This window comes from Arthrobacter ipis (assembly GCF_014694315.1).
GTDB classification, from domain to species: Bacteria; Actinomycetota; Actinomycetes; order Actinomycetales; family Micrococcaceae; genus Arthrobacter; species Arthrobacter ipis.
This window is the reverse complement of record NZ_JAAOXD010000007.1, coordinates 480,082-536,432: the sequence shown is the minus strand read 5'-3', so window position 1 is coordinate 536,432 and position 56,351 is coordinate 480,082. Positions and strand designations below refer to the sequence as shown.

50 protein-coding genes and 1 pseudogene (1 of these 51 running past the window's edge) are annotated in these 56,351 nt (G+C 66.5%); 28 read left to right on the top strand and 23 right to left on the bottom strand.

The annotated features are described in order from the left end of the window. From G9E11_RS17400 to G9E11_RS17390, 3 genes are all read right to left on the bottom strand, one after another. Positions 1 to 637, bottom strand: partial view of a universal stress protein gene (locus G9E11_RS17400; RefSeq protein WP_190608000.1) — the 5' portion only. It extends 230 nt beyond the left edge of the window; the window shows 637 of its 867 coding nt (coding positions 1-637); its start codon is at positions 635 to 637; the stop codon falls past the left edge of the window. Positions 638 to 940: 303 nt separating this feature from the next. Continuing rightward, positions 941 to 2,296, bottom strand: a complete 1,356-nt coding sequence (gabT, locus tag G9E11_RS17395) for a 4-aminobutyrate--2-oxoglutarate transaminase (protein WP_190607998.1) — start codon at positions 2,294 to 2,296, stop codon at positions 941 to 943. 88 nt (positions 2,297 to 2,384) lie between these two features. After that, positions 2,385 to 3,815, bottom strand: a complete 1,431-nt coding sequence (locus G9E11_RS17390) for an aminobutyraldehyde dehydrogenase (RefSeq protein ID WP_190607996.1) — start codon at positions 3,813 to 3,815, stop codon at positions 2,385 to 2,387. Positions 3,816 to 3,957: 142 nt separating this feature from the next. On the opposite strand from G9E11_RS17390, the gene G9E11_RS17385 reads away from it, so the two are divergent. Continuing rightward, positions 3,958 to 5,394 carry a PucR family transcriptional regulator gene (locus G9E11_RS17385; protein ID WP_190607994.1) on the top strand — a complete coding sequence of 479 codons (1,437 nt, stop codon included), beginning with the start codon at positions 3,958 to 3,960 and terminating at the stop codon, positions 5,392 to 5,394. A gap of 25 nt (positions 5,395 to 5,419) precedes the next feature. Here G9E11_RS17385 and G9E11_RS17380 read toward each other — a convergent pair whose 3' ends face one another. The 4 genes from G9E11_RS17380 to G9E11_RS17365 are packed head-to-tail and all read right to left on the bottom strand — an operon-like array spanning position 5,420 to position 10,824. After that, positions 5,420 to 6,094 carry an alpha/beta fold hydrolase gene (locus G9E11_RS17380; protein ID WP_190607992.1) on the bottom strand — a complete coding sequence of 225 codons (675 nt, stop codon included), beginning with the start codon at positions 6,092 to 6,094 and terminating at the stop codon, positions 5,420 to 5,422. Positions 6,095 to 6,128: 34 nt separating this feature from the next. Continuing rightward, positions 6,129 to 6,407 (bottom strand): YciI family protein, encoded by a 279-nt coding sequence (locus G9E11_RS17375; protein WP_190607990.1) that lies wholly within the window; start codon positions 6,405 to 6,407, stop codon positions 6,129 to 6,131. Between the two features lie 10 nt (positions 6,408 to 6,417). Continuing rightward, complete coding sequence (locus G9E11_RS17370) at positions 6,418 to 9,132, bottom strand: PEP/pyruvate-binding domain-containing protein (protein ID WP_190607988.1); 2,715 nt, start codon at positions 9,130 to 9,132, stop codon at positions 6,418 to 6,420. A gap of 9 nt (positions 9,133 to 9,141) precedes the next feature. Continuing rightward, on the bottom strand, positions 9,142 to 10,824 hold the full coding sequence (locus G9E11_RS17365; RefSeq protein WP_190607985.1) for a CYTH and CHAD domain-containing protein: 1,683 nt from the start codon (positions 10,822 to 10,824) through the stop codon (positions 9,142 to 9,144). A 140-nt stretch (positions 10,825 to 10,964) separates the two neighbouring features. Here G9E11_RS17365 and G9E11_RS17360 point away from each other — a divergent pair, with 140 nt between their 5' ends. The 3 genes from G9E11_RS17360 (at position 10,965) to G9E11_RS17350 (ending at position 14,142) form a co-directional block, all read left to right on the top strand. Next, the gene (locus G9E11_RS17360) at positions 10,965 to 12,248 is read left to right on the top strand and encodes an MFS transporter (protein ID WP_190607983.1); all 1,284 of its coding nucleotides are present in this window, start codon (positions 10,965 to 10,967) and stop codon (positions 12,246 to 12,248) included. Between the two features lie 6 nt (positions 12,249 to 12,254). Further along, a complete protein-coding gene (locus tag G9E11_RS17355) occupies positions 12,255 to 12,935 on the top strand; it encodes a FadR/GntR family transcriptional regulator (RefSeq protein WP_190607981.1) in 681 nt (226 codons plus the stop codon). An 82-nt stretch (positions 12,936 to 13,017) separates the two neighbouring features. After that, the gene (locus G9E11_RS17350) at positions 13,018 to 14,142 is read left to right on the top strand and encodes an AI-2E family transporter (RefSeq protein WP_246469005.1); all 1,125 of its coding nucleotides are present in this window, start codon (positions 13,018 to 13,020) and stop codon (positions 14,140 to 14,142) included. A gap of 32 nt (positions 14,143 to 14,174) precedes the next feature. Here G9E11_RS17350 and G9E11_RS17345 read toward each other — a convergent pair. Together G9E11_RS17345 and G9E11_RS17340 are read right to left on the bottom strand one after the other, a co-directional pair. Then, positions 14,175 to 16,379, bottom strand: a pseudogene (locus G9E11_RS17345) (TM0106 family RecB-like putative nuclease); the annotation flags it as partial. 147 nt (positions 16,380 to 16,526) lie between these two features. Beyond that, on the bottom strand, positions 16,527 to 16,829 hold the full coding sequence (locus G9E11_RS17340; RefSeq protein ID WP_111902884.1) for a DUF1540 domain-containing protein: 303 nt from the start codon (positions 16,827 to 16,829) through the stop codon (positions 16,527 to 16,529). A gap of 310 nt (positions 16,830 to 17,139) precedes the next feature. On the opposite strand from G9E11_RS17340, the gene fdhA reads away from it, so the two are divergent. Beyond that, the gene (gene fdhA / locus G9E11_RS17335; protein WP_190607978.1) at positions 17,140 to 18,351 is read left to right on the top strand and encodes a formaldehyde dehydrogenase, glutathione-independent; all 1,212 of its coding nucleotides are present in this window, start codon (positions 17,140 to 17,142) and stop codon (positions 18,349 to 18,351) included. A gap of 131 nt (positions 18,352 to 18,482) precedes the next feature. After that, positions 18,483 to 18,779, top strand: coding sequence for a hypothetical protein (locus G9E11_RS17330; RefSeq protein WP_190607975.1), 297 nt, complete (start codon positions 18,483 to 18,485; stop codon positions 18,777 to 18,779). A gap of 43 nt (positions 18,780 to 18,822) precedes the next feature. Here G9E11_RS17330 and G9E11_RS17325 read toward each other — a convergent pair whose 3' ends face one another. After that, positions 18,823 to 19,560, bottom strand: coding sequence for an HNH endonuclease family protein (locus tag G9E11_RS17325; RefSeq protein ID WP_190607973.1), 738 nt, complete (start codon positions 19,558 to 19,560; stop codon positions 18,823 to 18,825). A 362-nt stretch (positions 19,561 to 19,922) separates the two neighbouring features. On the opposite strand from G9E11_RS17325, the gene G9E11_RS17320 reads away from it, so the two are divergent. Continuing rightward, positions 19,923 to 20,468: a YceI family protein gene (locus tag G9E11_RS17320; protein ID WP_190607970.1), complete on the top strand. Its 546-nt coding sequence runs from the start codon at positions 19,923 to 19,925 to the stop codon at positions 20,466 to 20,468. A 198-nt stretch (positions 20,469 to 20,666) separates the two neighbouring features. Here the strand turns inward: G9E11_RS17320 and G9E11_RS17315 are convergent, their stop codons facing one another. Then, a complete protein-coding gene (locus G9E11_RS17315) occupies positions 20,667 to 21,398 on the bottom strand; it encodes a GntR family transcriptional regulator (RefSeq protein WP_190607968.1) in 732 nt (243 codons plus the stop codon). A 154-nt stretch (positions 21,399 to 21,552) separates the two neighbouring features. On the opposite strand from G9E11_RS17315, the gene G9E11_RS17310 reads away from it, so the two are divergent. The 8 genes from G9E11_RS17310 to G9E11_RS17275 all read left to right on the top strand — a co-directional run bounded on the left by G9E11_RS17310 (position 21,553) and on the right by G9E11_RS17275 (position 29,874). Beyond that, positions 21,553 to 22,971: an MFS transporter gene (locus G9E11_RS17310; RefSeq protein ID WP_190607966.1), complete on the top strand. Its 1,419-nt coding sequence runs from the start codon at positions 21,553 to 21,555 to the stop codon at positions 22,969 to 22,971. Next, positions 22,968 to 23,993 (top strand): L-idonate 5-dehydrogenase, encoded by a 1,026-nt coding sequence (locus G9E11_RS17305; RefSeq protein ID WP_190607964.1) that lies wholly within the window; start codon positions 22,968 to 22,970, stop codon positions 23,991 to 23,993. The genes G9E11_RS17310 and G9E11_RS17305 overlap by 4 nt, the downstream gene beginning before the upstream one ends. 93 nt (positions 23,994 to 24,086) lie before the next feature. Continuing rightward, positions 24,087 to 25,298 (top strand): D-mannonate dehydratase ManD, encoded by a 1,212-nt coding sequence (manD, locus tag G9E11_RS17300; protein ID WP_190607962.1) that lies wholly within the window; start codon positions 24,087 to 24,089, stop codon positions 25,296 to 25,298. Between the two features lie 38 nt (positions 25,299 to 25,336). Then, positions 25,337 to 26,293, top strand: coding sequence for a PfkB family carbohydrate kinase (locus G9E11_RS17295; protein ID WP_190608425.1), 957 nt, complete (start codon positions 25,337 to 25,339; stop codon positions 26,291 to 26,293). Positions 26,294 to 26,304: 11 nt separating this feature from the next. After that, on the top strand, positions 26,305 to 27,780 hold the full coding sequence (locus G9E11_RS17290) for a mannitol dehydrogenase family protein (RefSeq protein WP_246469004.1): 1,476 nt from the start codon (positions 26,305 to 26,307) through the stop codon (positions 27,778 to 27,780). Further along, complete coding sequence (eda, locus tag G9E11_RS17285) at positions 27,773 to 28,450, top strand: bifunctional 4-hydroxy-2-oxoglutarate aldolase/2-dehydro-3-deoxy-phosphogluconate aldolase (protein ID WP_190607959.1); 678 nt, start codon at positions 27,773 to 27,775, stop codon at positions 28,448 to 28,450. The genes G9E11_RS17290 and eda overlap by 8 nt, the downstream gene beginning before the upstream one ends. A 207-nt stretch (positions 28,451 to 28,657) precedes the next feature. Further along, positions 28,658 to 28,855, top strand: a complete 198-nt coding sequence (locus G9E11_RS17280; RefSeq protein ID WP_111902874.1) for a hypothetical protein — start codon at positions 28,658 to 28,660, stop codon at positions 28,853 to 28,855. Between the two features lie 92 nt (positions 28,856 to 28,947). After that, positions 28,948 to 29,874, top strand: a complete 927-nt coding sequence (locus tag G9E11_RS17275; protein WP_349769242.1) for a serine hydrolase domain-containing protein — start codon at positions 28,948 to 28,950, stop codon at positions 29,872 to 29,874. Between the two features lie 84 nt (positions 29,875 to 29,958). Here G9E11_RS17275 and G9E11_RS17270 read toward each other — a convergent pair whose 3' ends face one another. From G9E11_RS17270 to G9E11_RS17255, 4 genes are all read right to left on the bottom strand, one after another. Next, positions 29,959 to 31,155 (bottom strand): TerC family protein, encoded by a 1,197-nt coding sequence (locus G9E11_RS17270; RefSeq protein ID WP_190607956.1) that lies wholly within the window; start codon positions 31,153 to 31,155, stop codon positions 29,959 to 29,961. Positions 31,156 to 31,241: 86 nt separating this feature from the next. Next, complete coding sequence (locus G9E11_RS17265; RefSeq protein ID WP_190607954.1) at positions 31,242 to 31,997, bottom strand: ArsR/SmtB family transcription factor; 756 nt, start codon at positions 31,995 to 31,997, stop codon at positions 31,242 to 31,244. 147 nt (positions 31,998 to 32,144) lie between these two features. Beyond that, positions 32,145 to 33,911, bottom strand: a complete 1,767-nt coding sequence (locus G9E11_RS17260) for a RecQ family ATP-dependent DNA helicase (RefSeq protein WP_190607952.1) — start codon at positions 33,909 to 33,911, stop codon at positions 32,145 to 32,147. A 155-nt stretch (positions 33,912 to 34,066) separates the two neighbouring features. Next, complete coding sequence (locus tag G9E11_RS17255) at positions 34,067 to 34,372, bottom strand: YegP family protein (RefSeq protein ID WP_190607950.1); 306 nt, start codon at positions 34,370 to 34,372, stop codon at positions 34,067 to 34,069. Between the two features lie 184 nt (positions 34,373 to 34,556). Between G9E11_RS17255 and G9E11_RS17250 the strand changes: the two genes are divergently transcribed. From G9E11_RS17250 to G9E11_RS17235, 4 genes are all read left to right on the top strand, one after another. Then, entirely contained in the window at positions 34,557 to 34,973 is a 417-nt protein-coding gene (locus G9E11_RS17250; protein WP_190607947.1) for an ester cyclase, read from the top strand. Positions 34,974 to 35,381: 408 nt separating this feature from the next. Continuing rightward, positions 35,382 to 36,464, top strand: coding sequence for a TM2 domain-containing protein (locus G9E11_RS17245; RefSeq protein ID WP_190607945.1), 1,083 nt, complete (start codon positions 35,382 to 35,384; stop codon positions 36,462 to 36,464). Positions 36,465 to 37,161: 697 nt separating this feature from the next. Continuing rightward, positions 37,162 to 37,464 carry a hypothetical protein gene (locus tag G9E11_RS17240; protein WP_190607943.1) on the top strand — a complete coding sequence of 101 codons (303 nt, stop codon included), beginning with the start codon at positions 37,162 to 37,164 and terminating at the stop codon, positions 37,462 to 37,464. 52 nt (positions 37,465 to 37,516) lie between these two features. Next, the gene (locus G9E11_RS17235) at positions 37,517 to 37,879 is read left to right on the top strand and encodes a hypothetical protein (protein ID WP_194718285.1); all 363 of its coding nucleotides are present in this window, start codon (positions 37,517 to 37,519) and stop codon (positions 37,877 to 37,879) included. A gap of 115 nt (positions 37,880 to 37,994) precedes the next feature. Here G9E11_RS17235 and G9E11_RS17230 read toward each other — a convergent pair whose 3' ends face one another. Beyond that, positions 37,995 to 38,417 (bottom strand): DUF3592 domain-containing protein, encoded by a 423-nt coding sequence (locus G9E11_RS17230; RefSeq protein WP_311764410.1) that lies wholly within the window; start codon positions 38,415 to 38,417, stop codon positions 37,995 to 37,997. 209 nt (positions 38,418 to 38,626) lie between these two features. Between G9E11_RS17230 and G9E11_RS17225 the strand changes: the two genes are divergently transcribed. Both G9E11_RS17225 and G9E11_RS17220 read left to right on the top strand, forming a co-directional pair. Continuing rightward, positions 38,627 to 39,232, top strand: a complete 606-nt coding sequence (locus G9E11_RS17225; protein ID WP_190607937.1) for a DUF1326 domain-containing protein — start codon at positions 38,627 to 38,629, stop codon at positions 39,230 to 39,232. Positions 39,233 to 39,251: 19 nt separating this feature from the next. Further along, on the top strand, positions 39,252 to 40,001 hold the full coding sequence (locus tag G9E11_RS17220; RefSeq protein ID WP_311764401.1) for a DUF2182 domain-containing protein: 750 nt from the start codon (positions 39,252 to 39,254) through the stop codon (positions 39,999 to 40,001). Positions 40,002 to 40,027: 26 nt separating this feature from the next. On the opposite strand, the gene G9E11_RS17215 is transcribed toward G9E11_RS17220, so the two are convergent. Together G9E11_RS17215 and G9E11_RS17210 are read right to left on the bottom strand one after the other, a co-directional pair. After that, positions 40,028 to 41,119: a glycerophosphodiester phosphodiesterase family protein gene (locus tag G9E11_RS17215; protein WP_190607932.1), complete on the bottom strand. Its 1,092-nt coding sequence runs from the start codon at positions 41,117 to 41,119 to the stop codon at positions 40,028 to 40,030. Between the two features lie 153 nt (positions 41,120 to 41,272). After that, entirely contained in the window at positions 41,273 to 41,539 is a 267-nt protein-coding gene (locus G9E11_RS17210; protein WP_190607930.1) for a hypothetical protein, read from the bottom strand. A gap of 334 nt (positions 41,540 to 41,873) precedes the next feature. Here G9E11_RS17210 and ehuB point away from each other — a divergent pair, with 334 nt between their 5' ends. Genes ehuB through ehuA form a run of 4 tightly spaced genes read left to right on the top strand, consistent with a single transcriptional unit; the run spans position 41,874 to position 44,946 of the window. Next, the gene (ehuB, locus tag G9E11_RS17205) at positions 41,874 to 42,767 is read left to right on the top strand and encodes an ectoine/hydroxyectoine ABC transporter substrate-binding protein EhuB (protein ID WP_190607928.1); all 894 of its coding nucleotides are present in this window, start codon (positions 41,874 to 41,876) and stop codon (positions 42,765 to 42,767) included. Between the two features lie 28 nt (positions 42,768 to 42,795). Continuing rightward, complete coding sequence (gene ehuC, locus G9E11_RS17200; protein ID WP_190607925.1) at positions 42,796 to 43,494, top strand: ectoine/hydroxyectoine ABC transporter permease subunit EhuC; 699 nt, start codon at positions 42,796 to 42,798, stop codon at positions 43,492 to 43,494. After that, positions 43,491 to 44,147 carry an ectoine/hydroxyectoine ABC transporter permease subunit EhuD gene (ehuD, locus tag G9E11_RS17195; RefSeq protein WP_190607923.1) on the top strand — a complete coding sequence of 219 codons (657 nt, stop codon included), beginning with the start codon at positions 43,491 to 43,493 and terminating at the stop codon, positions 44,145 to 44,147. Before ehuC ends, ehuD begins: the two co-directional genes overlap by 4 nt. Next, entirely contained in the window at positions 44,131 to 44,946 is an 816-nt protein-coding gene (ehuA, locus tag G9E11_RS17190; protein WP_194718284.1) for an ectoine/hydroxyectoine ABC transporter ATP-binding protein EhuA, read from the top strand. Before ehuD ends, ehuA begins: the two co-directional genes overlap by 17 nt. 75 nt (positions 44,947 to 45,021) lie before the next feature. On the opposite strand, the gene G9E11_RS17185 is transcribed toward ehuA, so the two are convergent. Further along, a complete protein-coding gene (locus G9E11_RS17185; RefSeq protein WP_190607921.1) occupies positions 45,022 to 45,477 on the bottom strand; it encodes a RidA family protein in 456 nt (151 codons plus the stop codon). Positions 45,478 to 45,521: 44 nt separating this feature from the next. Here G9E11_RS17185 and G9E11_RS17180 point away from each other — a divergent pair, with 44 nt between their 5' ends. Next, positions 45,522 to 46,289, top strand: coding sequence for a maleate cis-trans isomerase family protein (locus tag G9E11_RS17180; RefSeq protein ID WP_190607919.1), 768 nt, complete (start codon positions 45,522 to 45,524; stop codon positions 46,287 to 46,289). A 98-nt stretch (positions 46,290 to 46,387) separates the two neighbouring features. Here the strand turns inward: G9E11_RS17180 and G9E11_RS17175 are convergent, their stop codons facing one another. Further along, positions 46,388 to 47,134 carry a maleate cis-trans isomerase family protein gene (locus G9E11_RS17175; protein WP_190607917.1) on the bottom strand — a complete coding sequence of 249 codons (747 nt, stop codon included), beginning with the start codon at positions 47,132 to 47,134 and terminating at the stop codon, positions 46,388 to 46,390. Positions 47,135 to 47,428: 294 nt separating this feature from the next. On the opposite strand from G9E11_RS17175, the gene G9E11_RS17170 reads away from it, so the two are divergent. Beyond that, on the top strand, positions 47,429 to 48,082 hold the full coding sequence (locus tag G9E11_RS17170; protein ID WP_190607915.1) for a GntR family transcriptional regulator: 654 nt from the start codon (positions 47,429 to 47,431) through the stop codon (positions 48,080 to 48,082). A 183-nt stretch (positions 48,083 to 48,265) separates the two neighbouring features. Then, the gene (locus G9E11_RS17165; protein WP_203219259.1) at positions 48,266 to 49,660 is read left to right on the top strand and encodes an MFS transporter; all 1,395 of its coding nucleotides are present in this window, start codon (positions 48,266 to 48,268) and stop codon (positions 49,658 to 49,660) included. 404 nt (positions 49,661 to 50,064) lie between these two features. Here G9E11_RS17165 and G9E11_RS17160 read toward each other — a convergent pair whose 3' ends face one another. The 3 genes from G9E11_RS17160 to G9E11_RS17150 form a co-directional block, all read right to left on the bottom strand. Further along, a complete protein-coding gene (locus G9E11_RS17160; protein ID WP_190607913.1) occupies positions 50,065 to 51,480 on the bottom strand; it encodes an amidase in 1,416 nt (471 codons plus the stop codon). A gap of 191 nt (positions 51,481 to 51,671) precedes the next feature. Continuing rightward, on the bottom strand, positions 51,672 to 53,165 hold the full coding sequence (locus tag G9E11_RS17155) for an NAD-dependent succinate-semialdehyde dehydrogenase (RefSeq protein ID WP_190607911.1): 1,494 nt from the start codon (positions 53,163 to 53,165) through the stop codon (positions 51,672 to 51,674). Further along, positions 53,162 to 56,248: an FAD-binding and (Fe-S)-binding domain-containing protein gene (locus G9E11_RS17150; protein ID WP_190607909.1), complete on the bottom strand. Its 3,087-nt coding sequence runs from the start codon at positions 56,246 to 56,248 to the stop codon at positions 53,162 to 53,164. Before G9E11_RS17150 ends, G9E11_RS17155 begins: the two co-directional genes overlap by 4 nt. Positions 56,249 to 56,351 lie beyond the last annotated feature (103 nt).

Here is a 56,351-nt window from a genome sequence, read left to right as displayed (position 1 = left end):
CCTTCCCCGATGCGGCCGTCAGGACGGTGTTCGCGTGGATGTGCGCGGCGTTGATGGCCTCCCCGGCGTCACCGGCGGCGTCGAGCTCCACCAGCGACACCAGGCGCAGCGGCACACCCCGCCGCTTAGCTGCCCTGATCGCCGTCTCGATTGCCGCCTCGGCCCCGGCCCGCTGCCCGACGGCCAAGGTGAGCCGGGTGACAGGTGCCGTCCGCTGGTAGCCGCGCGGCGCGAGTGCCACCGGGATCGGTGAGGCGTGCAGCAGCGCGTTCGCCACGGACCCTACCGTGTAGCGCTTGAACAGGCCGGCGCTGGCGGCGCCCACGGCGATGAGGCCCGCCCCAAACTCCACCGCCGCATCGATAAGCCCTCCGGCGAAGGAATCGGCTTCGCGCACATGGAATTTCGCGGGCAACCCTTGCGGAACGAGGGCCAGGCCCTCCCGTTCCGCCGTCAGCACCTGCTGCTCCGCGGCGCTGACGCGGCTGCCCTCCGGGTTCAGGGCCACGTACGGCGTGCCCGGCTTCACCACATACACCAGATCCAGTTCGGCGCCTTGGGCCAGGGCCAGTGACGTGGCCAGGGCGACGGCGTCCGCGCCGCGCTCTGTGGGTGTGTAGCCGACTACGTATCGCATGCGAAACCCCTCTTTGGGTAGTGCAGACCGGCGCCCGGATCGCGGCGGCGCTCACCGGCCTGCGGCGTGAAGTGCAGTGGTGAGGATGACTCTACCGCGGCGCTCGCGTGAGTGGGCGGGAACGCTACAGGGAGGCGGGAACGCAGCAGGGAGTACGACGGCGGCGAGAACGACGGCGGGCCGGGCACCTTTTGGTACCCGGCCCGCCGTCGTCGTACGTCCCCCGCGCGAACTGGCAGCTAATGCCCTGTTCCTGGCGTTTTGAGGGCATTACCTGCCAGTTCGCGCTAAAGAAGGAGAGAACTATGCGTTGGCCTTGATGGCCGCGGCGAGTACCTCCAGGCCGTCCAACAGCAACTCGTCGCTGATCACCAGCGGCGGCAGCAGGCGGATGACGTTGCCGTAGGTTCCGCAGGTCAGGATGATGACGCCTTCCTTGAGGCAGGCGGCGGCAACGGCCTTGGTCAGCTCCGGGTTCGGTTCCTTCGAACCAGCCTGGACCAGCTCGATGGCCAGCATCGCGCCGCGGCCACGGATGTCGCCGATCACAGAAACTTCTTCAGCGAGCTCGCGCAGCTTGCCGAAGGACAGGTCCTCGATGTGCTTGGCGCGGGCGTTGAGGTCGTACTCCTGCATGGAGCCGATGGAGGCCAGCGCGGCGGCGCAGGCCACCGGGTTGCCGCCGTAGGTGCCGCCGAGGCCGCCCGGGTGGACGGCGTCGAGCAGGTCGGCCCGGCCGGTGATGGCGGACAGCGGCATGCCGCCGGCGATGCCCTTGGCCATGGTGATGATGTCCGGAACGATGCCTTCGTGGTCCACGGCGAACCATTCGCCGGTGCGGCAGAAGCCGGACTGGACCTCATCCGCGATGAACACGATGCCCTTTTCCTTGGCCCAGGCGGACAGCGCCGGCAGGAAGCCTTCGGCCGGGACGATGAAGCCGCCCTCGCCCTGGATCGGTTCGATGATGATGGCGGCCACCTGGTCGCCGCCGATCTGCTTCTCGATCGCGGTGATGGCGCGCTTGGCGGCCTCGGCACCGGTGATCTCCGGGTTTTCCTCACGGAACGGGTAGCTCATGGGCATGCGGTAGACCTCGGGCGCGAACGGGCCGAAGTTGGTCTTGTACGGCATGGCCTTGGCCGTCAGCGCCATGGTCAGGTTGGTGCGGCCGTGGTAGGCGTGGTCGAACGCGACGACGGCGTCCCGGCCGGTGGCCAGGCGGGCCACCTTGATGGCGTTTTCCACGGCTTCGGCGCCCGAGTTGAAGAGGACGGTGCGCTTCTCGTGGCTGCCCGGGGTGAGCTTGTTCAGCTGCTCGGCAACCGCGACGTAGCCCTCGTACGGGGTGACCATGAAGCAGGTGTGGGTGAAGTGCTCCACGGCCTCCTTGACGGCACCGACGACGGCGGGATCGGACGCGCCGACGCTGGTCACCGCGATGCCCGAGCCGAGGTCGATGAACGAGTTGCCGTCGACGTCATGGATGATGCCGCCGTCGGCGTCTGCGACGTAAACGGGAACGCTGGAAGCAACGCCCGCGGCGACCACTGCCCTGCGGCGTTCGGTCAGGGCCACGGACTTGGGGCCCGGGAAGTCGGCCTGGACGCGGCGCTTCTGCTCGAGGCGGTAGACGATTTCGTTGGCGGTGGTAGTCATGGAGTTAGCCTTCTTTACTGCGGAGAGTGGGACCACGCCGGCAGGGTTCCCTGGCCGAAGCGGAGCGAGGTTAGGGCGCCGGTGAGGATTAAGCATCAAGGGCGGACATGACGTGCTTGATGCGCGTGTAGTCCTCGACGCCGTACATGGAGAGGTCCTTGCCGTAGCCGGACTGTTTGAAGCCGCCGTGGGGCATTTCGGCGGTGAGGAGAATGTGCGTGTTGATCCAGACCGCACCGAAGTCCAGGTCCCGACTCAGGCGCATTGCCGTGCCGTGGTCGCTGGTCCAGACGCTGGAGGCCAGGGCGTATTCCACGTCGTTGGCCAGCTCCACGGCTTCGGCCTCTGTGCTGAACTTCTGGACGGTGATGACCGGGCCGAACGTTTCCTTCTGCACGATGTCGTCCGTCTGCTTGGCACCGGTAACGATGGTGGGCTCAAAGAAGAACCCCTTCTCCCCCGCGCGGTGGCCGCCGGTTTCGATCCGGCAGTGCACCGGCAGCGAGTCCACCACAGAGCTGACCGCCTTGAAGTGGTTGACGTTGTTCAGCGGACCGAAGTAGTTGTCCTCGTCGTTCTGGGAGCCGGTGTGCAGGGTCTTGGTGTGCTCCACCATGGCCGCCACGACGTCGTCGTGCACCGAATCCTCCACCAGCACTCGTGTAATGGCCGTGCAGTCCTGGCCGGCGTTGAAGAACGCGAACTCGGCGATGGCCGCGGCGCTCTTCTTGATGTCGGCGTCCTTGAAGACGATGGCCGGGGCCTTGCCGCCGAGCTCCAGGTGGGCGCGCTTGAGGCCCTTCGCGGCGCCCGAGGCGACGGCGATGCCGGCACGCACGGATCCGGTGATGGACACCAGGCCCGGCACCTTGTGCTCCACCATCAGCGCGCCGGTTTCCCCGGTGCCGAGGATGACGTTCAGGACGCCGGCCGGCAGGATGTCCGCGGCCAGGCGGGCCAGGACCAGGGTGGACTCGGGCGTCGTGTCGGACGGCTTCAGGACCACGGTGTTGCCGGCTGCGAGCGCGGGGCCGATCTTCCAGATGGCCATCAGGAACGGGTAGTTCCACGGTGCCACCTGGGCCACGACGCCGATCGGCTCGCGGCGGACGAAGGAAGTGTGGCCTTCGAAGTACTCGCCGGCGGACTTGCCTTCGAGGATGCGGGCGGCGCCGGCGAAGAAGCGCAGCTGGTCGGCGCCGGCCGCCACTTCCTCGGATGCGATCAGGGAACGGACCTGCCCGGTGTTGCGGTGCTGGGCAGCGACGAGTTCGTCGCTGTTGGCCTCGATGGCGTCGGCGAGCTTGAGCAGCATGAGCTGCCGCTGCCCGGGGGTCACGTGCTTCCAGGTCTTGAAGGCGTCTTTGGCGGCGGCCATGGCGGCGTCGACGTCGGCCTCCACGGATACGGGCGATTTGGCCACGACGTCACCGGTCATGGGGTTCACGATGTCGATCAGGCCCGTGCCCGCAGGCGTGACGAACTCTCCGTTGATGAAGTTCTGCAAGGTTTGAACCACGGTGTACAACCTCTTTCGTCCTGAATAGTGTGATGCGGCTGACTCGAGCCTATTCCAGCCTGAGACCTCGGGGAATAGCCACCTGCACACCCTCGGCCCGGCGCTTTAGTGCGATCGGCCAGCCTCCCGCTACCCTTGATCCATGGCAATTTCCCTCGCGGCGCTGCTGGCCGTGCAGTCTCTGGGACTCAAGAAATCCAGCCTCGCGGAGACCACATCGCACCAGGACATCCGCTGGGTTGCGGTCACCGAACTGGAGGACCCGCAGCGATTCCTCAACGGCGGCGAACTGGTGCTGACCACCGGGCTGCGGATGAAAAGTGCGCCCGAACAGCGCCGCTTTGTCCGCCAGGTCCAGCGCGCCGGCGCCGTGGGGATCGGGTTCGGCGTGGGGCTCTCGCACGACGCCGTTCCCCCGGCTTTGATCGCTGAAGCCAACCGCTGGGGGCTGCCGGTGGTCGAAGTGCCATACGGCACTCCCTTTATTGCCATCAGCAAGCTCGTGGCCGACGCACAGTCCGCGGACCACTACTCCAAGCTGGAGCGGCTGATCGCCGGGCACCAGATCCTGGCCCGCGCGCTGCTGACCGGCGGCGGCCTGGCCGAGCTCCTGCGGCACCTGGGCGGCATGCTCCGCACCGAGATCGCACTGACCCAGTTCACCGCCCAGCTGTACAACAGCGGGGGCGAGCCGCCGTCCGCGGACTCCTGGACCACCTACCCCATCCCCACCGGGCGCCGCGATGCCTGCACGCTTTGGGTGAAGCAGCCGTTCGAGGATTCCGGCATCATCGGCTACGCGCAGAACCTCATAAGTGTGGAGCTCAACAACATGGTCAAGCAGCGCCAGGCCGAGCGGGCGCTCTGCGGGCAGGTGCTCGAGGACGTGATCCACGGGACCCTGGACCCCAGCGAGGCACAGCGCCGTCTCGCCGGGACGGGCATCAACAGCACGCGCAAGAATGTGGTGATTCTGGCCGGCTCCGAGGCGCACCACAAGCAGCTGGTCAGCTCCTCACTGCCGCAGGCGTTGGAGAACGCGGTGACCGCCGTCGTCGGAAAGGACCTGGTGACTGTGGTGCCCGACGACGGACGCGGCGCCACGGCCATGGCCAGGAGCCTCAGCGACCACCTTGCCGAGGCCGGGATCCACGCCACCATCGGCATCGGCGGCGCGTACACCAAGCCGAACGGCCTGCGCTGGAGCTACTTCGAGGCGCGTGATGCAGCCAGCCACGGGCTGCCGGTGAATGAACCCGAGCGGCTCAGCCTGACCTCCCTGCTCCTGGCGAGCGAGGACGTGCCCCTGGCGGACATGGCCAACGAGTCACTGGACCCGCTCCGGAGCTTCGATGCCGCCCATGGCGCCGAGCTGATGGCCACGCTGGAGAGCTACCTGAACAGCAACGGCTCCGTTGCCGCCGTCGCCGAGGCCCTCACCCTCCACCGCAACACGGTCCGTTACCGGCTGGCGCAGATCACCGAACTCACCGGCTACGACCCCTCCGTCACCGCGGACCGGGTGCAGCTGTGGCTGGCACTGGCGGTAGCCCGGCTCGGGGCGCGGCACGCCGGCTGAGCCGGGCTACCCCGAAGACACGGGGTCAGCGGGCGTAGCCGTCCAGCCGGCTGGCGAGCTCACCCGGGTCGCTCAGGGCAACCAGGTGTCCGCCCGGGATTTCGTCAATCCCCAGGCCCAGCCGGGTCCGGACCACCCGCCGCTGAAAGTCCACAGGGAAGAACCTGTCATCGCGGCCGACCAGGACCCTGGTGGGCACGTCGGGCCAGCGGTCGATCTCGCAGGGCTGCCCGAACGGCGTGCCGGATGGGGCTCGCTGCGCGCCTGCGCCGGCGGCGATGACCTCCGGGGGAACGTCGTGCAGGAAGTGCACGCGTTCATCAAAACCACCCCTGCGCCCGTTCAGCCTGTCATTGAGTTCCAGGGCCTGTGGCTGACCGGTGGACTCCCACCACTCACCGGGGGTCTCCCCCGGCAGAGGAACCATCGGATTCAGCAGGACAATGAGCTTTACCAACATCCGGGCCGCGACAACCGGGACCGTGAAGGCGCCCAGGGACTGGCCCACGAGGACCACATCGCGGTGATCTCCGGCAGCCGCGACCACAATGTCGGCGTAGTCCTGCAGTCCCAGGCCGGGATCGTCCTCGCGGATATCCACGGCAATGGCCTTGTGCCCCAGCCGTTCCAGCTCCGGGACCAGCCGGTGCCAGTACCAGCCCATTCCCCCGGCGCCCGGGACAAGAACGAAAGTGCTCACGTGCCCTCCTGCCTATGCCGCCTGGCTCACGCGCCTACTCGAACCGCACGACGTTCCAGTCGAGGATCCGCGGCTCCGCGAGCCCCTCGGTGATGAACGGGTCTCCGGCGATGAAGCGTTCGGCGTCCTCGCGCGACGTGAAGATGCCCATCGATGAGCCGGCCGGATCAGGGGCCTGGAACGGGCCGAGAGCAACCAGCCCGCCGCCGCCGGCGCGGAACTCCTCGTAGTAGGCCTTGTGGCGGGGAAAAGTCTCAAGAACGCGCGAGCGGTCGACGCCCTCGCGCAGGCTGTACATCACGACGAATTTCATGGACGCGATCCTACCGGCCGCCATCCGAAGCGCAGGAGAGGTCAAGCACAACCGTTCCTGCCGCCCCGTCCACGGTGACGGTGTCCCCGGTTCGGATCCGCGTGGTCGCTTCAAAGACACCGACGACGGCGGGAATCCCATATTCGCGGGCCACCACCGCTCCGTGGGAGATGGGTCCGCCCATTTCCATGACCAGTGCCCCGGCGGTCATGAACAGCGGCGTCCACCCCGGGTCCGTGGACGGGGCGACGAGGATTTCGCCCGGCTCCAGGTGCGCCCCAGCCGGGTCGAGGATGACCCTGGCTTTGCCGGTGACGGTGCCGGCCGAGGCCGGCGCCCCGGCCAGGGTTCCCGGCTGCAGCCGACCGCCGGCGGACGACGCCGCCTGGGTCGCGGCCATGGCTGCCTCCACGTCGGTGCCATCGGACAGCAGCAGGCGGGGGATGCGCCGGCGCCGCATTTCGCGTTGGTAGCTCTGGCGGCGTTCGGCGACGGGTCCGCGAAGGTCCGCGCCGCGCAGACCCACGCGGGCTTCAGTGAGGTCCAGGAAGAAGACGTCGTCCGGTACCTGGATCCGGCCAGCGTCCGCGAGTTCCTCGCCCACCAGCTGGAGCTGGCGGCGGAGGACGGCGAACGCCACAATGAGCCGGAACTTGGGGTACTCGCGCATGCCGGCGGTTGCCCGTGCGCGCCGCAGGCTGTGGGCAACGAGCTTGCCGAACAGCCTGCCCCTGGACCGGGCGGCCCGGGCGGCCAGCTCGGCCGCCTTGGCTTCGGCGTTTTCTGCAGCCCGCCGGAAGACCCGGTCCGGTGCGAGTTCCGGATCCGCCAGCTTCAGGTAGTTGGCCAGGGCGTTGATGATGTGGGCCGGGTCCTCACCCCAGCGGGGAACGCCGAGGTCAATTTCTGCCACGGCGCGGTGTCCGTACCTGGCGAGGAAGGCACGCAGCGCGGCCTGGCAGGCGGCAGGCAACGTTCCGTCCGCGTAGCGGCCTGCAAGTACCCGGGGCTCTTCCGCGGTCAGTGCGCGAACCGACTCCGGGTCGTCCCGGATTGAGGAGGCGGTCCGCCAGAGCTCCAGATCCATCTCTGTGGTCACATTGTGCGGCAAGCCGCGCAGTACGGCCTGCAGCTCGCCGCCCGGCGCAAGCCGGCCCAGCAGCAGCCGGCCCAGACCCAGCCAGACATACCCGGCGGCCGCCGGCGGCAGTACCCGCATCACGGCGGGCGTGATCTCCTTGGTGAGGAGGCGTTCCACGAAATCCAGGCGCCGGGCGCCGGAGACCGGCTCCGGCAACACCAGCATCCGGTCCAGCTCATGGTCCGCTGCGCTTACCCGCTCCAGCGCGGCGACGGGATTGACCAGCGCGCGCAGGACCTGCCGAAGCAGGCCAAAGGGCGGCGCGGCCCGGAGCCCCGACTTCAGCGACCCCAGCTTCGGTGCCCTGGTGAGGGCGAAGCGGGGGTCGGCCCCCAGATAGGCCAGTACATCCACAGACCTGGCATCGGCCACTTTCATGGCCCTCAGCAGGCCGCGCCTCCCGCCCTTGCTCCGCAGCAGGGACGTGACATCCACAAACATGCGCATCCCTATCTGGGCGGAACGGTAAGCAGCCGGTCCGTTGCCTGCCGGCCGGGAGCTGTCGCTCATCAGGGCGAAGGATGCCAGGCCCATGGGGGTCAGCGGCCGGGTCAGCCCCTGCAGCAGGCTGGCGCACAGGTAGGCGCGGGCGCCGCCGTCGTGGTTGTCAGGCTCGGGCAGGGGAAACAGTGTGGTGATCGGACGGGATTGCACCACCCGGATCCCGCCGTCCGGCGCGATGGCCCACTCCAGATCCTGCGGCTCACCGTAAAGTTCTTCTGCAAGCGTCCCGATCCTGGCCAGGGAGCGGACCTGCTCATCCGTCAGGCACGCCCGCCGGCCGTCCTGCCGGCCACCGTCCTGCCGGTCACGGTCCTGCCGGCGCAACAGCCGTGTCCCGCCGCCGGGGGCCGGCCGGATTTCGGTGCGTTTGTCACCCAGGCTCCGCTGGAGAATCTCTCCGGTGGCCGCGTCAACCGTGAACTGGTCCGGGTTCACAGCCCCGCTGACCAGCGCCTCGCCGAGTCCGGGCGCTGCGTCGATGACGATTTCCCGCCTCCGGCCGGTCAGCGGGTTTGCCGTGAACATCACGCCGGCCACGTCGGCGTCGACCATTTCCTGAACAACGACGGCGATGCTGATCGAGTGCTGACCGATTCCGTGGTCTGCCCGGTAGGCCACTGCCCGGTCGGTCCATAGGGAGGCCCAGCAGCGGCGGATTGCATCCAGCAGCAGGTCGGGACCGACGACATTGAGGTATGTGTCAAGCTGGCCGGCGAAGCTGGCTTCGGGGAGATCCTCGGCGGTGGCAGAGGAGCGCACGGCCACCGGGGTGTCCTCGCCCAGGCCGGCGTAGGCCGTAAGGATCGCTTCGGTAATGTCCTCGGGCAGGGGAGCCGACGCCAGCCTGCCCCGGATCTGCTCCGCCGGCTCGGAAGGTTGCACTCCTGCCGCGGCCGCCACCCGCCCATAGGCCGCGGTGGTAACGCAGAAGCCGGGCGGGACCGGCATTCCGGCGCTCAGAAGGACACCGAGGTTGGCAGCCTTGCCGCCCACCTCAGGCACCATGTCCGCATCCACGCGGGCCAAACTGATGACAGTCCCCGCCGGGCGTGGCGCGCGCTGCTCTGCCTGTTCAGCCACCGGCCGCCGCTATCCCACTCCGCGCCGGACCAGCTTCCGGGACTTCCGGTGCGCCTTGCGGTACTTGGCTTCGGCCTTGGCGGCGCTCTTCTGCTCCCGCTTCAGGAGTGAGCCGTAGGCCGCCACCACGGGTTCCGGCAGGTCCGGGCCGCCGGCGAGCTTTCCCAGGAAGATCCGCGCCATGACACTGTCGTGGTGGTCGCCAAGGATCTTCTGCTGTTTGTGCGCGGCCTTAGCGAGCTTCGCCGCGCGCTTGCCGAAGACGGGATCAACGGTCTCGGCGGCATGCCGCAACCGCTTGGCGTCCTTCCGCACCTGATGCAGCGCGGTTTCGTGCCCGGTAGCGTCTTTGAGCTCCATCCCGGGCTTTTCGCCGGCGTCGTCTTTGACCCGCAGAGCCGCCTTGTGGGCGCGGCGCAGCCGTCTTGCCGATCTGCCCACCAGCCTGCGGGCGGCCTTGCGTGCTGGTGCCGCAGCGGCCGGGCGGGCGGGCGGGTGGTCACGGAAGTCTTCGAGGTCGTCGAGGAGGCGGAAGTAACGGTCGGTCAGGAGCACCTCGTGTGTCTTGCGGTAACCGGCCTCCAGCCTGATGACCAGTTCCCGCTCAATGCGCCGCTTCACGTCGTCGGCCGCTTCCCCCGGCGGGAGCTTCCCGGCACGGGCCCGCAGCCGGTCCAGCATGACTTCAGCGTCACGCGGCGTGCCAAGGATCCGGCCCAGCCACTTGAGCTCGTCGCGCAGCCTGCCCACCGCTCCCCCGCCGTAGAGCTTCCGGTAGACCGCGAGGGAAGACCGCACACGGCGCGTGGCCGAGCGCATCGCATGCACCGCGTCCGGCTCCTCCAGCCGCACCCGGGGGTCGTTGGCCAGGATTTCGTTGATCTGCCCGTCCAGGTACGCGGTGACGACGGCGGACGCCGGCCACTTCTTGCCCGGTTTCCTGCCGCCGGGCTGCTTTACGCCGCCTTCAGCCGACACCGTGCCGTCAGCTTGAGCAGTACCAGCAATTTCATGCACTTGAGCTTTCGGCGCCGCCTCGCCAAGTGCGCGCCTTAGCTTGGACTCGTGCGCTGACGGCCGGGCACCTGCCGCGGACAAGACCGCTGCGGCTGCCTTGAACACCTCCGGCTGGCCGTGGACCAGCTCGAGTTCCCATTCGCGCCACTGCTGCTCCCGGCCGGCGGACTCACCTGCCGGCTTCTGGTCCGCGCCCTGAAGAAGCTTGGCGTCCACGGTGTCGTCGGCGAAGTCGGCCAGGTGCACGCCGTCGTCCCCGTACAGGGCAAGTGTGGTGCGCCGTGTGCTAAGGCGGGCTACGGGCACGGGATCCGATCCGCGGAGGTAGGCGTGCAGGTGGGCAAGCAGTTTCCCCGGAACAACGTCGGCCTGGCCCAGCGGGGCGTGGATCTCCCGGCGGGCTTCCGGTTCCGCTTCCGGTGCCGGTCCGGTGCCAGGGGTCGGCCCTGGCGGCAGCTTTACATGCCAGCCGGCGTCGGCACCGCCGCTCCTGCGCCGCAGCGTGATGCGGCGGGAGGCGAGAAGCAGATCCTCCGTGTCGAAGTAGACGGCTTCCAGTTCAGCGTCGTGCGGCTCGCCCACGCGGCCCACACCGGGGATGGCGGCGAGGTCGGGCAGCTCGGTGCCGGCGTCGACGTCGTACTTCTTCTCCGTTTCAAGGCCTTCGGCGGTCATGGCCGGACGGCGTCCTTTCCCCTTGCCGGTCCCTGCGCGTTACGCGCCTGCTGGCCTGAGTCTATGCCGGGCCGGAACGGCCCGCGAGAGTTTCCCCACAAAACTCGAGACATCAAACGTCAAACGTCTAACGTTAAGGGATGGCGACCACTTCTTCAGCAGCCCCGACCACGGCCAAGTACTCAACCAAGCCGCGCACAGCTGTCGTCGCCGCCGTTGTTGCCCTGGTCCTCATCGGCCTGAACCTGAGGGCCGGAATCACTGGCGCCTCGGCGCTGCTGCACGATCTGCAGCAGGTGCTGGGCTACGGGCCGCTGGTCGCCTCGCTCATCCCCTCCATTCCCACGCTGTGCTTCGCAGTGGCCGGTGCCGCGACGTCGTGGCTGACCGGGAAACTCGGCGTCGAGAAAGCCATCCTGCTCTCGCTCGGCATGCTGGCAGGGGGGCTGCTGCTCCGGGGCATTCCCACCACCGGAATGCTGGTGGCAGGCACAGTGGTTGGGATGTCCGGACTTGCTGTCTGCAACGTGTCCATGCCGTCCTTCATCCGGGAGCACTTCGCCGCCCGCACCTCACTCATGACGGCCGTCTACACGGTGACCATGACCAGCGGCGCCACCGTCATGGCTGTAATCGTGGTCCCGCTCTCGCAGGCGCTGGGGTCGCCGTCGGCCGGGCTGGGCACCATCGGGGTCCTCGCCCTGTCGGCATTCCTCGGCTTCCTGCCCGTCACGCTGCACGCCCACCGCAACACTGCCCGGAAAACAGCCGGCCACATCTCCCCGTGGCCGCTGCTGCGCACCAAGACCGGGCAGCTGCTCACCGGTATCTTCACCTTGCAGGCGCTGCTGGCCTATGCGCTGCTCAGCTGGTTCCCGTACATGCTCACCACCATGGGCCTCAGCGCGGCGGACAGCGCCCTCATGTTCGGCGTCATGCAACTGGTCTCCGTACCTGCCGGAATGATGCTGATCGCCATCGGGTCCCGGCCGCGGATGCTGCGCCCCGCCGTCTACCTGGCCACCCTCACCATGACGGCCGGTATCGCCGCGCTCCTCTTCCTCCCCGTGTCGCTGGCCGTCATCCCGGCGGTGCTGCTGGGCTTCGGGCTGGGCATCTTCCCCCTGGTGATGGTGATCATCAGCCGCAGCGGCCGGAGCACCGCCGAGACCACGGCACTGTCCACGCTGGCCCAGTCCAGCGGCTATCTCCTGGCCACCGTCGGGCCGTTCGGCATGGGCCTGCTGCACAGCGCGACGGGCAGCTGGACGCTGCCGCTGGCGCTGCTCCTGGTCGTTGCCGTGGTGCAGATCGTCGTGGCCCACCTGCTCAGCAGCCGCCGCGCCGGCGGAGTAAGCGCCTCCGGCAGCGGCGCTGCGGGTGCGGGCCCTGCCGGGGCCAACCCTGCCGGAATGAAGGAATAGGACGCCATGACCCTGAGCACGTCGCACCGCCCGCCGCTGGCGGAGGAAGTCACCGCCAAACTCCGCGAAATGATCCAGACGGGTGAGTGGCCGCTGCAGCAGCGCATCCCGTCCGAAACCGAGCTCATGACCGGACTGGGCGTGTCGCGCGGGACGCTCCGGGAGGCGGTCAAGGCGCTGGCCCACAGCGGGATGCTCGAGGTCCGCCGCGGCGACGGGACGTACGTCCGTGCCACCAGCGAAATCTCGGGGGCCGCGCGCCGGCTGTACCAGGAACACACGGACGAGCACGTCCTCGAGGTCCGCGTGGGGCTGGACACGCAGGCGGCACGCCTCGCCGCCCGGCATGCAACGGCCGACGACGTCGCCGCCATGCGCGTGCTGCTCACTGAGGGTGAGGAGGCCTGGCGGGCCGAGGAGTTCGCGCGCTGGGCCCGCGCGGACTGGGGCTTCCACGAGCGGGTGGCACAGGCCTCCGGCAATCCCCTCCTGCATGAGCTCTATGTCAGCTTCGGCGACGTGTTCCACGCCGACCTGCTGAAGCAGCACCGGCGCCCCGGTTTCAACGGGCTGCCGCGGGCGGGCCACGGTGAGCTCGTGGATGCCATCGAAGCGCACGACTGTGAGGCGGCCGTGGCCAGCGTGCACCGGAACCTCAACTCCTGCGCGGAGTGGCTGCGGGAGTAACGGCCCTTCGCCTCAACAGCAAACATCAGTAGGCTTACTAATCAATCCAGTCGACTGATTGGCCTGATGAGTAGGAGTTCCGATGGCCCGAACAGCGCCACTGTCCGAGCAAGATCCACCCCAAGAGCTCGCGTCCGGTCCGCTCCTGCGGCATAAGGCACCCGGGCAGCCGGACGACAAACCGCCCGGCGGACTGTGGTCCGACAACCTCGGCAGGGTGGGGATCCGGTGCGCCCAGGTCCTGCTGGTCCTTGCCGTGGCAGCCGTCTCCGTGTACGCACTCCTGCAGGTCAGGCTGCTGGTCATTCCCGTGCTGATCGCACTGATCCTCGCCGCGGCCATCGGGCCGTTCGTCAACCTGCTCCGGCGCCGGGGACTGCCGGGCGGCGCCGCCACGGCCGTGGCATTCGCGGCCCTGCTGCTCCTGCTGGCCGGCGTCGGCACCGTGATCTACTTCTCCGTCCGCAGCCAGTGGGGTGAGCTGGTCCAGCAGGCTTCCGAGGGGCTCAACGAACTCGAAAGCTTCCTCCTCTCCGGCCCGGTCCCCGTTGACCGCGAGCAGCTGAACCAGGCCCGGGATGGCGCCGTCCAGTTCGCCACGAGCAGCCAGGTGCGGTCAGGTGCCATCACCGGCCTGTCGGTGGTGACGGAGTTCCTGGCCGGCGCGAGCCTCATGGTGGTGATCCTTTTCTTCTTCCTCAAAGACGGCGCGAAGATCTGGAACTTCCTCCTGCGCCCCTTCTCCGGGTACCGGGAAGCCAAGCTGCGCCGTGTGGGCAAGCGGACCCTCGAGGTTTTGGGCGGCTACGTCCGCGGCACGGCCATTGTGGCGCTGGTGGATACCGTGGCCATCGGCGCGGCGCTGCTCATCATGCAGGTGCCGCTGGCCATTCCCCTGGCCATCATCGTCTTCATCGGCGCCTTTGTTCCGCTCGTGGGAGCCACCGTGGCCGGCATCCTGGCAGCCCTGGTGGCCCTCGTCGCCAGCGGCCCGGTGGTGGCGCTGGTCGTCGTGGCAGTGGTCATCGCGGTCAACCAGCTAGAAGGCGACCTGCTGCAGCCGGTCGTCATGAGCAAGTCCCTGCAGCTCCACGCCCTGGTCATCCTCATGGCCCTGACGGCGGGCACCATCCTGGCGGGCATCATCGGCGCCGTCCTGTCCGTGCCGCCCGCGCCTGCCGTGCCCGCCCCCGCACTTGCCGGCTGACGCGCTGCCGCGCGCCGCGGGGTCCGCCCGCCGTCGACCTCCCCGAGGCCGTCAGGAAGGGGGTCCTCGAACATCCGGAACCATTTGGAACCGGGCTTGAACTCCGAGCCCTCGCTCATGATTCCGGTGAGCCGCAGGGTGCGGGACTCCGTCCGGGCGCGAGCGGTGGGCGGCGCCCAGTCCGACACGACCTCAGCCGCTTCGACGATGAACACGTTGCGCTGGTCCCGCCACCTGTCGACCTCGGATTCGAGGCGGTCAAAGTGTTCCCACCAGAACTGCTTGCGCTCCCGTCGGTGATAGCCGGTGGCCGCCGCGACCATGGCCACGGCCTGCTCGTCCGCCGTCAGCTCGCGGTGCTCCGGAATGGCGTCGAGGAAGGCGCGCAGGCTTGCTTCCTCCTGCGAAGGTTCAGCGTCCGGGACTGCATCCGACGGTGTTGCGGAGGGGGCAGCCGTCCCCGCGCCGGCGGTCGTGGTCCCCAGGCCGGCTGTCTCCAGGCCGGCCGCGCCCGTACCGGCCTCCATCAGAGCGTCGCCCTCGCCAGGCGCTACCCTGCCACGCAGTTGCAGCAGCCAGTCCCGGAGACGCAGCGTGGAAAGGCAGTCGTACTGGTTGTAGTCGGAAATGGACGCCAGAATGGCCGCCGCCGCGGCCTGCGTCTCAGGTCCGGCGTCGCGCGCTTCGCAGTAGGCGGCGTATGCCACCACCGAAGCGCCGGCGTCCTTGACGTCCCCGGAGCGCAGGTTGTCTCCCATGTATAGGGGCTCGAGCTTCTTGATGGAGTACGAGGCCTCGGAGATGCGGAGTGAGTGCCGGACGGTCGCATAGAGGTCCACGAGGAGCCCGTCGCGCAACCAGGAATCCACCACGTCCTCGCCGGCGACGTGGCTCAGCGAGAGGTGGCGCAGGGCCGTTTTTTCGTAGGGCGCGTAGTGGTAGACGTGCATGTCCGGAAACCGGGCCCGGCGTTCCTCCACGTAGGCGAGGAAGTCCAGGAACGCCTGCCGTTCCTCCGCGCGCGAGTGGGCCCAGAACGGCCGGAACACCGGTTCATGGCCCGGCGGATCATCAGTGGGCCGCGGAGCCTCGATCACGCCGAAGAGGTACTCCAGGCCCCATTGGCCCGCGGGATCCTGCCAGAGGGGGTCGCCCTCGAAGTCGAAGAAGATGTCGCCGTCGCTCGGGGCAGGAATCCCGGCCAGCGCGTTGTCCGGCAGCACCTTGTACGTAACGGTGTGCGGCTGGCCCTCCTTCACGAAGGTGCGTGAACCGTCCTCAACCTCACGGCCTGTCTGCATCCTTGCCTGGTCGCGCAGCCGCCGCCGCGACCCTGTGGCCAGGTGCAGAGGCAGTTCGGCGAGGGCGTCGATGGTGGTGATGCCGTCCGCAACCAGCTTCTTCCGCTGGACGGAGGTCATGCCGGCCACCATCAGCAGGTCCCGGTGCTGGGCCACCTGCTCGGCGCAGTAGTCGCACCTGCCGCAGTAGCTGACCCCTGGCTGCTGCCACGCCACGGGGGCCTCCGCGTTACGGTGCGCGGCGGTGAGCTCGCGGAACCGCGCCCGGCGCTCCCTGTACACGGGCAGCAGATCCGCCAGTGAGTGAAAGCTGCGCTCCATGTTGCCCAGTACCAGGGTGACGCGCCGGGCGGGCTCGAGTCCGAGCTTGATCAGCTGGTCGCCATACGCAGCAAGCTGCAGCAGGGCCCCCACCTTGGCGTGCCGTGCCAGCTTGGTGTCCCAGACCGCGTACCGCGGGGCACCGCCGTCGCCGCCAGACAGGCCGGAACTTGGCACGTCAGAACCAGGCGGGTCAGTTTCCTCCCGCACCAGGAAGTCAGCGTAGCCGAGGAATTCGCCGTCGAAGAAGGTGGCCTGGAAGACGACGTCGGCGCCGGTGCGGAGGGCGGCGGCGGTTTCCCGGGCTTTGTCTGCCAGGTCCGCCCGGTCCGTGGTTCCGCGGTCCACGCAGTGGACGCCGGTGCCGCGCGCCGGATCCCAGGGGCCGTGCTCGTCGATGAGGGAGGCGAGCACCTTGTGCTCGTGGAGCTCGCCGAGTTTGCCTGCACGGGCCTGCATCTCGTCGGCGGGGAAATCGGCCTTAGGGGAGCGGCCCAGCTTCTCGTCCAGGATCCGCAGCGTGCGGTACTCGCACTCACTGGCGGCCACGAGGTCGCTGGCCGAGAACACCAGATCAGCTGGCGCTCCCGGCGTGGTCGGGTGGAGCAGGAACATGGGGCCTCCCCATTGGCAGCCTCGCTCCGGGACGGTTCCCGGTGCGCTGATTCGAATCTAGCAAGAGGCTATGACAATCAAGCCGTACCGGGAGCTTTGCTGAGCGAGGAGCAGCGCCAATGGGGGGACCCCACATGCCTGCGCAGATTAGTGGGCGGCCTGCCGTCCATTGTGGGAGTAGGTGAGGCAGTCGGCGTTGTCCGGGCCCGGGCCGACGTGGACTTCCGGTGCCTTGCACATGAGGTGGTCGTTGTGGACGCATTCCGCCCGCTGGCATGCTCCGACGCCGGCCAGGACCTTCGGCAGGCCGCCGTGTATGCCGGTGTCGATGAACGTGGCACAGGAGGCATGGTCTGTGGTGCCGCCAACCGTGATGGCCTCGGCGTTGCATTCAGAATGGTCGTTGAAGGAGCAGTTGGTGACGCTGCAATCGGCTACATGCGTGCTCATAGGATTCCTCCAAGGGTCCGGCCGCCCCGGGCTGGGCGACTCGCTCTTCCCAAAGTAGGCCCGACGGGGTGGATCAAAAAAGACCCAATAGTGTTGCGTAATTGACGTTATTGCGGGGAGCTGCGCCGCGGGCCCCCAAACCCATGGACCCTTTGCGGGCACCGTTCTAGACTGGCAGGACCCTCCACCTGTAAGGCCCGACGGCGTCGTCCGGTCTTCCGGGGGAATGCCCTGGAGGGCGCATCACATCACTCAGGAATTCACCGCCGACCCTTCACGGGGAAGGGTCCGTGACGCCAGGAGGAAAGAGATGGAAGGGAACAAAGCCGTTGCCTACAAGGGACCCGGCAAGGTGGAAGTCATCGATATCGACTACCCCACTTTTGAACTCAAGGACGGGCCGGGTGTAAATCCGGCCAATGTCGGGCGCCAGGTTCCACACGGCGCGATTATCAAGACGGTGGCCACGAACATCTGCGGTTCGGACCAGCACATGGTCCGAGGGCGGACCACGGCGCCGTCGGACCTGGTGCTGGGCCACGAAATCACCGGCGAGGTGGTGGAGGTGGGGCCCGGCGTCGAGTTCATCAAGGTCGGGGACATCTGCTCGGTGCCGTTCAACATTTCGTGCGGCCGCTGCCGGAACTGCAAGGAGCGGAAGACCGGCATCTGCCTCAACGTAAACCCGGACCGCCCGGGCAGCGCCTACGGCTATGTGGACATGGGCGGCTGGGTGGGCGGCCAGGCCAACTATGTGCTCGTGCCGTACGCGGACTGGAACCTGCTCAAGTTCCCGGACAAGGACAAGGCCATGGAGAAGATCCTGGACCTGGCCATGCTCTCGGACATCTTCCCCACTGGCTACCACGGTGCCGTATCGGCGGGGGTCGGCGTCGGCTCCACCGTCTACGTCGCGGGGGCGGGTCCTGTTGGACTGGCAGCGGCGACGAGCGCGCACCTGCTGGGTGCCGCCGTCGTAATTGTGGGCGACATGAACAGTGACCGGCTGGCGCAGGCCCGCAGCTTCGGCTGCGAAACGGTGGACCTCACCAAGGGCGGGCCCGCGGAGCAGATCGAACAGATCCTCGGTGTTCCTGAGGTGGACTGCGGCGTGGACGCCGTGGGCTTCGAGGCGAAGGGCCACGGCCAGGGCGCCCAGGAGGCGCCGGCCACGGTGTTGAATTCGCTGATGGACGTCGCGGCGGCCGGCGGTGCGCTAGGCATTCCGGGCCTGTACGTGACGGGGGACCCGGGCGGCATCGACGAGTCTGCCAAGAAGGGCGCGCTGAGCCTGAGCCTCGGCACGGGCTGGGCGAAGTCGCTGAGCTTCACCACGGGCCAGTGTCCGGTGATGAAGTACAACCGGCAGTTGATGATGGCCATCCTCAACGACCGCGTGAGCATCGCCAAGAACGTCAACGCCAAGCCGATCCTGCTGGAGGACGCACCTAGGGGGTACGCCGAATTCGACGCCGGCGCCGCCACCAAGTACGTGCTGAACCCGAACGGATACCTCAGCTGACGTAGGAACAGCGACGGGGGACCGCGTGCGCCCCGGCCTTAGAGGTTGGGCCGCCACGCGGTCCCCATTGCCGTCGTGGGGGAGTAGGGCCAGACTCGTGGAAGGACGGGCCCAGCCACAGGAGGAGATCCATGAACAGCCAGCAGGACGAAACACCGCTCGAAGTGCCGGACGTCGATGCGTTTGAGCAGCGCCAATCGGCGGGCGGGGAGTCCGGGGACGAGGAACAGCGGCCGTTGCCGGAGGACGTTCCCGAGGCGGATGCCCTGGAGCAGCGGACCCCGCTGAGGTCCAACGGCCCGGGCGCCGCCCCCGATCTGTCTGCCGAGGAAGCGGCCGAGGCCGACGCCATTGAGCAGGCCGCGGGCACGCCCGGCAGCGACGAGGAGGACTACCCGTTCGCGGGCGAGGTGCCGGAGGAGGGCTAAGCGGCGGCCTGTCTGCCCGGGCTCCCGACGGTCTTGGGGCGGGTTACCTGCCGCCGGCCACCGTGCCGCCGCACTGGGCCAGGACGGAGGCCATTGCCGTGCGCTCGCCCTGGGTCACCCACAGCTTGTACTTCGCCTTGACCGAAATCTGCCGCGCGACGTACGGGCAGCGGTAGGCCTTGCTGCTCGGCAGCCAGGTTGCGGCGTCGCCGTCGGACTTTTGCTGGTTTGCGGGGCCGGACGCGGCCAGCAGGTTGAGGGGATCGTTGGCGAACGCGGTCCGCTCTGCCTTGCTGAGGCGCTGGGCGCCCTTCTGCCACGCGTCGCTGAGGGCAACGACGTGGTCGATCTGGACTGCGCTGCTGGTTTTGCTGCCGCGCGTGAAGGCGATGGTGGTGGCCGTGTACGGATCAGCCAGGGAACCGGTCAGCACGATGCAGTTCTTCGTTCCAGGCTTGAAGGTTGTGGCTTTGAGGTCCCGGGCGAGGATGTCGTTGCGGGTGTCACAGCCGTTGTGGTCCGTGTCCGACCATGCCGGCCCGAACTCTTCCCGGTCGTAGCCCGTTTTCGGTGCGCGTCCCTTGACCGGCAGCGTGGCGAGGAGGTCGGCTGCTTTGACAGCGTAGCCGGGCGCGTTGCCGGCTGACCCGCCGGGAACAGCGTCCGACGACGGCTGCCGGGTTGCGCTGATGACTCCGCCGCAGGCGGTGCTGGCCAGGATGGCGGCGGCAAGGGCGCCGGCTGCAAACCAGTTCCTTCTGCGGGTCGGTGCTTGGTGCAAGGCGGTGTACTCCCGGGGCGCTGGTTGTCGATTCAACGATCGATCGTACTGGCTGGCCGGGCGGAGCTGGCGGTGCCACGCGGATGACGTCCTGAAACGCAGAGAGCCCCGCACTGCCTGACGGCTTTGCGGGGCTTCTCCTAGCGGCAGGACCACCTCGGATGGGGGATACGGGGTGGGCCTGCTCCTAGGCTAGAGAAGTTTCCTGAAAATTAGCTAGGAATGTGCCAGATTTCTTCTGGGCGCCCTTGTGGCCCCGTATGGCCCGCGGGGGAAGCTACTCGTCCTTGACTTCACCGCCGGGCTAAACCAGTGTTGAAATCGCACTGACCAGCAGGGTTTTCCTTCAAAGGAGATGCGCCATGACTCTTCCCGCAGGCCTGACCCCCGGCATTTGGACACTTGATATGTCCCACAGTGAGATCGGCTTCAGCGTGCGGCACGCCGGGATCAGCAAGGTCCGCGGGCGGTTCCGGGAAGCAACCGGCGAGGCCCATGTGCGGGACACCCTGGCCGACTCGTCGCTGCATGCCACCGTCAGCACCGCCAGCTTCGATTCCGGCGATGCCAACCGCGACGCCCACGTGCAGGGGGCGGACTTCTTCGACGTCGCGGAATTTCCGGAGATGACCTTCAAGGGCACTCACATCGACGGCGACGGCGAGGATTACACCCTGACCGGCGACCTCACCATCAAGGGCATCACTAAGCCTGTCGAGCTCGAGGTTGAGTTCACAGGCGTCGCCGTCGACCCGTTCGGTGCCACCCGCGCGGGTTTCTCTGCAGAGGCCGACATAAGCCGCAAGGAGTTCGGCCTGACCTGGAACGCGGCTCTTGAAGCCGGCGGGCTCCTGGTCAGCGACAAGGTGAAGATCAACCTTGAGGCCGCGCTGGTGAAGCAGGGGTAGCCTCACGTCGGGTCTTCGCCTCTGTCACTCCGGCCCGTCTGGGCTGACATCCTCCGCGTACTCGGTCGCGTAGACGCCCGCTGAGCGGACGTGACGCTCCCTTAGACGTACGCTTCCGGATATCAGCCCCGACGGGGCCTCTGATCGAGCAAGTCCAGATCCAGGTTGAACCATCGCAGCCGCGGCGAGGCGTAAAGACTAGGAAAGACGGGCGATGCTGCGCCTTACGGGGCGGGATGCTGTGCCGTCCGAGAAGAGCTCGGGTGATGAGGCCTGGATGCGCTTGACGTCCTCGAAGACGCCGCGCAGGTGCACGCGCAGCGAGCTGTCTGCTTCGGCGCGGTTGTTGGCCTCGAGTGCGTCCACCACGGCGGTGTGCTGTTCGATCAGCGTGGACACGGGCCGGGTGTCGATCAGGCTAAGCCGGCGGGCACGGTCCAGGTGGGCCTTGGCCGAGTTGACCGCAGTCCAGGCCGACTCGTGGCCCGCCAGGCGAAGGAGCTCGCGGTGGAAGTCCTCGTCGAGCCGGAAGAACTCCTCTATGTCGCCGGCGGCCTCTGCGGTTCGCTGTGCGGCCAGGATCTCCCGCAGTCCGGCGAGCCCGGTGGCGTCCACAACCGCTTCCTTCAGGGAAGCGCATTCAATGGCTTCGCGGACGAACTGCGCCTCGGCTACACGGCCCAGGTCCACGAGCGAGACGAACGAACCGATCTGCGGGAAGACCTGCACCAGCCCCTCTTCGCGGAGCAGGATGAGGCTTTCGCGCACGGGCGTCCGGCTGACACCCAGCTCCTGGGCGAGCTCGTTTTCGGACAGCGGCTCGCCGGGAGGAAGCTGCAGGGAGATGATGCGACGCCGGAGCGTATCCAGTGTCTGGTCCCGCACGGAAAGCCGCGGAGACTGCCCTTTTTCGGGTTTGCCGGTTGCCATGCATCCAGTGTAGCCATCGTTGACAAACTAGAATGGTAGTGCTTGTATGGTAGTCAGCAAGCGGCCAAAGGACAGCTTTCCTGTCCACCGAACCGGCCACAATTCACAGGCATATCTCTCCACCCCTTCTTCATCGCCTGCAAAGGAGCAACAGATGACCGAGAGCATCGCACCGCCCACCGCCAAGACCGAAACAAGGACCACTCGCGACCTTGCGAAGGTTGCGGTCTCCGGCTGGCTCGGAACGGCCATGGAATTCATGGACTTCCAGCTCTACTCGCTGGCTGCAGCCATCGTCTTCAACAAGATCTTCTTCCCCGACGTAAGCCCGGTCGTCGGCCTTATCGCCGCGATGGCAACCTACGGCGTCGGCTATGTGGCCCGCCTGGTCGGTGCCGTGTACTTCGGCCGCATGGGTGACCGGATCGGCCGCAAGAAGGTCCTCTTCATCACCATCGCGCTGATGGGTGCGTCCACCACGCTCATCGGTGTCCTGCCCACCTACGGCATGGTGGGCATCTGGGCGCCCATCCTCCTCGTGGCCCTGCGCCTGATCCAGGGCTTCGGTGCTGGCGCGGAAATCGCCGGCGCCACCGTGATGCTCGCGGAGTACGCCCCGGCCCGCCGCCGCGGTCTCATTTCCTCCCTCGTCTGCCTCGGCACCAACTCCGGCACCCTCGCTGCGTCCGCGCTTTGGGCCATCCTGGTGGCGGTGCTCTCCGAGGACCAGCTGCTGACCTGGGGCTGGCGCCTGCCGTTCCTGGCCAGCTTCCTGCTGATGATCTTCGCCGTCTGGATCCGCCGCTCCCTCAAGGAGAGCCCGGTTTTCGAACAGCGTGAGGACGTCGTCGACGGCGTCGCACTCGCCAAGCGTGACCTCGCCGCCGAGGCGGGAACCGCAGCAAGCGAAGCAGACCAGCCCAAGCACAAGACGCAGTCCACCAGCACCATCGAAGCCGCGCTGCACCAGCGCAAGGGCAAGTCCTTCCTGATCGCCCTCGGCCTCCGCTTCGGGCAGGCCGGCAACTCCGGGCTCATCCAGACCTTCCTCATCGGCTACCTCGCCACGGTCCTGCTCATGAACAAGACCGTCGGCACCACGGCAATCATGATCGGCTCGATCATCGGCTTCGCCACCATCCCCCTGATCGGCCTCCTGGGCGACCGCTTCGGCCGGCGGCCCCTGTACATCATCCTGAGCTCCCTCACCGCCCTGTTCGCGATCCCCATGATGCTGATGGTCACCAGCGGCAACCCGACACTCGTCACCATCGCCATCGTCGCCGGCCTGAACCTCGGCGTGCTCAGCCTGTTCTCGATGGAAAGCGTCACCATGGCCGAATTCTTCGGAGCCCGCACCCGCTTCACGCAGCTGGCCCTGGCCAAGGAAATCGGCGGCATCCTCGCCACCGCCATCGGCCCCCTGCTCGCCGCCACGCTCACCGCCGTCACCGGGCACTGGTGGCCGCTGGCCGCCATGCTCATCGGCTACTCGCTGATCACCCTGGTGTCCGCCGTTGTGGGACCCGAGGTCCGCGGCCGCGACATGGTCCGCCTGGAAGACGCAGCGTGAAAGCAGTAGTCGTCCACGGCGCCAACGACCTCCGCATCGACGAACGCCCCGAGCCCGTCGCCGGGCCGGGGGAGGTTGTCCTCGACGTTGAATGGGGCGGGATCTGCGGATCCGATCTTTCCTACTGGCGCCACGGTGCTTCGGGAACCGCGCAGCTGAAGTCCCCGCTCGTCCTGGGCCACGAGGTGGCCGGCCGGATCGCCCAGCTGGGCGACGGCGTCGAAAACCTCGACGTCGGCCAGCCGGTCACCGTCCACCCCGCGGAACTCGTGGGGGACGGGATCATGCCGGAACGGCTCACAGGCCGGACCAACCTGTACCCGCAGATCCGGTACTTCGGATCCGCAGCCTTTGATCCGCACACCGACGGCGGCTTCAGCGAACGCAAGCTGGTCCGAGCGTCGCAGATCCGTCCGCTTCCCGACGGCGTGGACACCCTCCGCGGGGCACTTGCTGAACCGCTCGCCGTCGCCCTTCACGCGGTGGGCCGTGCGGGTTCGCTCGCTGGCCGCGACGTGCTGGTCAACGGTGCCGGGCCGATCGGATCCCTGGTGATCGCGGCCGCCAAGTACGCCGGCGCACGGACCGTCATCGCCACGGACATCAATGACGCCTCGCTCCGGATCGCAAAGGCCATGGGCGCGGACGAGGTCCGCAACCTCTCGGACGGCGGATCGTTGCCGGAAGACGTTGAGCTCGTGTTCGAGGCCACCGGGATCCCCGCCGTCCTGGGCGGCATACTCCGGGCCACCGCCCGCGGCGGCACCATCGTCCAGGTGGGCAACCTGCCCGGCGCCCCGGCCCCGGCCGCCCTTGGGGATCTCGTGACACGGGAAATCACCTGGATCGGTTCCTACCGGTTCGCGGACGAGATCACCGACGCGCTCAAGGCCATGTCCGACGGCCTGGACGTCTCACCCGTCATCACCCACAAGTTCGGCATCGACCAGGCCGCGGAAGCCATGCGGGTCTCCGCGGACCCGGCCGCCGGCAGCAGCAAGGTCATGCTCCGCCTCTCCTGACCCAACTAAGTAGCAGCAGATGGCGTTCTGAGGGCTCATAACGCCATCTGCTGCCACCTACTTGCAACACCCGACACACAAAAGGACCCACCAGTGAAGATCACCGACGCACGAGTAGTGGTTTCGTCGCCAGGACGGAATTACGTCACGCTCGTTATCGAAACCGAGGACGGGATTACCGGCATCGGCGACGCCACCCTCAACGGACGTGAACTGGCCGTGGCGTCCTACCTGTCCGAGCACCTCTGCCCGCTGCTCATCGGCCGCGACGCCCGCCGCATCGAGGACGCCTGGCAGTACTTCTATAAGGGTGCCTACTGGCGCCGCGGGCCGGTGACCATGACCGCGATCGCAGCTATCGACGTCGCACTCTGGGACATCAAGGGCAAGGCCGCCGGCATGCCGGTGTACGAGCTGCTCGGCGGCGCCGCCCGCGAGGGCGTCATGGTCTACGGCCACGCCAGCGGCTCCTCGCTGGAGGACCTCAGCGCCGACTTCCAGCACCACCTGGACCTCGGTTACAAGGCCATCCGGGCGCAGGCCGCCGTGCCGGGACTCGAGAAGACCTACGGGATCGCGCCGGTGGACGGCAAGACCTACGAGCCCGCCAGCGGCAACATCCCCCAGGAGGACCTGTGGGAGACCACCGCGTACCTGGACTTCGCGCCGAAGATGATGGCGCACGTGCGGGAGCAGTTCGGCTACGGCGTGCACGTCCTGCACGACGTCCACCACCGCCTGACGCCGATCGAGGCCGGCCGGCTCGGCGCCTCGCTGGAGCCGTTCCGCCCGTTCTGGATCGAGGATCCGACGCCGGCGGAGGACCAGTCGGCGTTCCGCCTGATCCGCCAGCACACCACCACGCCGATCGCCGTGGGCGAGGTGTTCAACTCGATCTGGGACTGCCAGCAGCTGATCACCGAACGCCTGATCGACTACATCCGCACGTCGGTCTCGCACGCCGGCGGCATTACGCACCTGCGACGGATCTTCTCGCTGGCAGACCTGTACGGCGTCCGTTCCGGCTCGCACGGTGCGGGCGACCTTTCGCCGGTGTCCTTCGCCGCGGCGCTGCACGTGGACATGAGCATCCCCAACTTCGGCGTCCAGGAGTACATGGGCCACCGCGATCCCGCGAACGAGGTGTTCAAGACCTCCTACACCTTCACCGACGGCTACATGCACCCGGGCGACGCTCCCGGCATCGGCGTGGAGTTCGATGAGGAAGCGGCCGCCAAGTTCCCGTTCGACGCGAAGTACCTGCCCATCAACCGCCGCCTCGACGGGTCGGTGCATGACTGGTGAGTAACCCGACTGAAGCACAGCCGTTCGACGTCGTCGCCATGGGGGAGATCCTCCTCGAGGTGGCCACCGACGTCCCGTTCGGGCACGGCGTTCCGGCCCAGCTCGGCATTTCCGGCGACGCGCTGAACGTCGCGGCGGCTGCCGCTGCGGCCGGTGCCCGCACCGCGCTGCTGGCAGTACTGCCCGACGACGACCTCGGCCAGGCGGTCGCCGCCAGGATCGCTGAGCTCGGCATTTCCACCGACCTGCTGAAGTTCCGTCCGGGCCAACAGGGCGTATACCTTGTGCACTGCGACCCCGACGGGCAGCGCGAGTTCTCCTACGCGCGCAGCGGCAGCGTCGGCTCCACGCTGGGGCCGGACGACGTCGACCCGGAAGTGTTTGCCGCAGCCGGTGCCGTGATTGCGGGCGGCATCGCCTGCGCCATCTCGGCCACGTCCCGCGCCGCCGTTTACAAGGCCGCCGAGGTGTCGCGCCGCTTTGTCTTTGACCCGAACTACCGGCCGCGGCTCACCTCCGTGGAGGATGCGACGGCGGCCGTGGTTGAGCTGGCGCCGAAGGCCTTCCTGGTCACGCCGTCCTTCCCGGGGGAGACGTCGGCGCTGCTGGGCACGTCCTCGCCTGCCGAGGCGGCCGGGAAGCTGCGCGCGCTGGGCACTGCCAATGTGGCAGTGACGTGCGGGGCCGAGGGAATCCAGCTGGAGAGCGGCACTGATTCGGCCTGGATCGAAGCCATCCCGGCACCGGCTGTGGTTGACCAGACCGGGGCAGGCGACGCCTTTGTGGGCACGCTGACCGCGCGGCTGGCGCTCGGCGACAGCCTTCCCGAGGCCGCCCGCTACGGCGCAGCCGCGGCATCGCTCGTGGTGGGCGGCAAGGGCGGCACGGGCTTCATTCCGAGCTTCGAGCAGACCCGCGCCCACGCCTTGGGAGCGGACGCCCTGGGGGCGGGGACCGTGGAGACACCCGAAGGAGAGCTGTCATCGCACGCCTGAACAGCTCGAATTTGAACAGTGCCAACCTGGGCAGCAACACGGGAATGGGCGCCGCGTTCCCGGGCGCCGCGCTCCGGGCCAACGGCCTGCAGCCCGGCATCGTGCACCTGGGCCTGGGTGCCTTCGCCCGCGCCCACACCGCGGTTTTCACCGAGAACGCCATGCTCGCTGCCGGCGAATCTAATTGGGGGATCACCGGCGTCACCCAACGCTCGGACACCGTGGCCCGGCAGCTCGCACCGCAGGACGGGCTGTTCACTGTGGCCGAACGCGGCGAGGGCGCGGCGCCGCTCCGCGTGGTGTCGAGCATTGTGGACGCCATCTCGGGGCGGGACAACCCGGCCGCCGTAGTGGACCGGATCGCCGCACCGGAGACCCTCGTGGTCACGCTGACCATCACGGAGAAGGGCTACCGGATCGACCCGCAGACCGGTTCCCTCAATCTGGAAGATGAGGAGGTTCGCGCGGACCTCGGCGGGCGTGCGCCGCTTACGGCCATCGGGCAGATCGCCCGCGGCCTGCAGCAGCGTTCCCGCACCGGCGCGGGGCCGCTCACCGTGGTCTCGTGCGACAACCTTCCCGGCAACGGCGAACTTACCGGCAAGCTGGTCCGTGCCTTCGCGGCAGCACTGCCGTCCGCCGAAGCCGAACCGCTCACCGCCTGGCTGGACGCGAACGTCACGTTCCCCAGCACCATGGTGGACCGGATGGTGCCGGCCACCACGGCGGGCGACCTGGACGCCGTCGAACGTGAACTTGGGCTGCGGGACGAGGCCGCCGTGGTGGCCGAGCCGTTCATGCAGTGGGTCATCGAGGACAACTTCGCCGCGGGCCGCCCCCGGTGGGAGGAGGCCGGGGCGCTGTTCAGCACCGACGTCGCCGCCTGGGAAGCGGCGAAGCTGCGGCTCCTGAACGCGAGCCACTCGCTGCTGGCGTACCTCGGCCTGGCCGCCGGCAAGGAGACCATCAGCGACGCGGTGGTCGAGGAAGCGTTCTTCACCGCTGCGCAGCGCATGATGGCAGAGGACGTCCTGCCCACCATCACACTTCCGAAAGGGCTCGACGCGGACGACTACTGTACCCAGGTGCTGACCCGCTTCGCCAACCCCGCCCTCGGCCACACCACGGCCAAAGTGGGAAGCGACGGGTCGCAGAAGATCGGCCTGCGCCTCCTCAGCACCGTGCGGGGAAACCTCGACGCCGGCCGGTCACCTAAGTGGGCGGCGCTCGCCGTCGCTGCGTGGATGCGGCACGTGGCCGCCACACCGGCCGAAAAGCTGGACGACCCGCTGGCCACCGAACTCCGAGCCGCGCTGCCGGTGTCGCGGTCCGCGGCCGATGTGGTCCCCGCTCTTCTTGTTTGCCGCAGCGTCTTCGCCCCTGAACTCGCGGCGCATCCCGGGTTCGCCGACCTCCTCATCCACTGGTACAGCATCATCGACACGCACGGGCTGGACGGCCTGAGAAAAGAGATCAACCATGGCTGACGCCACCAGCGTTCTGAACGTATCCCCGGTCATCCCCGTGGTGACCATCGACGATCCGCAGCATGCGGTTCCCGTTGCCCGGGCCCTGGCCGACGGCGGCGTCCGGATTATCGAGCTCACCCTCCGGACGGACACGGCGCTGACCTCGCTGAAGGCCATCGCCAACGAGGTGCCGGACATCCTGGTGGGAGCCGGGACCATCCTCACGCCCGCGCAGGCGGACGCTGCTGTGGCCGCGGGCGCGCAGTTCCTGGTGAGTCCCGGCGTGACGCCGTCGCTGCTGGACCACATGCTCTCCCTCGAGGTGCCGGTGCTTCCGGGCGTGGCCACGGTGGGCGAGGTGATGGCCGTGCTGGAGCGCGGGCTGGACACCATGAAATTCTTCCCGGCCGGCCCTGCCGGCGGGCCGTCGTACCTGGCGGCCATCGGGGCGCCCGTCCCGCAGGTGACGTTCTGCCCGACTGGCGGCATCAGCCTGGCCACCGCGCCGGACTACCTCAGGCTGCCCAACGTCAGCTGCGTCGGAGGCAGCTGGCTGACGCCGCGCGCCGCCGTCGAAAGCGGGGACTGGCAGCAGATCACTGAACTGGCGCGGGAAGCGGCAGCGCTCCCAGCCGAATATTCTCCCCGACCGGGGAACACCAACGCGGGGTCACTTACAGCCCAATAAACCGGCCGAATTGGGCTGTAAGTGACCCTCCCCACCCGCGCCCAAGCCTCGCAAGCTCGGCCAGGGAACCCTGCGGGCGTGGGCCCCGTTGCTTTTTGGGGCCTGATACTCCGCCGTAGCCATGCCTCCGGGACGCGCGTAAAGTCGGGAAAGACCGGTCCTAAACCGGTCGCAGCCTGAACAGACGCACAACCTAAGGAGTTCATCATGAACTTGGGCAACATGATCAGGAATGCCGCAGGACGTATTTCCGGACGGACCACCCAAGGAACCACCGGCGGATACACGAGGGGCTACACGCGGGGCACCAGGCCCTATACAACGGGACGGACCTCTTCCATGGGCCGCGGCCGCACCGCCGGGGGTATCGGAGACAAGATCCGCCACATGCTCCACAGGCACTGACGCTGAGACACACCAGTCCGGTCCCTCAGGTCCATGGCGACCCGGGACTGGCACAACAATTACAAGCAGCTTTTGGCCGCAGCCATCCAGTGGTGGCTGCGGCCACTGTTTCCGCAGGGGAGGTTGCCGTGGCGGGCCGCGGTGCCTCCCTTGCTGCTGACTTCGAAATTGGCTCGGTCTCCAAGGGGATCACGGGGCTGCTCTGTGCCGACGCCCTGAGGCGCGGCGAGCTGGGTCCCGGCACCACGCTGGGGGAGCGGCTGCCGCTGGGCGACTGCCCCGCGGCCGGCGTGACTCTGGTTTCACTAAGCCGGCATTCTTCGGGCCTGCCCCGGCTGCCCCGGCAGCCGGGAACCCTGCGGCGCAGCCTTGACCTGGTTCTGCACGGCACCAATCCCTACGGCGAAACCCTGGCGGAACTGCTGGACCAGGCCCGCGCCGCGCACCTGCCCGCCGGACACTCCACCCCGCGCCCGCGTTACTCCAACTTCGGCTTCGAGCTTTTAGGCCATGCCGTCGCCGCCGGTGCAGGCCTGAGTTTCCAGGAGCTGCTCCGCGAGCGGCTCGCAGTTCCGCTCGGGCTAAGTTCTGTTTACGCGCCAGCCACTGCCGCTGAGGTGCGTCCGACGGCGGTCACCGGCCGGAGCCGCTCGGGCCGGGTGATGCAGCCGTGGACCGGCGAGGCAGTTGCTCCGGCTGGCGGGGTCAGGGCCTCGATCGGCGACATGGCCCGGCTGGTGCAGGCGCTGCTGAACGGATCCGCCCCGGGCCTTGGCGCGCTGGATCCCGTGGCGAACTTCGCCGGACCTGCAGCCCGCATCGGTGCCGGCTGGATGACCCTGGAGGTGAAGGGCCGCGCAGTCACCTGGCACAACGGCGGCACCGGCGGTTTCCGCTCCTGGGTGGGGCTGGACCGGAAGGCGGGGACCGGCGTCGTACTTCTGACCGCGACAGCGGCGCCCGTGGACCGCCACGGCTTCAGGTTCCTCGCGGTAGTGGCGGGACGCCCGGGAACGTAACCCGAAACAGCAACGCGGGGTCACTTATCGCCCAATAAACCATCCTAATTGGGCTGTAAGTGACCCCGCGTTGGTCTTGGTGGGCTACTTTTCGCCGGCGCGCTCCAGGGCCTGGTCGTGCTCGGTGTGGGCCTGGCGGATCAGGTTCATGAACTCGGTCTCGTCCCGGATGAGGCGCTTGTACTTCTCCGGGAGCTTCTTGAGTTCCTGCTCCTCGCGGACCAGCTTGTCGAAGATCCGCTCGCGCTCGGCGATGTCCGTCTCGTAGTTGAGGTCCACGTACGTGGTGGCGTGCCGCCTGGCGCCGGAGACCATGGACTTGGCCTTGCCCTTGGGGCTGAGGAGGGAGCCGACGATGGTGACGGCGAGTACGCCCAGGATCACGCTGAGCGACAGGCCGGTGCTGATTTCGACGACGTTCACGTGTTCGCCGTCATTGATGAACGGCAGGTTGTTCTCGTGCAGGGCGTGCAGGATCAGCTTCACGCCGATGAAGCCGAGGATGGCGGCGAGGCCGTAGGAGAGGTAGATGAGCCGGTCGAGGAGCTCGTCAATCAGGAAGAACAGCTGCCGCAGGCCCATGAGCGAGAACGCGGTGGCCGTGAAGACGATGAACACGTTCTGCGTCAGGCCGAAGATGGCCGGGATGGAGTCCAGCGCGAAGAGAATGTCCGTGGCGCCGATGGCCACCATCACCAGGAGCATCGGCGTGAGGACCTTCTTGCCGTCAACCACGGTGAAGAGCTTGTCGCCGTCGAAATGATCGGAGGCCGGCAGGAACTTCTTGGCGAGCCGGACCACGAGGGTTTCGGTGTCGTCGTCGTGGTTGTCCGGCTTGAGCAGATTCCCGGCGGTGATGAGCAGGATCAGCCCGAAAATGTAGAACACCCAAGCGAAGCTGTTGATCAGTGCGGCGCCGAGGAAGATGAAGCCGGTCCGGGCGAGCAGCGAGAAAACGATGCCGAACAGGAGCACTTTCTGCTGGTCGGCGCGCGGCACCTTGAAGCTTGACATGATGATCAGGAAGACGAACAGGTTGTCCACGGACAGCGCCTTCTCGGTCACGTAGCCGGCGAAGTACTCGGTGCCCATCTTGGAGCCGCCAAAGAGCCAGACGCCAAGGCCGAACACGACTGCCATCCCCACGTAGATGGCCGACCACGTGGCGGATTCCTTCAGGGACGGGGTGTGGGCCTTGCGGACGTGGAAGAAGAAGTCGAAGGCCAGGAGCGCAACGATCCCGGCAATCGTGAGGGTCCAGACGATAGGGGGGACTTCCATGCTGCCTCTTTCCTGCGCGTTTCGGGCGGGGCGTGCAAGACAACCCTACCCAGTGCGCTCCGCCCGCCCGCAAGGCACCGTTCCCCTCAGCCGTACATCAGCGAGCCCGGCGTGGTGAGCTTTTCCCCGGTCTCGAGCCAGGTCTTCAGGCCGGAGAGGATCATCGGCCAGCCGCCGTAGAGCTGCTCGTTGGCGCCTTCGCGGAGCTGGTCGTGCGTGACGGTGAGGTGGCACGAGTCGTCGCCGACCGGCTCGATTTCCCAGGTGACGCGGGAGGTGCCCTCGGCCTTGACGTCCTCGCCCCAGAGCGCGCGCATGGTCTGCACCAGCCGGCGCGGGGGATCGACTTCCAGGTTCTCGCCCTCGCCGAGGAGCTCCCCGGCTTTGGGGTTGCCCATTTCGAAGCGGGAGCCCGGCGTCCAGTCCGACTTCAGCGTGTTCCCGAACTGGTACTTGCTGCGGATGTCGCTGTCCGTGATGGCTTCCCAGAGCCGTTCCGGAGTGGTCTTGATGTAGATTTCGAAGATCTTTTCCATGGGACTTTCCAATCGGGATTTGAGGTCGCTGAGAGCAGCGGCCCATGGTTCTGCGTATTTGCTCACCCACCGGTCGTGGACGAGCCTGATGGGCACCGGATTGAGGAAGTGCAGTTTCTCGCGGCCGCGGCGCCTGGTCACCACGAGGCCCGCCTCTTCCAGGATCTTCAGGTGCTTCATGACGCCGAATCGGGTGATCTCGAACCGCGACTCCAGCGCGCTAAGGGTCTGGCCGTCCTCGCTGAAGAGCGCGTCCAGCAGGTCCCTGCGGATGGGGTCGGCGAGGGCCTTGAATACGGCGTCCACACGGCCAGAATAGGTGACCATTTGGTCACATGTCAATGGTCCGGAGGGGTCCTTATCTCCCCAAGTAAGTAGCAAGTCAGGGCGTTCCCAGCGCTGGGAACGCCCTGAAGTGCTACTTACTTGGGTGGCTGGGAGGGCACGACGGCGTCAGTCCGCGAGTGTCAGGATCTTTCCCTCCGTCACGGCCTGGCGGGAGAGCGTCTTGTAGCCCTCCTGCTCGAAGAGCACGGTGATCACGTCCTCCTCGTGGCGCATGACGATGCCCGCGCCCCACTCCTTGTGCACCACTGATGACTGGAGCGGGAAGGCTTCACCGCCGGCGGCGGCCACGGCGCTGTCGTCGTAATCCTCCTCGTAAGCCGAACCGTCGGCGCAGTTGTCGCAGTTGCCGCACGGTTCGGGGAGGTCCTCGCCGAAGTAGCCCAGCAGGAACTGGCGCCGGCAGGCGTCCGTCTCCGCGTAGCCGCGCGCCATCTCGATGCGCGAGCGGTCCACGCGCTGGCGTGCTTCGGCGAGTTCGACGGCCTGTTCCACCACCTTGGGCAGCTTCGCGCCGGCCTCCAGGCGGATGCCCCGTTTGAGGGCCTTCACGGAGCGGGTCTCCTGCAGCTCGTTGAGCAGGCCGGTGAGCCGGCGGGTGGGGATGCCGGTCTGCTCGGCGAGCGCCTTCTGCGTGACCGGGCCGTCTGAGGCGCGCAGGGCGGTGAGGACACCGAGCAGCGCGTCCTCGTCCGGTTTGTGGGTGCTGAAGAACTTGCGCAGGCCCAGGTCCTCGGGCCGGTAGTGCAGGACGGCGGAGGCAGGGTCTCCGTCCCGGCCGGAGCGGCCGATCTCCTGATAGTAGGCGTCCAGTGACTCGGGGATGTCGGCGTGGATCACGAAGCGGACGTTGGGCTTGTCGATGCCCATGCCGAACGCGGTGGTGGCCACCACGACGTCTAGTTCGTCGTCGAGAAACTGCTCGTGGACCTGGTCGCGCTCGCTCTGCTTCCGGCCGGCGTGGTAGGCCTCGGCACGCAGCCCGCGTTCGGTGAGTTCCGCCGCGTAGGTTTCAGTGTCCTTGCGGGTGGCCGCGTACAGCAGGCCGGGCCCCTTGAGCTCCGCCACATGCTCGACGACGGCGCGCCGCTTGTCCCGGTCCTCAAGGTGCCGCACGACGTCGAGCCGGATGTTGGGCCGGTCGAAGCCGTGGACCAGCACCAGCGGGTCCTTCATGCGCAGGCGCTGCTGGATCTCGTCACGCACCGGGGGAGAGGCAGTAGCGGTGAGCGCCGCGACGGGCGGGTTGCCGAGTTGCGCGCGGACCTCGCCGAGGCGCAGGTAGTCGGGGCGGAAGTCGTGCCCCCAGGAGGAGACGCAGTGGGCCTCGTCCACCACGAACAGCGAGACGTTCATGGCGGCGAGCCGTTCGACGGTCTCGGTTTTGGCCAGCTGCTCGGGGGCCAGGAAGAGAAATGTTGCCTCGCCCCGCTCGGCGGCCTCCCACGCGTCCTGCACCTCCGAATCCTTCCGGCCGGAATTGATGGCGGCCGCGGACTCCCCGCCCAGGTCCTCCAGCAGGCCGTCCAGTTGGTCCTCCTGGAGGGCGATCAACGGGGAAACGACGACGGCGGGACCGCGTCTGGCGCTGTTGGCCCCGGTGGCGTCGAGGTGCTTGTCTTGGTGACCGCGGTGGATGAACAGGGCGGCAACCTGGTAGATGGCCGACTTGCCGTAACCGGTGGGCATGACGGCGAGGACGTCGCGGCCCTGGGCCAGGGCGCGCATGCCGGCGAGCTGGCCGTCCCGCAGGTGGGGGAGCCCGTAGGCGTCGGCGGCGAGCTGGCGGAGGCCGGCGTCGGGACCTGTGCTGTTGGGATCTGCGCTGTTGGGGCTTGCGGTTGTGTCGGGTGTGGCGGCGAGGGCTTCGGTCATGGTGGCAGCTCCGTAAGGGCGTTCCAAGGCCGGGTGTCTTCAGCCGTGGAATCCACCCTAGTGCTAGGTCCGCTCGGCGTCATGTCCTCCGCAGCGCAGGGGCATCCGCGGACCGGCCCGCCACGCCGTCGCCGGGCCCGTCCTTCCGCCACCCGTCAGAGCGAGCGGACCCTTCGGACCCCAGCACCTCGGTCCGCGGCCGGGAAGCGAGTATGGGAGTGGAATCTCACGGTCGCGTGGGCTGCCCTGGACTTCGGGATGATGAGCTCCCCATGCCCGCCGCGGCTCATGTCGCGGATGAGGCCGGTCCCGGCGACTTCCCTGGTCCAGGAAATCCCCGCCACGGCAGCCTCTTTGGTGGGGTACTTCACTGAGACGGCCACCAGGCCGCCCGTTCCGTCCAGAAGCCTGACGCGGAAGCCGCCGTCCGGAGCATCGATGATTTCAAAGTGGCCGGCCATGACAAAACCCTCCGATCGTGCACCTTGCTGGCATGTCCCCTAAACCTATTTTGGACCTTTCCTGCCCGGAGGGACCGCCGGATGAGCGCCGGAATCCGGAAAGCAATTAACCGTTGTTGTGCCGAGCGGCCGGTGGGAAGATCTAGCTGCCGAATACGGCCACATAAGCTCAAAGGAGACGGAGATGGCTGGCGGACAAGGATTGATCAGGCGGTTTTACAACGAGGTGCTGACCGGCGGAAATCTGGCGCTCATCGACGATTTGGTGGCGGACGACGTCGTCGATCACGAGGAGGGCTTTCCGGGGCAGCCGCCGGGCAAGGAGGGCGTGAAGTTCTACGTGAACGCCGTGCGGACCGCATTTCCGGATCTAGCGGTCAAGACCTCGGAGCCGGCGCTCGCCGACGGGGACCTCGAGGCGGTGCACGTGACCCTGACGGGAACGCACCAGGGCGACTTCGCGGGCGTGCCGGCCACCGGCAAATCGGTGGAATTCTCGGGCATCGACATTATCCGGGTGCAGGACGGCAAGGTGGCCGAACACTGGGGATCGACCGACACAATGAGCCTGATGCAGCAGATTGGAGCCGTGCCTAAGTAGGGCCGGACTCGCGACCCAAAACAAACAAGAAGTACGACGACGGCGGGCGACGCGCGCCGTCGTCGTGCGTCTTCACGGCGCGTCGTCCGGGACGCGCCGTGGCGTCCCCTCGCGCCAACCCGAAGCCCTGTATCATCCCTTCAGGGGGCGGTGACGCCGAAGCGTCAACCTGGGGGACAGCAGCAGATGTGCAAGCCATAAAGCCTTAACAAAACGGGCTTTTGAAGCCATGTGCCCGCCGTCCAGCCACGTGTTATTCACCACAGGTCTCGCTCGCGCGGTGTTCCTGTCACAGGTGGATTCCCGCTCGACCCACCCTACTGCACCGCCCCTTCCGCACTGCCCACCCTTCTTCCTCACTCCGCCACCTCGGTGACCCCTGCCGTCACCTGCCCTGAAAGGACTGCAATGAGCCACCCTGGCCCAACCCTTCCACCGCCGCCCTCCGACTACACCACCTACGGGGCGCCGCTGTATGCGAACGGGCAGTTGTTGGACGGGCAGAACGCGGGGCAGGCGTATCCGGGGCAGTACGGGTCCTTCCCGGGGCAGTACGGGGCGGAACCGCAGAAGTCCTTCCTGGTCACCTGGCTTTTCTCGCTGCTCCTGGGCGTACTGGGCGTGGACCGCTTCTATCTCGGCAAGACCGGCACGGGCATCGCCAAGCTGCTGACGCTGGGCGGACTGGGCTGGTGGGCGCTTGTGGACCTGGTCATCACGCTGGCCGGGAAGCAGACGGACGGGAACGGCCGGCCGCTGGCAGGGTATGCCCAGCACAAGAAGGTGGCTGTCATGGTCACGGTTGTCTTTTTGGTGGTCAGTCTGGTGATTGGCGTGTTCAGCGGGATTGCTGCCGCCGCTATTGTCCGGCAGGCCTCCACCCCGCCAATCGTCACCGCCGCTCCTGTGACGTCGGAGAGCGCCGCCTCGGATCCCTCGGCGGATCCGGCGGCCACGGGGGAAGCAGTTTCAGGTGAAGACCGTCCGCATCTGGCGGCGCAGACGCTGACGGGCACCGGCGACGCCGTCAAGACCGTGGACCTCAAGGGCGTCCCCGCCGTGGTGACGTTCACGTGCAAGGCCTGCAGCGGCAACACGGTCCTGGAAACCAACGGACATGAGATGGTCCTGGTCAAGGCCGTTGGCCCGTACGCAGGGTCGCACCTCGTGGACACCAGCACCGCGGCCACCACTGAGTTGGCCATCAGCGCCGACTCCGCGTGGACGCTGAAGATCGAGGACATCGACAGCGTTCCCACCTCGACCGACAAGGTGAGAGGCCACGGCGACATGGTTCTCTACTGGGATGCGTTCAGCGACAAGGCTGCGGTCACCAACAAGGGCGAAGGCAGCTTCGTGGTGTTGGGCTTCGGCAGCGAGGTTCCCGAGCTCGCCGTCAACAAGACCGGCGACTACAGCGGAACCGTGAAGCTCACCCCCGGCTTCGTCCAGGTCAACTCCGACGGCGACTGGACCATCGCGGCGAAGTAGCGTCCTCCTACCCAGCTGAAGGCCCCGCTGGATCCGGCACTTGTGCCTGGTCCCGCGGGGCCTTTTGCGTCCGTCGGTTGAGCGCGGCGAAGACAGGGACCCGCTGGTAGAGCCTGCCGAAACGGGGCACTTTGACCCGCGACACGCCGCCCGGCGTCGGGATTCACGGCGTCGCGACTGCCAAAGTGCCCCACGACGGCTGGGTGAACCGCCCTCCGGAGCCCGAGCCCCGGTGGTTGAGCCTGTCTGCTGGCCGGCGTGAGCTCGCACTCCCAAGGAACTCCCGGCCGGATAAGGGCATAGCCCGTCGACTGCTCCGTAACCGCCCTTATGGGAACGCAAAACGGCGGTTATGGAGCAGTCGATGGTAGATACGACGACGGCGCTTCCGCCGGTTGAGCTTGTTGAAACCTTGATTTCGACAAGCTCGATCAGCGGAAACCGGAGCCCGCGGCAAGGGCAACAATCTGCTGCTCGTCTCAACCTACGGCAAGGGCAAGGCGCATATCGTCGGTCTAAATCCGACCGCAGGGAACACAACTGTGGGGACCGTCGACATCGAGCCAAGGGGCAATGACACGCACCAGACCCACGCCGGTCCATCGCGCTGAACGGCAAGTGGGCATTCGTCGACGGCCCAAAGAAGGATGGCTGGCACACAATCCGCAAGTACAGCCTGTCCGAGCTCCGGAAGGCTATGACGGCGAAAGACGGATCCGTAAGGCCGGACGGCGGAGACCGCAAGGTTTACGGTGCGTCATTCATGACCGTCGACGGCGGACACCTGTACGCCGGCAAGTTCAGCAGCGAGCACCGTGACTGGATGTACAGCTACACCATCGCTGACAACGGATCCCTGACCCTGGACAGGAAAGCAGACGGGAACGGCTTGCGCTGGGAGGTGCCCCAGTGGACGCAGGGAGTGGCAGCCGCGGACGGGCGCTTCCTCTTCAGCACGTCACGGGCGGAAGCACCGCAGCAACTTGTACGTCACCAATAAGGGCGAAACCAATCTCGACAGGGCGTCCGTGCGTTGCTTCCGCGCCCCGAGCATGGCGGAAGGAATCATCGCCACACCGTATGGCGAGGCGTACCTGCTGTTCGAATCCGGTTCGTACAAGTACAACAGTGCCAGCGGGAACCCGGCCATCAACGTGATCAACGGTGTGCACCGGGCCAAACTCAGCACGCTGACATCCATTCCGGGTGGCAAGATCCGTCTCGGAACCCTCCATTGCGTTGAGCAGGAGGACCTCATCGGCGATGACGAGACCCGGATCAGGGTCGAGGACCAAAACCTGACGTCGAGGGCGACGACTACCTCGGCCAACAGGTCCTCGAACCCGGCAGCAAGGACGGGATCATGGAGTTCACGAAACGGCGCCAAGTACAGGTTGAGCTACAAGGTTTCCTGAGCCTTACACAACCCATCGGCGGCTCCGTAACTGCCCTTTTAGGGCCGCAAAACGGCAGTTACGGAGCAATCGATGGAAGATTGCAGGACGGCGCGGACGTTTGCTATATCGCGCGTCAGGCCAGCGGAAAGATACCGATGAACCAGAAGAGGACCACGGCAAAGACGGCGAAAAACGGTATCACGCAGCCCAGCAGAGCTCTCGTCTCCGGGGAGACGTGGAACGACTCGTTGGGGTTGGCCGGGTTGTAGGCGACCTCTAAAAGCGAACCCGGCACTGGCCGCCGGATAAATGAATATTCAGATTCCCCCGTGAAGGTTCTGCCGAGTGGATCACTGAACCGGTACGTGGGCCAGAAGCGGTGGCTAGGGGTCATGTTGCCCACGCCGCTGGTCCAGCCCGCCCGGCTCCCGGTCACGGTGGCTTGCAGCCGGGGCCAGTCGGCTATCCGGTGTTCGTGCTGCCTGTTCTTCCTGACCACGTGGATGATGGAGCAGGCGGCACCGGCAACGAACAGCGCCCAGATGATGTACAGCACGATTTTCAAGTGATCCCCCAAGGTCCACCAAGCAGTATGCCAGCTTGCCGCGGTCTCGGCACTGGCGGCGCGAGCCGAGTGCAAAAGGGGACCGTCCGGCCCCGGATTTTCCGCGTCCGAGCGCTTCTTTACCGCGGTATTTTCCTATTGACGCGGTCCATACCCCGGAGCACACTGACGGCGTGGGGGTCGTGGGAAAGGAGCCCCGCATGGCATGGCAAATCGAAGGCACGTACTTCGAAAACTGCAACTGCGATATGGTCTGCCCGTGTGCCACCTCCGGCCTTACATTGCCTGGGGATGAGGACCGCTGCAAGGTGGCGCTTGCCTTCCACGTCCACAAGGGTGACGTCAACGGCGTCGACGTCGGCGGCCTGAACGTCTGCGTGGTGACCGATGCGCCCGCACTGATGAGCGACGGCGGCTGGAAGGTAGGCGTCCTGATGGACGCAGCCGCCTCACCCGAGCAGGCCGAGGCGCTCGGGGCCGTGTTTGGCGGCCAGCTGGGCGGGCCGATGGAGGGCCTGGCCCCCCTGATCGGCGAGATGCTGGGCATGGAGTCCCGCGATTTCACCTATGCGGATGACGGGCGGGAGCACCGGGTCAGGATCGGCACGGCTGTCGACATGTCAGTGGAGGACTTCGTCTCGCCACTGGACCCGACCGGCGCCGGCGTCAAGGTCAGCGGCATCGGCTTCCCTGCCGACACGTTGTCCGCCGGACGTGCCACCACGTCCGCCGTGGATGTCTTCGGCCTGTCGTGGGACAACGCCGGAAAGAACTCCTTCTCGGCACCGTTCTCTTGGTCAGCCTGACTTGTCGGGGCAGGCATATGTGACAGTCCGCAACCACGGGGCACTGCTGGTGTTGCTTGGCTGCGCGGCTGTCGCTTGGTACTTCACGGTCCTGGGCTTCCGGGAGATGGCTCCCGGGCCCGGGACGATGGGGTTGGGACTTGCCGGCTTCCTGGCGGCGTGGACGCTGATGATGGCGGCAATGATGCTTCCGGCGTTATCGCCCCTCACCACGGTTTATCTGCGGTCCATCCGGTCGACCCGGAGTGCCGCCGTCCGGGCCGCCCGAACCGCCGCACTCGTTCTCGGGTACCTGGCCGCGTGGGCTGTCTTCGGCGCCGCCGCCTTCGCGGCCGCGCTGCTGGCGGGCCAGTTGGCAACGGCTGCGCCGGACGTCGCACCGTGGGTGGGAGCCGGGATGCTGGTGGCCGCGGGCATTTATCAACTGACGCCGCTCAAAGACTTCTGCCTCCGTCATTGCCGCTCACCGGTGGCGTTCCTGCTCCATGTCTCGAGCTACAAGGGCCGGCTCCGTGACCTGCGGGTCGGGCTTTACCACGGCGTGTACTGCATAGGATGCTGTTGGGGGCTGATGGTGGTCCTTATCGCCGTGGGCGTGATGAACCTTGCCTGGATGGCCGTCATCGCCGTAACCGTGCTGCTGGAGAAGTCGTGGAGCCACGGGCGTGCGCTGAGCAGGATTGTTGGAGGGGCGCTGATCGTCTTCGCCTTCTTTGCACTGGGAAATCCTGCCCTGCTGCCCGGCCTGTACATGTCATCAGGGATGTAGGCTTCGGCTTTTACCGATGGAAGAAACTACCCAGCCACTGCGTACGCCTTCGGCAGCTTCAGGCCGCGCTGGTCCATGAAGGTGCGCAGGCGGGTGGGGTAGTCGGTGATGATGCCGTCCACGCCGAGGTCCATCAGGCGGGCCATGTCTGCGGTGGTGTTCACGGTCCACGGGATGACGGGCAGGCCGTACTCGTGGGCCTCGGCAATCATCTGCGAGGTGACGGAACGGAACGTGGGGGAGATGACGTCGTAGCCCAGGGCCTTGGCGGCCTTGGCGAGGGAACCGTCGTAGTCGTCGATGTCGATACCGCCCAGCTCGGGCGCGGCGCCGGGCTTGCCCACCTGCAGCCATGCGTCGCCGCTGGAGAGCGCCACGACCCGCAGCTGCGGGGCGAACTTCTTGGTGTAGTTCAGCGTGGACCAGTCGAACGACTGCACCGTGGTGCGGCCGGACATGCCCGCCATGTAGATCTCGGTGACCACGGCCTTGGTGAGCGCCACCGAGCCCTCGCCGCCGGCCTGCCCGTCCTCCACCTTGGTCTCCACGTTGAAGCGGACCTTCTTGGCGCCCAAGTCGCGGACCAGCTGGAAGACGTCCCTGAGCTCGGCGATGCGGTTGCCCTCGATCACTTGCTGCTCCGGGTATCCGGCCAGCTGGGTGTAGCCGCAGTTGAGCGTCTTGATTTGGGCCAGCGACAGCTCCGCCACGCGGCGGCCCGCGTAGGGGAACTCGGGGTCGTTGGGCGTGGCCGGCGCCGTGTCCGCGCACTTGTTGGCCTGCATCGTGTCGTCGTGCCAGACGATCACCTTGCCGTCCTCGGTCAGGTGGGTGTCCAGTTCGAGCGTGCTCACGCCCAGCTTCAGCGAGTTCGCAAACGCGGTCAGCGATTCCTCGGTCCACTCGCCGCGGCCGCCGCGGTGCGACTGCAGGTCGAACGAGCCGTTGCGCTCGTTCGTCGTCATGGCTGTTGTTTTCCCCGTTGGCGAGGTACCGGCAGCGTTCGACGACGGCGTCCCGGCGTCCGCTGCCGGGGCAGCGATGGCGGGACTCGCCGTCGAGCCGATGGTGGCGGTGAAAAGCGCGACGGCGGCCGCTGCGGTCAGGAATTTGCGCATGGTTTTGGTTCCTCCAGGATGACGGTGGCCGGCGCTGAGCCGCCGACCCGTTTACCCTAGGGAAGCCAGGTGGCGCGCGGCCCGCGGGGAGTTGGCGGGCAGGTTAACAAGTTGGCTCACTGGTGCCCCGAAAGCCCGAACAGCAATTCCTGGTCAGATGCTGTCCAGCGCAAAGCCTTTCGGCGGGAAGTCGTGGCTCGGCCTTTGCACCTGCCGCGGCTGGCCTATCACCAGCTTCCAGCTCATGGGGGTCCCGTTCGCTGGGGGCATGATGCTCCCCTCGGTGATGAAGTGCGGGGTTGACTCGTCATTGAGGGGTGCCCACCAGCCGTTCGCAGGGCAGTGATCGCCGGTCCGCGGTCTGGGTGTCCGGCCGTTGCTGCTCGACCCGGTCTGCTGCAACTGGATGCGCTTCTTCATGATTCGTTCCTTGGGAGGCTTTCTGTTTGCGGATAAGGTGATGCCGGCGTGGCTTAGGCCGCGGCCAGGTTGTACCGGTCGATTGCCAGGGGCAGTTGTGGGGCTTCGGAGCCGGAGTGGTGCGCCGTGCGGCCTGCCTTCCTTGAGGCTTGCATCTAAGCGATGACTAATGAGCGGGGAATCACCTTTGAGACCCCAGTGAAGAACATTCAGGACATCCTTACATTCGGATTGTTGACAATGATACAGCCGCCTCCTAGATTTATGTAACCCGCATCACAGGATGATCAATTCCTGCTTAGGTGCCCGGCTGGTCCGGGCGGATGGAGTTCATATGACAGTCAACATTTCACGGCGAAACCTTCTGCGGGGCGCGGGGGTGGCGGCACTCGGTGCCACTGTTGCGGGCTGGGCCACGGGCTGCTCCAGTGTGCCCGTGGGCGGCCCGGCGACAGGCGCTTCGAGCAACCTGTTGGAGACGGCGAAGTCCCAGGGTTTCATCCGAGTGGGCATAGCGAACGAGCCGCCGTACACCCAGGTCAGCGCGGACGGAAAGGTAACCGGCTGCGAGCCGGACGTGCTGCGCGCCGTGTGCAAGCGCCTCGGCATCAATGATGTCCAAGGTGTCATTACGCCCTACGAATCCATGATTCCCGGCCTAAATGCCAACCGCTGGGACGTCATTGCGGCCGGCCTCTTCATGAAGGAGTCCCGGTGCGGACAGGTTCTCTACTCGGAGCCCGTCATCGTGTCCACCGAGTCCTTCGCTACGCCGAAGGGCAACCCGAAAGGGATCTTGACCGTGGCCGACATCCTGGCCGACAAATCGCTGAAAGTAGCTGTCCTGCCGGGCGGCTTTGAGGAAGGTGTACTCAAGACGGCCAACGTCCCTGCCTCCCAGCAGGTCAAAATCAATGATGGGCGCAGCGGGCTCGAAGCGCTTAAAGCAAACCGCGCCGATGCCTTCATGCTTCCCACGCTGTCTCTGACAGCCTTGGCCAAGGACGACGCGAGCTTCGACATCACCAAGCCGGTGCACGACGCGCCCCGGACAGGCTCCGGGGCTGCCTTCCGCAAGTCCGACGCCGCCTTTCATGAGGCTTACAACGAGGAACTCGCCGCCTTCAAGAAGACGCCTGAGTTTGCAGCGATCCTGACTAAATGGGGATTTGACGCGACGGTGGTGGAGGGCGTCACTGCCCAGGAGCTATGCCAGACCGCCGGCTGATGCGCCTCGCGCTGAAGAGGAGTCGCGTATGTCGGCTGTAATGGACTATGCACCGCTGCTGTGGCAGGGCCTCCTGACCACCATCCTGGTCACGGTGCTCAGCGGTGCTCTTTGTGTGGTGGTCGCGTTCGCGGCAGGGCTGGCACGCCTGTCCCGGCACCGGTTCCTGAGCTGGCCCGCCGGCATCTTCATCGAAGTGTTCCGGGGTACATCCCTTTTGGTGCAGATGTTTTGGCTCTTCTTTGCATTGCCGTTCTTCGGGATCCAGCTTCATCCGGTGACCGCCGCGGTCCTTGCTCTTGGGCTAAACGAGGGCGCCTATGCGGCCGAAGTGGTGCGAGGCGCCATTGCGAGCCGAGCCAAGGGCCAGACCGAGGCGTGCATCGCCCTCGGAATGGAGCCGGCGCTCAGGCTGCGCAGGATCATCATCCCGCAGTCAATTCCCGCCATGCTGCCCCCTTTTGGCAACGTCATGGTTGACCTGCTCAAGAACACCTCCCTGGTTTCGCTGGTCACCGTGGCAGATCTGACCTTCAGCGCCCAGATGATCCGCAGCACCACAGGGCAGACGACGGCGATATTCCTCACCATTTTGGTGGTGTACTTCGTACTGTCCTACCTGCTGACGCTCCTGACGGGATGGTTGGAACGGCGCTTCGCACTGGACCGCAAGGCCCTGGTCGCCCAGCGTAAGGAAAGCCGTCTCATGAAGGTAGGTGCAGCATGATCTGGGATAACAACTTTGCTATTTCAGTCTTTCCCCTGCTCCTGGAAGGACTTGGCGTCACCGTTCAAATCACGCTGCTGGGCACGTTGCTCGCCGCCGTCCTTGGGTTGGTCTTCGCCGTCCTTCGAAGGCTTGCCATTCCGGTCCTCTCGCCGGTGGTTTCCTTCCTTGTGGTTTTTGTACGCGGGACGCCGCTGCTGGTTCAGGCCTATTGCGCCTTTTTCGTACTGCCGGCCTACGGAGTCAGCTTCGACGCTTTGACCACCGGCGTGGTGGTCATCGGCATCAATTACAGCGCATACATGGCTGAGGTCTACCGCAGCGGAATCCAGGGTGTTCCCAAGGGCCAATGGGAGGCGGCAACGGCGCTCAGCCTTCCCGGTGCGCGTACTTGGGGGCGGATAATCCTTCCGCAGGCGATCCGCACCGTGGTGCCCATGCTCGGCAACTATCTCATCCAGATGTTCAAGGACTCGGCCGTCCTGTCCGCCATCACCGTCGTGGAGCTCATGGCTACGGCACAGGCCATCGGCAGCTCAAACTTCCGCTACCTGGAACCGCTCACCATGGCCGCCCTGCTGTTCCTTGCAGTCAGCTACCCGGCTTCCCGGCTCGTAAACAGATTGGAGAGGCGCTATGCGCCCCAGCACTGAACCCCAACCCCTGAGCGTGGGCACTGCCCTGGCTCCGGAAGCGATTATCCGCTTCGAGAGTGTCAGCAAGAACTGGGGATCAAACCACGTCCTCAAGTCGCTGAACTTCGAGGTTTCTCCTGGTGAGAAAGTCTCTATCATTGGCCCTTCCGGATCTGGCAAGACCACTATTTTGCGCATTCTCATGACGCTTGAGACCCCTACTGAAGGGCTGGTAAATGTCGACGGCGATGTGCTGTGGAATGTCACGGCAGGGCAGAAGGTCCGCGAAACCCGGCAGCTGCGCGAGACGCGGCGGAAGATTGGCATGGTTTTCCAGCAGTTCAATCTCTTCCCGCACATGACCGCGATGGAAAACATCATCGAGGCACCGATGCACGTTCTGGGAATGAACAAGGCCGAAGCGCGGGAGCGGGCCGCAGACCTGCTCAATCTCGTAGGGCTCGGGAAGCATATGAACCACACCCCGCCCCAGATGTCCGGGGGTCAGCAGCAGCGCGTGGCTATTGCCAGGGCACTGGCCATGCGGCCGAAGGTGCTGCTGTTCGACGAGCCCACCTCGGCCCTGGATCCGGAACTGATCGGTGAGGTGCTGAACGTGATCCGGAACCTGGCCCACACCACCGACATGACCATGCTGATGGTGACGCACGAAATGCGGTTCGCCGAGGAGATTTCAGACCGCGTGGTGATGTTCGATAACGGTGCCGCCGTGGAGAGCGGACCGCCTGCTCAGATCTTTAAGGACCCGCAGCAGGAGCGGACCCGGACCTTCCTCCGGGCTGTGCTGCAGCACTGATAGGGTCCTGACACTTTGCGGCGCTGGCCCGGGCTGCTCGGTGACGCCGATGCTGCCCGGGCCAGCGCTTGATTTTTATGCGCTGCGGATGGTGGCCAGTAGGGATATTTCAACCGGTGCGCCGTCGGGCAGGCTGGAAACCCCGACGGCGGCACGCACCGGCCGCCCCCGGTCACCAAAGTATGAAACCAGCACTTCGGACGCGCCGTCCATCACCCGCGGATGCTCCGTGAAGTCGCTGCCGGCGCAGACATAGCCGGTCATCGAGACAATCTCCTCGATGCGGTCCAAGCCGCCGGCCTGTGCAGCCAAGGACGCCAAGCAGTTCAGCACGGCCGTGGCCGCGGCCGATCGTCCTTCCTCCACTGTCAGGTCCTGGCCCACGCGGCCGCGGTGTTCCAGCATTCCCTGCACGGCCGACGTGTGCCCGGCTGTGTAGAGGACGCCGTGTGCTTCCCGGACGGGTACGTAGTTCCCGGCGGGCTGGGGGGTGGGGGGAAGCGCGCGGACCGAAGTTTTATTTTCATTCATAACGAGTCATTGTAGACAATCGAACAAATATGAGAAAGTGACGTATGACACTTATACCTAACCCCGCTCTGGCACCCGCGGCGGATCCGCAGGGTCCGCAACCCTGGCAGGATATCGGCGTCGTCTGCCCCTTCGATATGGCCCTTGACCACGAGTTGTGGCGCTGGATGCCCGACGGGGTGAACCTCGTTTTTACCCGGACTCCCTATTACGACCAGCCCGTAGGCCTGGACATGGCTGAGGAGATCAGCGACCACGGGGAAATCCAGGACGCCGTCCGCAGCCTCGTGGCCATCCGGCCGGCAGTGGTGACATATGCCTGCACGTCCGGCAGCTTCGTGCACGGCGTCGAGGGGGCCAGGAAACTTTCGGCGGCGATGGTCCAAGCGGGAGCGCCGGCAGCAGTGACTACCTCGGAGGGTCTGTTGATGGCTTTGGACGCCCTGGGTGTCAGCAGGGTTGCGGTCGCCACACCCTATCTCGCAGAGCTCACAAACCGGCTGGCGTCATTTTTGGAGCAGGGGGGGAAGTCAGTGGTCTCGCACGAGGGGCTAGGGCTGGACCGGGACATCTGGACGGTCCCGTACGCCACCACCTGCGAGCTGATCCGCCAGGCGGACCGCCCGGAGGCCGAGGCCGTCTTCGTAAGCTGCACCAATCTGCCCACCTATGACCTCATTGCCCACATGGAACGCGAATTGGGGAAGCCGGTGATCACGGCCAACCAGGTCACGGCATGGAGCGGGCTGCGGCTGATGGGCCGTGAGGCCGTAGGTCCGGACCAGCTCCTGCTCCAGGCCGGGGTCAACTAGCCAGCCAGTTCTCAAACGCAACCAGACAAAGAAAGACCTCCTGGCCCGTCGGATATTTGCCGGCCAGGAGGTCTTTTTAGTTCGCTGTGGTGGTCGGATTAGGCGGCGGTCTTCTGCAGAGGGCGGAACAGCGTGCCCAGCTGGTCGGAGTGCACAGTCCGGCCGGCGAGCTGCAGTCCATACCAGGCGGTCACCTGATTCGCCGTTAGCACTGTCTTTCCGAGTACTGATTCCAGTTCGTTGATCCAGCGGACCGTGTGCAGGGCGGTGTCCGGAATCAGGACGGCCTCAGCCTCGGGAGCGTTGGCGCTGAGTGCCAGCTCAATCACGCTGTCGTGGTCAAGTTCGCCGGCGTCCTCTCCGGAGGCGATGTCATGGGAAGCCATATCAAGGACTTCGATGCCCTGGTGGCCAAGCAGTTCCACAAAGTGGCGGGAGACATCGTCGGGGTAGGTTGCGGAGATGGAAACCTTTGTGATGCCCAGGTGGCGCAGTGCTGCGGCGAAGGCCAGTGAGGTGGAAGACGTAGGAACGTTGATTGCGTCCTGGATCTCCCGCGCCTGCTGGTGTGCGCCGTCCCAGCCGAATACAAAGCTGCCTGAGGTGCACGCCCACATGACGGCGTCCGCTTCATGCTCCCGGGCAATCTCGCTGGCGCCCGAGAGCAGCCGCTCGGGCTTGCCCAGATCCAGGAGTGCCTGCACCTCGTGCGTAGTAATCTCATCAGGACCGCCGACTGAGGTATGCACTACCGGGAGACGGATGTCATCTCCCAAGACTGACTCCAGGTAGGGGTATTCGTCCTCGGCGCTGTGGCCGGGATAAAGCATTCCGACAGTTGTCATTTCGCTCCTTTGCGACGGGCCGCGTGGTACGGCATGGGGCTGTTCAGTGTCATGGAAATAGCATACAGTTGGATTGTCGACAATCGAAGGGCCCTGAGGGGCGGAATGCTGGCGGTTCTTCTAAGTCATGTTCGAGGGTGCGGCCTAATGGAATGCGTGGCTTGGACGAAGAGCGTGTTTGTTGAAGAGTAAAATGCCTATTGTCAACCATGAGACATAGGCTGTCCGCAGGGCCGCCTTAAACTTGAACCAGTCGCCAGGAGTCGATTTCCTGGAAGCAAGAACGGAAACAGCATGAAAAGGGGAGCCTTAGACCCGGTTGTGCAGGAGTCCACTCCGGCCATCATCGCCAGGAAAATCCGCGATGCCATTGCCCGCGGTGACTTCGCCCCTGGCGTCCAGCTGGGTGAAGCGGAACTTGCAAAAGAGCTGGGCGTTAGCCGCGGACCCCTGCGGGAAGCCATGCAGAGGCTCACCCAGGAAGGCCTGCTGGTAAGTTACCGGAACCGCGGCCTCTTCGTGGTGTCGATGGATCAGGACGACTTCCGTGACATCTACCTGGCCCGATCGGCCGTTGAGGTTGCAGCCATCAATCGGGTGGCCGGCACGGACCCGGAGGGCGGTGCCGCCAAGCTTATGGAGGCCGTCCGCGCGATGGAGGCTGCCGCCGCAACGCCCGACGGCCAGGCAATCACCGAGGCTGACATGCGTTTTCATGCACTCCTGGTTGAGCTGGCAGGCAGTCCGCGGCTTAAGAAGATGCACGACACACTTCTGACGGAGACGCAGATGTGCCTTAATGCGCTCAAAAGCACCTACGACACGGCGGACAAGCGCATCTCCGAGCACAAGGGAATTGCAGAGGCGATCTCGCGCGGGGACTCGGATCTCGCGGAGAAGCTACTGGCTGAACACATGGATGACGCGCTGATGCGGCTTATCCCATAGGGTGCCCGTTTATCCATAGCTAGGTCCGTTGAGGGCCGTCAGACCCATGGTCTGGCGGCCTTTTCGCATTCCCCGCCCTTTGCCTGGCGCAAGCAGCAAATGCAATGGTTTTCTCCTATTGTCAACAATGGGACAGTCCGGTAGTGTGATGAGCGATACATTTCCCACCACTCGAGGATTGACATGTCAGAAACACAACCGCTTGGAGCTGGCTCCGGCGCAGGGTTCGTGACTCCGGAGGAAAACTCACCAGCAGGCAAGAAGGTTCTGCGCCGCGCCATCGCTGCCTCAGCAATGGGCAACGCCACTGAGTGGTTCGATTACGGCGTTTACGCCGTGGCCGCCACCTACATCGCAGCGAACTTCTTCCCGGGCCAAGGAGCAATGGGAACCGTCTGGACGCTGGCCACTTTTGCGCTGTCCTTCCTCGTGCGGCCTCTCGGCGGGCTGTTTTGGGGCCCTCTCGGTGACAGAGTTGGGCGCAAGAGGGTACTCGCACTGACCATCATTCTGATGGCGGCCTCCACCTTCGCCATCGGCCTGCTGCCGACCCAGTCTGTGGCTGGCTGGATAGCCCCGGCCCTGCTGATCCTGCTGCGCATGGTCCAGGGGTTCTCAACTGGAGGCGAGTACGGCGGCGCAGCGACCTTCATGGCCGAATACGCGCCGGATAAGAGGCGCGGCTTCTGTGGAAGTTTCCTGGAGTTCGGCACCCTGGGCGGGTTCGCGCTCGGTTCGCTCGTCGTTCTGCTCTGCAGCCTGCTGCTCGGCGACGGGGCCATGACCGAGTGGGGCTGGCGGTTGCCGTTCCTTATCGCCGGGCCTCTCGGTATTGTCGGCATGTACCTGCGTAACCGGCTGGAAGACACTCCGGTCTTCCGTGAGCTTGAGGCCAGCGGAGAGCTGGAACCGGCCACCAGCACTGCCCTCCGCGACCTTCTACGCCATTACTGGCGTCCCATGCTGGTGGTGGCCGGCCTGGTCATTCCGCTGAACGTCGTCAATTACACGCTGCTCAGTTACATGCCCACCTACCTGGAGGGGACCGTGGGCATGGGGGCCAACACGGTGCTCACGCTGATGTTTGTGGGCCAGCTTGTCATGATGCTGATGATTCCGTTGGCCGGAGCCCGCTCGGACAAGCTTGGACGAAAGCCGATGTGGTTCATCTCGCTTATTGGCCTTTTTGTCATGGCCGTCCCCATGTATATGGTCATGGCCAATGGCTTCTGGTTCGCGATGCTCGGATTCGCTGTCCTGGGCCTGCTGTACCTCCCGCAGCTGGCCACAATCTCCGCAACTTTCCCGGCCATGTTTCCCACGCAGGTGCGGTTCGCCGGCTTCGCAATCACCTACAACGTGAGCACCGCAATCTTCGGTGGGACCGCTCCTATGATGAACGAACTCCTCGTCAGTTCCACGGGTAACGTTCTGATGCCGGCTTTCTACATGATGGGCGCCTGCCTTGTGGGTCTGGTCGCCGTGTGGAAAATGCCGGAGACTGCAGGAGCCTCACTGCGGAACATGAAGATTCCGGGCATCAAGAAGCTCCCCATCCCGCGCGGGTTGGGACGATAAATCCAGCAAGACCGGTTTTAGCCCGCGGTGGGCGCCTGAAGCGACTGTTCAGGTGCCCGCCGCGGGCTTCTTGGCGTGCCCAGCATCGGCTCACGGGTGCTGGTGACCCGCTGTCGATCCGGGCATGCCCGGGATGGGAAGGGCCCGACGGCGACCGGCTACCCAGGCGGGTCAGCTCCCGGCGGTGGCCTGCAACCCAGACGGGTCGCTCCCGACGGCGGGTCAGCCCCGGATATGATGGACGGCGAGGGCGATGGGCCGGAGATCGGGAGAAGCGTGCCGGGTTGGACTTAAGAACCGTCAGACTAGGCCTTAAACGGAAAAAGCAGGGGCGCCATATGCAAAATGGCGCCTCTGCTTTCCTGTTTCCCCCTTCGTGAACTTCGCGGAGGGGCGTTGCGCGGCTACCTGTGGTGGGCGGCGAGGCGTGCAGGCCGTTCCGTACCCCAGGCTGCCGCCTTTTCGTACGTCTGTGCGGCCCGAAGCACCTTGCGGTCGGCGTGCCGAGGGCCGACGATCTGCAGGCCCGCCGGGAGGCCGGCCTCAGTGAAGCCGCAGGGAACGCTGATCGCCGGCTGCTGTGTCATGTTGAACGGGTAGGTGTACGGAGTCCAGCTGGTCCAGTTGGGGGAATGCCAGCCTTCCGGGGCGTCCCGGTCTCGCGGGAAGGCGGGGATGGGGAGGGTGGGCGTCAGGAGCAGGTCGTAGGTCTCATGGAACAGCCCCATCTTCACGCCAAGGTCCATGCGCACTGCAGTGGCACCCAGGAAGTCAGAGGCGCTGATCTCGCCCTGTTCCTGGATAGAACGGCGCAGCCCCGGATCCACCTTGTTGATGGCATCAGGGCCGTATGCCTCAAGCACCTTGGCGGCTCCAGCGAACCACAGAACGTGGAAAGCCTCCACAGGATCCTCGATGCCGGGATCCACTTCCTCGATGACGGCGCCGGCGTCCGCCAGCACATCCACTGCGGCCCGCGCCAGCCGCTCGATCTCCGGGTCGTTGATCCCGAAACCCAGCGTGGGGGAGAAGGCGACACGCATCCCCTTGACGCCGTCGTCCAGTCCGTCCAGGAAGGACCCTGCCGGCGTCGGGAGGGCGGACCAATCGCGCGAATCGAAGCCCGTGATCACATCCAGCAGCAGGGCGGTGTCTTCCACGGTCCGGGTCATGGGCCCGGCATGGGCAAGGGTTCCGAACGGGCTGGCAGGGAACATGGGAACCAGTCCGTAAGTGGGCTTGATGGCCACCGTTCCGGTGAATGCGGCCGGTATACGCACCGAGCCGCCGCCATCCGTGCCCACAGACCAGGGGCCCATCCCCAGCCCCACAGCTGTGGCGCTGCCGCCGCTTGACCCGCCCGATGTCAGACCCTGGGCCCGGGGATTGCCGGTGGAGCCGTGGCGAAGGGAGTCGGTCACCCCCTTCCAGGCGAATTCCGGCGTGGTGGTCTTTCCAATCAGTACGGCGCCTGTTTCCCGCAGCCTCGCCACGCAAGGCGCGTCCTGATCCCAAGGCGCATCGGCGTTGATCAGATGGGTGCCACGCAGCGTGGGCCGGCCCCGCGTGTAAAAGATGTCCTTGATGGAGGTGGGGACGCCATCGCCCGGGCCCAGGGGTTCGCCCTTTCGCCACCGGGCTTCGGATTCGCTGGCCTCCTCCAATGCACTCTCTGCCTCGACGGAGACGAAGGCGTTAACGTCGCCGTTTTCCGCCTCAATGGAGTCCAGGGCAGCCTGGGTCGCCTCCACGGGGGAGACCGTCCCGTTCCGGTATCCCGCCAACAGCTCCACTGCTGTCAGATCGGTAAGATCACTCATTCTTGTTCCTCCTGCTGGTTCCGCTGGGGTTCCAGAATTGCTGGTGGTTAAGTGCGCCGGGGGCTTGCATCATCGAGAAGGGCACACCTGCTCGTAGGATTGTTGACATTAACTATAGGGAGAAAACGACTCCGGGAACAGGCGCCGGCCTGTTCCCGGAGGAAGACGTCTTTGCTGTGCGGCGGTGCGCCCTAGAGGCGGGGGAGGGCCATGTACTTGATCTCCAGGAACTCATCCAGGCCAACGCGGCCTCCTTCACGGCCGAGACCGGAGGCCTTGATGCCGCCGAAGGGAGCGGCGGGGTTGGAGACAATGCCGGTGTTCAGGCCCACCATGCCGACCTCCAGTTCCTCGCCCACGCGGAAGGCGCGGTCCAGGTCCTGGGTGAACAGGTAGCTGGCCAGGCCCCAGGGGGTGTCGTTGGCCAGCCGGACCACTTCCTCTTCAGTGTCGAAAGGAATGACCGGGGCCACCGGGCCGAAGATCTCCTCGCTCATCAGTGCCGCGTCCGGGCTGACGTCCGAAAGAACCGTGGGGGAGTAGAAGTAGCCGCTGCCCTCGGGGCGGGAACCGCCGCAGACCACGGTGGCACCCTTGGCAACGGCGTCGTCCACCAGTTCCTGGACCTTGTTCAGCGCCTTCGCTTCCACCAAGGGCCCGACGTCGGTACCCTCCTCCGCGCCGTCGCCCACCTTGAGTGCCCCAAGACGCTTGGCGAGGCGTGCCGAGAAGTCGGCGGCCACCGAGCGCTGGACGAAGATACGGTTGGCGGCGGTGCAGGCCTCGCCCATGTTCCGCATCTTCGCTGCGAAGGCGCCTTGGACGGCGCGGTCGAGGTCGGCATCCTCAAACACGATCAGGGGCGCGTTTCCGCCGAGTTCCATCGAGGAACGCATGACGTTCTTTGCCGCCTGCTCCAGGAGCCGGACACCCACTCCGGTGGATCCGGTAAAGCTGACCTTGCGGGCGATGCCGCTCTCCATCCAGGGGGTGACCACTTCGGATGCCTTGGTGGTGGTGACCACGTTCAGCACACCCTTGGGCAGTCCGGCCTCGACCAGGATGTCCACCAGCGCCAGGGAGGACAGAGGCGTGAGGTTGGCGGGCTTGAAGACCATGGTGCAGCCGGCCGCGATGGCAGGGCCGATCTTGCGGGTGCCCATGGCGAGCGGGAAGTTCCACGGCGTCACAAGCACGCAGGGGCCCACCGGCTCCTTCGAGACGAGAATGCGGTTCTTGCCGTCACCGGTGGTGGTCAGGTCGCCGCCGATGCGCACGGCCTCCTCGGAGAACCAGCGGAAGAATTCTGCCGCATAGGCCACCTCGCCCTTGGCTTCGGCGAACGGCTTGCCCATTTCGGTGGTCATGATGAGCGCCAGCTCGTCCTGCCGGGCCATGATCAGGTCGAAGGCGCGCCGCAGAATTTCGCTGCGCTCGCGGGGCGGGGTCTTGGCCCACTGCTTCTGCACGCGGCCGGCGGTTTCGATCGCCCGCCGCGCGTCCTCGGGCCCGCCGTCGGCCACAGTGGCGATGACTTCCTCGGTGGCCGGGTTGATGACGTCGAACCGGGCCCCGGAAGTCGCCTCGGCCCATTCGCCGTCGATGAACAGGTTGGTGCTCACCTTGGCGACGGCGTCCAGAGCCTTCTGCGAGGTCCGGGAGTTGGTGGCTGCCTGAATGGTCATGAGTAATCCTTTTCTGGGGTGGAAGGGAGTGGCTGGCGGCTGCTTCCGCTGGGCGAGAGTGCCGCCTGTTCGCCGGGGTCGAGAAGTTGGGCCAGGTGGCGGCCGGGCCTGGAACTGTCGAGCTGTTGGACCTGCATGGCGCAGGAGAACCCGTCGGTGAGGACCACGGAGTCCGCCTTCGTCTGGCGCAGGGCAGGGGCCAGGGACTGCTCGGCCACCTGCATGCTGACGTCGAAGTGCTCCTTTTCGAAGCCGAAGTTTCCGGCAACGCCACAGCAGCCGGTGGCATCGACGACGTCGGTGACGCCCACTGCGCCGAGCGCCGAGCGCTGCACGCCGGCGCCGAAGACGGAGTATTCGTGGCAGTGCGTCTGTAGCACCACCTGATCCGGCAACGGCTGCACGGGAGCAGGTTTCCAGCCCGACTCGGTGAGCCTTTCGATATGCGACGCGAAGCTGCGAACCCTGGCTGCGACCCTTCGTGCCTGCTCGGTATGGACCAACTCGGGCAGGTCCTTGCGCAGCGCAGCCGCGCAACTGGGTTCGACCACCACGATTGGGCGGTCCGTTCCGTCGTCGAGCGCGACGGCCGCGTTGCCCAGCAGCTTCTTGGCCGTATCCAGCTGGCCGGTGGAAATCCAGGTCAGGCCGCAACAGGCGTCCGCCGAACATTCCGTGGTGTAACCGGTGCCGGCCAGGACGCGCGCCGCTGCTCCGGCGACCTCCGGCCGGAAGCCGCGGGTGAAGGTGTCCACGAACAGGACCACCCCGTCGCCGTCCGGCTCGCTGCCGCCGTCGGGGTGCTTGCGAACAGGCCCGACGCCGGCCGCAGCCACCTCGCGGCGCCACTCGCTGGCTCCAGCGAAGCGGGGCAGTGCCCGCTTGGTGGTGAGCCCGCCCAATGTGGACGCTGCTTTAGCCATAGGCGTGGACATTACAGCATTGACCAGGGGCGCCATCCGCCCGGTGACCTTGAGCCAGCGCGGCAGCCAGCCCAGGGAGTAGTGCGAGAGCGGGCGCCGCTTGCCGTCGTAGTAGTGGGAGAAGAACTCGGATTTGTAGGTGGCCATGTCGACGCCGGTTGGGCAGTCACTGGAACAGGCCTTGCAGGAGAGGCAGAGGTCAAGCGCCTCGCGGACCTCCTCCGACTTCCAGCCTTCCTCCACCGTGCGGGCCCCCCGGACCATGTCCTGCAGCACGCGCGAGCGGCCGCGGGTTGAGTCCTTTTCGTCCTTAGTGGCGCGGTAGCTCGGGCACATTACGCCGCCGGCATCCGTGCGGCAGCGGCCGACGCCGATGCAGCTCTGGACGGCATGGACCCAAAGGTCCGCGCCGCTGCCAGCAGAAGTATCTGGGGAGTCGGTCTCGGCCAGCGAGCCGCCGCTGGAGCCGAGCGGGCGGAGATCGAAGCTGGTCCGCCACTGCCGCTGCGGAACACCGTCGAGGGCAAGGTTGGCGTCCATCGCGTCCGCCTCGGTCAGCGATCCCGGATTCAGGATTCCTGCCGGGTCCCAGATGCGGCGGTAGTCGCCGAAAGCCCCCAGCATGCCCGGCGAGTACATCATCGGCAGGAGTTCCGAGCGGGCCCGGCCGTCGCCGTGCTCGCCGGAGAGCGAGCCGCCGTGCCGGACCACCAGTTCGGCGGCTTCGCGCGTGAACTTCCGGAAAACGTCCCGGCCTGCCTCGGTGCGCAGGTCGTACGTGATGCGGATGTGCATGCAGCCGGCACCGAAGTGGCCGTACATGACACCCTTGAGGTCGTGGCGTACGAGGAGTTCGCGGAAGTCGGAGAGGTAGTCGGCCAACCTTTCGGGTGCCACGGCGGAGTCCTCCCAGCCGGGCCAGGATTCACCTCCGGTGGAGAGCCGTGCAGAGAGCCCGGCGCCGTCCTCCCGCACACGCCACAGGGATGCGCGCTCGATGCTGTCCGGAACTGTGCGGCCGTCCACCAGCCGACCGTTTTCCTTCAGGCGGGCAAGCAGGCGGTCCGCTTCGGCCTGAACCTCGCCGGGGTTGTCGCCGTCGAGGTCGACATAGAGCCAGGCCTTGCCCTCGGGCAGGCCAAGCACGGAGCGGTCCCCGCGGCGGAAGCGCATGGTGTCCACGATCGCCTCGTCGATGCCTTCCACGGCAGCGGGGGAGAACTCCAGGATGGTCCCGATGTCTTTGGCTGCGTCCACCACATCCGCATAGCCCAGGCAGACCAGCAGGGCGCTGGCAGGTTTGGGGACCAGCTTCATCCGTGCGCCCACGATGACGGCGCAGGTCCCTTCAGAGCCGGCCAGGGCGCGGGCGACGTTGAAGCCCTTTTCCGGCAACAGGTTGGCCAGATGGTAGCCGGAGACCTGGCGCTGGATGCGTTCGAGCTCGGTGCGGAACCCGGCCAGGTTGTTGTGGGCCAGTTCCTTGAACTGCACCGTGAGGACGGCAGCGCGCTGTTCGGAGGCCGCGTCCGCGGGATCGGTTGCGCGCAGTCCGGTGGCCGTCGCCGTGAGCCGGGCCCCGTCGGAGGTGACGACGTCGATCTCTGCCACGTGATCAGAGGTCCGGCCGTAGCGGACGGAGTGATTGCCGCAGGCGTCATTCCCGAGTGACCCGCCGACGGTAGCACGGTTCTTGGAGGACGGGTCCGGGGCAAATGTATAGCGGTGGCCCGTTGCCTTCTCGACTTCACGGGAAAGGACGGCGAGGACGACTCCCGGGTCCACGGCCACCGTGCCGGCGGCCTCATCGATGCTGTGGATGCGGTTCATGTGCCGGGAAAAGTCCAGGACGACGCCCGGACCCATAGCATTCCCGGCCATGGAGGTTCCGCCACCGCGGCCGATGAGCGGCGTAGCCGTTTCGCGGCAGGCGGCAACAGTGGCGATGACGTCTTCGACGGTGTGCGGGAAGACCACGGCCAGCGGTGCCACCCGGTAGTTGGAGGCGTCGTAGGAGTACTCGGCGAGGCGGCGCGGCGAACTGTCCGCTGCCACGCCGGCCGACGCCAGGCGTGTCAGGACCGCAGGCTGCGCGGTGTCCCCGCCTTGCTTGCCGGCGTCCGTTGCCGGGGTCGCTGGGGGATGTGCGGCGTCAATCATGGAGTGCTCAGGCTCCTGTGGTGGCGGGGATGGCTCCGGTGACGGCGCCGACGGCGGTTTCGAAGCGTTCGAGGCCGAGGGTGATTTCCTCGGCGGTGACGAC

Bases quoted from the DNA above. Each gene is read 5' to 3' on its own strand.
- gabT (WP_190607998.1), bottom strand. From the start codon at position 2,296: ATGACTACCACCGCCAACGAAATCGTCTACCGCCTCGAGCAGAAGCGC.
- G9E11_RS17385 (WP_190607994.1), top strand. From the start codon at position 3,958: ATGGCAATTTCCCTCGCGGCGCTGCTGGCCGTGCAGTCTCTGGGACTC.
- G9E11_RS17375 (WP_190607990.1), bottom strand. From the start codon at position 6,407: ATGAAATTCGTCGTGATGTACAGCCTGCGCGAGGGCGTCGACCGCTCG.
- G9E11_RS17365 (WP_190607985.1), bottom strand. From the start codon at position 10,824: ATGACCGCCGAAGGCCTTGAAACGGAGAAGAAGTACGACGTCGACGCC.
- G9E11_RS17360 (WP_190607983.1), top strand. From the start codon at position 10,965: ATGGCGACCACTTCTTCAGCAGCCCCGACCACGGCCAAGTACTCAACC.
- G9E11_RS17355 (WP_190607981.1), top strand. From the start codon at position 12,255: ATGACCCTGAGCACGTCGCACCGCCCGCCGCTGGCGGAGGAAGTCACC.
- G9E11_RS17350 (WP_246469005.1), top strand. From the start codon at position 13,018: ATGGCCCGAACAGCGCCACTGTCCGAGCAAGATCCACCCCAAGAGCTC.
- G9E11_RS17340 (WP_111902884.1), bottom strand. From the start codon at position 16,829: ATGAGCACGCATGTAGCCGATTGCAGCGTCACCAACTGCTCCTTCAAC.
- fdhA (WP_190607978.1), top strand. From the start codon at position 17,140: ATGGAAGGGAACAAAGCCGTTGCCTACAAGGGACCCGGCAAGGTGGAA.
- G9E11_RS17330 (WP_190607975.1), top strand. From the start codon at position 18,483: ATGAACAGCCAGCAGGACGAAACACCGCTCGAAGTGCCGGACGTCGAT.
- G9E11_RS17320 (WP_190607970.1), top strand. From the start codon at position 19,923: ATGACTCTTCCCGCAGGCCTGACCCCCGGCATTTGGACACTTGATATG.
- G9E11_RS17315 (WP_190607968.1), bottom strand. From the start codon at position 21,398: ATGGCAACCGGCAAACCCGAAAAAGGGCAGTCTCCGCGGCTTTCCGTG.
- G9E11_RS17310 (WP_190607966.1), top strand. From the start codon at position 21,553: ATGACCGAGAGCATCGCACCGCCCACCGCCAAGACCGAAACAAGGACC.
- G9E11_RS17295 (WP_190608425.1), top strand. From the start codon at position 25,337: ATGGGGGAGATCCTCCTCGAGGTGGCCACCGACGTCCCGTTCGGGCAC.
- eda (WP_190607959.1), top strand. From the start codon at position 27,773: ATGGCTGACGCCACCAGCGTTCTGAACGTATCCCCGGTCATCCCCGTG.
- G9E11_RS17280 (WP_111902874.1), top strand. From the start codon at position 28,658: ATGAACTTGGGCAACATGATCAGGAATGCCGCAGGACGTATTTCCGGA.
- G9E11_RS17270 (WP_190607956.1), bottom strand. From the start codon at position 31,155: ATGGAAGTCCCCCCTATCGTCTGGACCCTCACGATTGCCGGGATCGTT.
- G9E11_RS17260 (WP_190607952.1), bottom strand. From the start codon at position 33,911: ATGACCGAAGCCCTCGCCGCCACACCCGACACAACCGCAAGCCCCAAC.
- G9E11_RS17255 (WP_190607950.1), bottom strand. From the start codon at position 34,372: ATGGCCGGCCACTTTGAAATCATCGATGCTCCGGACGGCGGCTTCCGC.
- G9E11_RS17250 (WP_190607947.1), top strand. From the start codon at position 34,557: ATGGCTGGCGGACAAGGATTGATCAGGCGGTTTTACAACGAGGTGCTG.
- G9E11_RS17245 (WP_190607945.1), top strand. From the start codon at position 35,382: ATGAGCCACCCTGGCCCAACCCTTCCACCGCCGCCCTCCGACTACACC.
- G9E11_RS17240 (WP_190607943.1), top strand. From the start codon at position 37,162: ATGACGGCGAAAGACGGATCCGTAAGGCCGGACGGCGGAGACCGCAAG.
- G9E11_RS17235 (WP_194718285.1), top strand. From the start codon at position 37,517: ATGGCGGAAGGAATCATCGCCACACCGTATGGCGAGGCGTACCTGCTG.
- G9E11_RS17225 (WP_190607937.1), top strand. From the start codon at position 38,627: ATGGCATGGCAAATCGAAGGCACGTACTTCGAAAACTGCAACTGCGAT.
- G9E11_RS17215 (WP_190607932.1), bottom strand. From the start codon at position 41,119: ATGCGCAAATTCCTGACCGCAGCGGCCGCCGTCGCGCTTTTCACCGCC.
- G9E11_RS17210 (WP_190607930.1), bottom strand. From the start codon at position 41,539: ATGAAGAAGCGCATCCAGTTGCAGCAGACCGGGTCGAGCAGCAACGGC.
- ehuB (WP_190607928.1), top strand. From the start codon at position 41,874: ATGACAGTCAACATTTCACGGCGAAACCTTCTGCGGGGCGCGGGGGTG.
- ehuC (WP_190607925.1), top strand. From the start codon at position 42,796: ATGTCGGCTGTAATGGACTATGCACCGCTGCTGTGGCAGGGCCTCCTG.
- ehuD (WP_190607923.1), top strand. From the start codon at position 43,491: ATGATCTGGGATAACAACTTTGCTATTTCAGTCTTTCCCCTGCTCCTG.
- ehuA (WP_194718284.1), top strand. From the start codon at position 44,131: ATGCGCCCCAGCACTGAACCCCAACCCCTGAGCGTGGGCACTGCCCTG.
- G9E11_RS17185 (WP_190607921.1), bottom strand. From the start codon at position 45,477: ATGAATGAAAATAAAACTTCGGTCCGCGCGCTTCCCCCCACCCCCCAG.
- G9E11_RS17180 (WP_190607919.1), top strand. From the start codon at position 45,522: ATGACACTTATACCTAACCCCGCTCTGGCACCCGCGGCGGATCCGCAG.
- G9E11_RS17175 (WP_190607917.1), bottom strand. From the start codon at position 47,134: ATGACAACTGTCGGAATGCTTTATCCCGGCCACAGCGCCGAGGACGAA.
- G9E11_RS17170 (WP_190607915.1), top strand. From the start codon at position 47,429: ATGAAAAGGGGAGCCTTAGACCCGGTTGTGCAGGAGTCCACTCCGGCC.
- G9E11_RS17165 (WP_203219259.1), top strand. From the start codon at position 48,266: ATGTCAGAAACACAACCGCTTGGAGCTGGCTCCGGCGCAGGGTTCGTG.
- G9E11_RS17160 (WP_190607913.1), bottom strand. From the start codon at position 51,480: ATGAGTGATCTTACCGATCTGACAGCAGTGGAGCTGTTGGCGGGATAC.
- G9E11_RS17155 (WP_190607911.1), bottom strand. From the start codon at position 53,165: ATGACCATTCAGGCAGCCACCAACTCCCGGACCTCGCAGAAGGCTCTG.
- G9E11_RS17150 (WP_190607909.1), bottom strand. From the start codon at position 56,248: ATGATTGACGCCGCACATCCCCCAGCGACCCCGGCAACGGACGCCGGC.